The 57671-nt window shown below is 69.0% G+C and carries 49 protein-coding genes, 4 tRNA genes and 2 pseudogenes (1 of these 55 running past the window's edge); 21 read left to right on the top strand and 34 right to left on the bottom strand.

Translation table 11 applies throughout. The features are described 5' to 3' along the window. The 4 genes from NL1_RS09430 to NL1_RS09415 all read left to right on the top strand — a co-directional run. A protein-coding gene (locus NL1_RS09430) for a phosphoketolase family protein (protein ID WP_084510424.1) crosses the window boundary here: on the top strand, positions 1–1484 show its 3' portion. 985 nt of this gene lie to the left of the window's left edge; only the last 1484 of its 2469 coding nucleotides appear in the window; the start codon falls outside the window, past its left edge; its stop codon occupies positions 1482–1484. 132 nt (positions 1485–1616) lie between these two features. Next, positions 1617–3362, top strand: a complete 1746-nt coding sequence (locus NL1_RS09425) for a 3' terminal RNA ribose 2'-O-methyltransferase Hen1 (RefSeq protein ID WP_067836628.1) — start codon at positions 1617–1619, stop codon at positions 3360–3362. After that, positions 3359–6049, top strand: a complete 2691-nt coding sequence (locus NL1_RS09420; protein WP_067836584.1) for a polynucleotide kinase-phosphatase — start codon at positions 3359–3361, stop codon at positions 6047–6049. Before NL1_RS09425 ends, NL1_RS09420 begins: the two co-directional genes overlap by 4 nt. A 558-nt stretch (positions 6050–6607) precedes the next feature. Then, positions 6608–7855 carry a serine hydrolase domain-containing protein gene (locus NL1_RS09415; RefSeq protein ID WP_067836582.1) on the top strand — a complete coding sequence of 416 codons (1248 nt, stop codon included), beginning with the start codon at positions 6608–6610 and terminating at the stop codon, positions 7853–7855. Positions 7856–7864: 9 nt separating this feature from the next. Here the strand turns inward: NL1_RS09415 and NL1_RS09410 are convergent, their stop codons facing one another. Further along, positions 7865–8257, bottom strand: a complete 393-nt coding sequence (locus NL1_RS09410) for a DUF1801 domain-containing protein (protein ID WP_067836579.1) — start codon at positions 8255–8257, stop codon at positions 7865–7867. Between the two features lie 192 nt (positions 8258–8449). Between NL1_RS09410 and NL1_RS09405 the strand changes: the two genes are divergently transcribed. The 3 genes from NL1_RS09405 to NL1_RS09395 are packed head-to-tail and all read left to right on the top strand — an operon-like array spanning position 8450 to position 10115. Beyond that, a complete protein-coding gene (locus NL1_RS09405) occupies positions 8450–8818 on the top strand; it encodes a hypothetical protein (protein WP_067836576.1) in 369 nt (122 codons plus the stop codon). Then, positions 8815–9399 carry a WXG100 family type VII secretion target gene (locus NL1_RS09400; RefSeq protein WP_067836573.1) on the top strand — a complete coding sequence of 195 codons (585 nt, stop codon included), beginning with the start codon at positions 8815–8817 and terminating at the stop codon, positions 9397–9399. The genes NL1_RS09405 and NL1_RS09400 overlap by 4 nt, the downstream gene beginning before the upstream one ends. Next, positions 9396–10115, top strand: coding sequence for an ESX secretion-associated protein EspG (locus NL1_RS09395; protein ID WP_067836570.1), 720 nt, complete (start codon positions 9396–9398; stop codon positions 10113–10115). The genes NL1_RS09400 and NL1_RS09395 overlap by 4 nt, the downstream gene beginning before the upstream one ends. 24 nt (positions 10116–10139) lie before the next feature. On the opposite strand, the gene NL1_RS09390 is transcribed toward NL1_RS09395, so the two are convergent. From NL1_RS09390 to NL1_RS09380, 4 genes and pseudogenes are all read right to left on the bottom strand, one after another. Next, entirely contained in the window at positions 10140–10853 is a 714-nt protein-coding gene (locus NL1_RS09390; protein ID WP_067836568.1) for a hypothetical protein, read from the bottom strand. Between the two features lie 249 nt (positions 10854–11102). Continuing rightward, the gene (locus NL1_RS39330; RefSeq protein WP_245673163.1) at positions 11103–11213 is read right to left on the bottom strand and encodes a TerD family protein; all 111 of its coding nucleotides are present in this window, start codon (positions 11211–11213) and stop codon (positions 11103–11105) included. Between the two features lie 151 nt (positions 11214–11364). Next, positions 11365–11631: pseudogene (locus NL1_RS40150) on the bottom strand (hypothetical protein); the annotation flags it as partial. 27 nt (positions 11632–11658) lie between these two features. Further along, entirely contained in the window at positions 11659–12309 is a 651-nt protein-coding gene (locus NL1_RS09380; protein WP_067836561.1) for a peptide deformylase, read from the bottom strand. A gap of 216 nt (positions 12310–12525) precedes the next feature. Here NL1_RS09380 and NL1_RS09375 point away from each other — a divergent pair, with 216 nt between their 5' ends. Beyond that, positions 12526–13014 (top strand): FBP domain-containing protein, encoded by a 489-nt coding sequence (locus tag NL1_RS09375; RefSeq protein ID WP_067836558.1) that lies wholly within the window; start codon positions 12526–12528, stop codon positions 13012–13014. Between the two features lie 465 nt (positions 13015–13479). Here NL1_RS09375 and NL1_RS09365 read toward each other — a convergent pair. Then, positions 13480–13556: transfer RNA gene (locus NL1_RS09365), tRNA-Pro, on the bottom strand. Between the two features lie 48 nt (positions 13557–13604). Then, a tRNA-Gly gene (locus NL1_RS09360) sits at positions 13605–13675 on the bottom strand. A 614-nt stretch (positions 13676–14289) separates the two neighbouring features. Here NL1_RS09360 and NL1_RS09355 point away from each other — a divergent pair. Beyond that, positions 14290–15246, top strand: a complete 957-nt coding sequence (locus NL1_RS09355) for a GGDEF domain-containing protein (protein WP_067836552.1) — start codon at positions 14290–14292, stop codon at positions 15244–15246. Positions 15247–15304: 58 nt separating this feature from the next. Here NL1_RS09355 and NL1_RS09350 read toward each other — a convergent pair whose 3' ends face one another. Both NL1_RS09350 and NL1_RS09345 read right to left on the bottom strand, forming a co-directional pair. Further along, positions 15305–16102 (bottom strand): Fpg/Nei family DNA glycosylase, encoded by a 798-nt coding sequence (locus NL1_RS09350; RefSeq protein ID WP_067836549.1) that lies wholly within the window; start codon positions 16100–16102, stop codon positions 15305–15307. Positions 16103–16116: 14 nt separating this feature from the next. Then, positions 16117–16590 (bottom strand): ribose-5-phosphate isomerase, encoded by a 474-nt coding sequence (locus NL1_RS09345; protein WP_067836547.1) that lies wholly within the window; start codon positions 16588–16590, stop codon positions 16117–16119. A 471-nt stretch (positions 16591–17061) separates the two neighbouring features. Here NL1_RS09345 and NL1_RS09340 point away from each other — a divergent pair, with 471 nt between their 5' ends. Next, positions 17062–18009 (top strand): M48 family metallopeptidase, encoded by a 948-nt coding sequence (locus NL1_RS09340; RefSeq protein WP_084510428.1) that lies wholly within the window; start codon positions 17062–17064, stop codon positions 18007–18009. Between the two features lie 45 nt (positions 18010–18054). On the opposite strand, the gene NL1_RS09335 is transcribed toward NL1_RS09340, so the two are convergent. After that, the gene (locus NL1_RS09335) at positions 18055–18696 is read right to left on the bottom strand and encodes a mycothiol-dependent nitroreductase Rv2466c family protein (RefSeq protein WP_067836545.1); all 642 of its coding nucleotides are present in this window, start codon (positions 18694–18696) and stop codon (positions 18055–18057) included. Between the two features lie 200 nt (positions 18697–18896). On the opposite strand from NL1_RS09335, the gene NL1_RS09330 reads away from it, so the two are divergent. The 3 genes from NL1_RS09330 (at position 18897) to NL1_RS09320 (ending at position 21866) form a co-directional block, all read left to right on the top strand. Beyond that, complete coding sequence (locus NL1_RS09330; RefSeq protein WP_067836542.1) at positions 18897–20129, top strand: NAD(P)/FAD-dependent oxidoreductase; 1233 nt, start codon at positions 18897–18899, stop codon at positions 20127–20129. Positions 20130–20235: 106 nt separating this feature from the next. Continuing rightward, positions 20236–20637 carry a YciI family protein gene (locus tag NL1_RS09325; protein ID WP_067836539.1) on the top strand — a complete coding sequence of 134 codons (402 nt, stop codon included), beginning with the start codon at positions 20236–20238 and terminating at the stop codon, positions 20635–20637. Further along, complete coding sequence (locus NL1_RS09320) at positions 20634–21866, top strand: RNA polymerase sigma factor (protein ID WP_067836535.1); 1233 nt, start codon at positions 20634–20636, stop codon at positions 21864–21866. The genes NL1_RS09325 and NL1_RS09320 overlap by 4 nt, the downstream gene beginning before the upstream one ends. Positions 21867–22032: 166 nt before the next feature. Here NL1_RS09320 and NL1_RS09315 read toward each other — a convergent pair whose 3' ends face one another. The 3 genes from NL1_RS09315 to NL1_RS09305 all read right to left on the bottom strand — a co-directional run bounded on the left by NL1_RS09315 (position 22033) and on the right by NL1_RS09305 (position 24486). Beyond that, positions 22033–22674 carry a hydrolase gene (locus NL1_RS09315; protein WP_067836533.1) on the bottom strand — a complete coding sequence of 214 codons (642 nt, stop codon included), beginning with the start codon at positions 22672–22674 and terminating at the stop codon, positions 22033–22035. Positions 22675–22885: 211 nt separating this feature from the next. Further along, the gene (locus tag NL1_RS09310; RefSeq protein ID WP_067836625.1) at positions 22886–23653 is read right to left on the bottom strand and encodes a pirin family protein; all 768 of its coding nucleotides are present in this window, start codon (positions 23651–23653) and stop codon (positions 22886–22888) included. Positions 23654–24409: 756 nt separating this feature from the next. After that, positions 24410–24486 (bottom strand) — tRNA-Lys (locus NL1_RS09305). A gap of 93 nt (positions 24487–24579) precedes the next feature. Here NL1_RS09305 and NL1_RS09300 point away from each other — a divergent pair. Then, positions 24580–25056 (top strand): NUDIX hydrolase, encoded by a 477-nt coding sequence (locus tag NL1_RS09300; RefSeq protein WP_067836530.1) that lies wholly within the window; start codon positions 24580–24582, stop codon positions 25054–25056. A gap of 52 nt (positions 25057–25108) precedes the next feature. On the opposite strand, the gene NL1_RS09295 is transcribed toward NL1_RS09300, so the two are convergent. After that, positions 25109–25939: a phosphoribosylaminoimidazolesuccinocarboxamide synthase gene (locus NL1_RS09295; RefSeq protein ID WP_067836528.1), complete on the bottom strand. Its 831-nt coding sequence runs from the start codon at positions 25937–25939 to the stop codon at positions 25109–25111. Between the two features lie 320 nt (positions 25940–26259). Here NL1_RS09295 and pepN point away from each other — a divergent pair, with 320 nt between their 5' ends. Then, positions 26260–28848 carry an aminopeptidase N gene (pepN, locus tag NL1_RS09290; RefSeq protein ID WP_067836526.1) on the top strand — a complete coding sequence of 863 codons (2589 nt, stop codon included), beginning with the start codon at positions 26260–26262 and terminating at the stop codon, positions 28846–28848. 402 nt (positions 28849–29250) lie between these two features. On the opposite strand, the gene NL1_RS09285 is transcribed toward pepN, so the two are convergent. The 7 genes from NL1_RS09285 to NL1_RS09255 all read right to left on the bottom strand — a co-directional run bounded on the left by NL1_RS09285 (position 29251) and on the right by NL1_RS09255 (position 33937). After that, the gene (locus NL1_RS09285; protein ID WP_067836523.1) at positions 29251–29451 is read right to left on the bottom strand and encodes a DUF6186 family protein; all 201 of its coding nucleotides are present in this window, start codon (positions 29449–29451) and stop codon (positions 29251–29253) included. Next, positions 29448–29864, bottom strand: coding sequence for a hypothetical protein (locus NL1_RS09280; protein WP_156094761.1), 417 nt, complete (start codon positions 29862–29864; stop codon positions 29448–29450). Before NL1_RS09280 ends, NL1_RS09285 begins: the two co-directional genes overlap by 4 nt. 177 nt (positions 29865–30041) lie before the next feature. Further along, complete coding sequence (locus NL1_RS09275; protein WP_067836517.1) at positions 30042–30845, bottom strand: NAD(P)H-binding protein; 804 nt, start codon at positions 30843–30845, stop codon at positions 30042–30044. A gap of 148 nt (positions 30846–30993) precedes the next feature. Further along, entirely contained in the window at positions 30994–31458 is a 465-nt protein-coding gene (locus NL1_RS09270; protein ID WP_067836515.1) for a DUF5130 domain-containing protein, read from the bottom strand. Further along, positions 31445–31723, bottom strand: a complete 279-nt coding sequence (gene ctaJ, locus NL1_RS09265; RefSeq protein ID WP_067836512.1) for an aa3-type cytochrome oxidase subunit CtaJ — start codon at positions 31721–31723, stop codon at positions 31445–31447. Before ctaJ ends, NL1_RS09270 begins: the two co-directional genes overlap by 14 nt. 93 nt (positions 31724–31816) lie before the next feature. Next, positions 31817–33472 carry a glycoside hydrolase family 13 protein gene (locus NL1_RS09260; RefSeq protein ID WP_067836509.1) on the bottom strand — a complete coding sequence of 552 codons (1656 nt, stop codon included), beginning with the start codon at positions 33470–33472 and terminating at the stop codon, positions 31817–31819. Between the two features lie 60 nt (positions 33473–33532). Beyond that, positions 33533–33937, bottom strand: a complete 405-nt coding sequence (locus NL1_RS09255) for a globin (RefSeq protein WP_067836506.1) — start codon at positions 33935–33937, stop codon at positions 33533–33535. A 241-nt stretch (positions 33938–34178) separates the two neighbouring features. Here NL1_RS09255 and NL1_RS09250 point away from each other — a divergent pair, with 241 nt between their 5' ends. Further along, positions 34179–34895, top strand: coding sequence for an HNH endonuclease (locus NL1_RS09250; RefSeq protein ID WP_245673160.1), 717 nt, complete (start codon positions 34179–34181; stop codon positions 34893–34895). A gap of 3 nt (positions 34896–34898) precedes the next feature. Here NL1_RS09250 and NL1_RS09245 read toward each other — a convergent pair whose 3' ends face one another. Next, positions 34899–35468 (bottom strand): helix-turn-helix domain-containing protein, encoded by a 570-nt coding sequence (locus tag NL1_RS09245; protein WP_067836503.1) that lies wholly within the window; start codon positions 35466–35468, stop codon positions 34899–34901. 79 nt (positions 35469–35547) lie between these two features. Between NL1_RS09245 and NL1_RS09240 the strand changes: the two are divergent. Both NL1_RS09240 and NL1_RS09235 read left to right on the top strand, forming a co-directional pair. Further along, a pseudogene (locus NL1_RS09240) lies at positions 35548–36192 on the top strand (AzlC family ABC transporter permease); the annotation flags it as partial. Positions 36193–36401: 209 nt separating this feature from the next. After that, positions 36402–36713 carry an AzlD domain-containing protein gene (locus NL1_RS09235; RefSeq protein WP_067836500.1) on the top strand — a complete coding sequence of 104 codons (312 nt, stop codon included), beginning with the start codon at positions 36402–36404 and terminating at the stop codon, positions 36711–36713. A 659-nt stretch (positions 36714–37372) separates the two neighbouring features. Here NL1_RS09235 and NL1_RS09230 read toward each other — a convergent pair. The 8 genes from NL1_RS09230 to NL1_RS09195 all read right to left on the bottom strand — a co-directional run bounded on the left by NL1_RS09230 (position 37373) and on the right by NL1_RS09195 (position 52442). Continuing rightward, positions 37373–38038, bottom strand: a complete 666-nt coding sequence (locus NL1_RS09230) for a DUF8185 domain-containing protein (protein ID WP_067836497.1) — start codon at positions 38036–38038, stop codon at positions 37373–37375. Positions 38039–38083: 45 nt separating this feature from the next. Continuing rightward, positions 38084–38542, bottom strand: a complete 459-nt coding sequence (locus NL1_RS09225) for an acyl-CoA thioesterase (RefSeq protein ID WP_444980015.1) — start codon at positions 38540–38542, stop codon at positions 38084–38086. Positions 38543–38796: 254 nt separating this feature from the next. After that, positions 38797–43737 carry an NAD-glutamate dehydrogenase gene (locus NL1_RS09220; protein WP_067836492.1) on the bottom strand — a complete coding sequence of 1647 codons (4941 nt, stop codon included), beginning with the start codon at positions 43735–43737 and terminating at the stop codon, positions 38797–38799. A 398-nt stretch (positions 43738–44135) separates the two neighbouring features. Continuing rightward, a complete protein-coding gene (ettA, locus tag NL1_RS09215; RefSeq protein ID WP_067836489.1) occupies positions 44136–45812 on the bottom strand; it encodes an energy-dependent translational throttle protein EttA in 1677 nt (558 codons plus the stop codon). 113 nt (positions 45813–45925) lie between these two features. Then, complete coding sequence (locus NL1_RS09210; RefSeq protein WP_084510422.1) at positions 45926–46441, bottom strand: single-stranded DNA-binding protein; 516 nt, start codon at positions 46439–46441, stop codon at positions 45926–45928. A 268-nt stretch (positions 46442–46709) separates the two neighbouring features. Further along, on the bottom strand, positions 46710–49262 hold the full coding sequence (locus NL1_RS09205) for a beta-glucosidase family protein (RefSeq protein WP_067836487.1): 2553 nt from the start codon (positions 49260–49262) through the stop codon (positions 46710–46712). 107 nt (positions 49263–49369) lie between these two features. Then, positions 49370–50290, bottom strand: coding sequence for a serine/threonine dehydratase (locus NL1_RS09200; protein WP_084510426.1), 921 nt, complete (start codon positions 50288–50290; stop codon positions 49370–49372). A 109-nt stretch (positions 50291–50399) separates the two neighbouring features. Beyond that, positions 50400–52442 carry a bifunctional copper resistance protein CopD/cytochrome c oxidase assembly protein gene (locus NL1_RS09195; RefSeq protein ID WP_067836481.1) on the bottom strand — a complete coding sequence of 681 codons (2043 nt, stop codon included), beginning with the start codon at positions 52440–52442 and terminating at the stop codon, positions 50400–50402. Positions 52443–52578: 136 nt separating this feature from the next. On the opposite strand from NL1_RS09195, the gene NL1_RS09190 reads away from it, so the two are divergent. Together NL1_RS09190 and NL1_RS09185 are read left to right on the top strand one after the other, a co-directional pair. Further along, a complete protein-coding gene (locus NL1_RS09190) occupies positions 52579–52953 on the top strand; it encodes a DUF4345 family protein (protein WP_067836478.1) in 375 nt (124 codons plus the stop codon). A 102-nt stretch (positions 52954–53055) separates the two neighbouring features. After that, positions 53056–53129: transfer RNA gene (locus NL1_RS09185), tRNA-Arg, on the top strand. A gap of 200 nt (positions 53130–53329) precedes the next feature. On the opposite strand, the gene NL1_RS09180 is transcribed toward NL1_RS09185, so the two are convergent. After that, positions 53330–54553 (bottom strand): NADH:flavin oxidoreductase, encoded by a 1224-nt coding sequence (locus NL1_RS09180; protein WP_067836474.1) that lies wholly within the window; start codon positions 54551–54553, stop codon positions 53330–53332. Then, positions 54550–55119 (bottom strand): TetR family transcriptional regulator, encoded by a 570-nt coding sequence (locus NL1_RS09175; RefSeq protein ID WP_067836472.1) that lies wholly within the window; start codon positions 55117–55119, stop codon positions 54550–54552. Before NL1_RS09175 ends, NL1_RS09180 begins: the two co-directional genes overlap by 4 nt. A gap of 191 nt (positions 55120–55310) precedes the next feature. On the opposite strand from NL1_RS09175, the gene NL1_RS09170 reads away from it, so the two are divergent. After that, entirely contained in the window at positions 55311–55766 is a 456-nt protein-coding gene (locus NL1_RS09170; protein ID WP_084510421.1) for an aggregation-promoting factor C-terminal-like domain-containing protein, read from the top strand. Positions 55767–55779: 13 nt separating this feature from the next. On the opposite strand, the gene NL1_RS09165 is transcribed toward NL1_RS09170, so the two are convergent. Together NL1_RS09165 and NL1_RS09160 are read right to left on the bottom strand one after the other, a co-directional pair. Next, on the bottom strand, positions 55780–56967 hold the full coding sequence (locus NL1_RS09165; RefSeq protein ID WP_067836466.1) for an ABC transporter permease: 1188 nt from the start codon (positions 56965–56967) through the stop codon (positions 55780–55782). Beyond that, the coding region (locus NL1_RS09160) for an ABC transporter ATP-binding protein (protein ID WP_067836464.1) at positions 56964–57671 on the bottom strand (708 nt) is incomplete at its 5' end. The genes NL1_RS09165 and NL1_RS09160, both read right to left, overlap by 4 nt.

Raw genomic sequence — 57671 nt, 5'->3', positions numbered from 1 at the left:
ACCCGGTCGAGGGCACCTTCCGCGCGCACCAGGTGCCGCTGCCCGCCGCGCGCGACGACGACTCGCACCGCGAGGTGCTGGAGCAATGGCTGCGCTCCTACCGGCCGGAGGAGCTGTTCGACGCCGAGGGACGCCCCACATCCGAACTGTTCGACCAAGTCCCCGCCGGCGATCGGCGGATGAGCGCCAACCCGGTGGCCAACGGCGGCATGCTCGTTCGCGATCTTCGCCTGCCGGACTGGCGCGATTTCGGCGTCGAGGTGGACGCACCGGGCGGGACGAAACACGAGGCCACCCGGGTGCTCGGCGGCTGGCTGCGTGAGGTGACCCGGCGCAATCCCGACAACTTCCTCACCTTCGCACCCGACGAGCTGGCCAGTAACCGGCTCCAGGACATCCTCGAGGTCACCGGACGCGACTGGCAGGCGGAGATCGGCGAGTACGACGTCGCGCTGGACCGCACCGGCCGGGTGATCGAGGTGCTCTCCGAGCACATGTGCCAGGGCCTGCTCGAGGGGTATCTGCTGACCGGCAGGCACGGCGTGTTCACCTGCTACGAGGCGTTCATCCACATCGTCGACGCGATGTTCAACCAGCACGCCAAGTGGCTGGACGCCAGCGCGGCGGTGCCGTGGCGGCGGCCTATCGCCAGCCTGAACTACCTGCTGTCCTCGCACGTCTGGCGACAGGACCACAACGGGTTCACCCACCAGGACCCCGGTTTCCTCGATGTGGTGCTGAACAAGAAGCCCGAGATCGTGCGGGTGTACCTGCCGCCGGACGCCAACACGCTGCTCTCGGTGTACGACCACTGCCTGCGCTCGCGGCACTACGTCAACGTGGTGGTGGCGGGCAAGCAGCCGCAGGAGGATTGGCTGTCGGTGCCCGATGCGGCGGTGCATTGTGCGCGCGGCCTCGGCATCTGGGACTGGGCGGGCAACAACGACACCGTGGGCAGCACACCGGATGTCGTGCTGGCCTGCGCGGGCGACGTGCCGACGCTGGAGACGCTCGCCGCCGCGGCGATTCTGCGAAACCGGCTGCCGGACTTGCGTGTTCGCGTGGTCAACGTGGTGGACCTGATGCGGCTGCTACCCGCCGACGCACATCCGCACGGCCTGCCGGACAGCGAGTTCGACACGCTGTTCACCAGGGAACGTCCGGTGATTTTCGCGTTCCACGGCTATCCCTGGCTGGTCCATCGGCTGGCCTACCGGCGCACCAATCACGCGGAGATGCACGTCCGCGGATACCAGGAAGAGGGCACCACCACAACGCCTTTCGACATGGTGATGCTCAACGATCTGGATCGCTACCACCTCGTGATGGATGTGATCGACCGGGTTCCCGACCTGCGCGAGAAGGCGGCGGGGCTGCGTCAGGAGATGGTCGACGCCCGCTGGAAGGCCCGCGCGTGGACCAGGGCGAACGGCGCCGACATTCCCTGTGTCGCGGAGTGGACCTGGCCCGAAGTCTCGCTCTGAGAACAGCCGGGCGTCGCCCGCCGCAGCCGTTGTCCACAGGGCGGCGGCCGATCATTTTGTGCCGTATGGAAATACACGGGGACTGTGGAAAACTTCCTTGCGGGCGTTGGGCGGGTCGGCGACGATCGCAGCATGCTGTTGACGATCACCTGCACCCGACCGGAGGGCGCGGCTTGGCCCGCGACCGACCTCGGATTCTTGCTGCACAAGAACCCCGAACGAGTGCAGGCGTTCGAGCAGTCCTACGGCACCGCGCACGTGGTGTACCCGGAGGCGGATCCGGCACGCTGCACCGCGGCCTTGGTCCTGGAGGTGGACCCGATCCGCTTGGTGCGCGGACGCTCCCGTGGCACACCGGATTTCAGCCTCGGTCAGTACGTCAACGACCGGCCGTACGCGGCGTCGTCGCTGCTGTCGGTCGCGATCGGCGCGGTGTTCCGTACCGCCCTGCACGGGCAGTGCAAGACGCGTCCCGAACTCGCGCTCGCGGCGCTGCCGCTGCGCATCGAGCTGCCCGCGGTGCCCTGCAAGGGCGGCTCCGAGGCCGCCGAGCGGGTGTTCGCGCCGCTCGGCTGGACCGTGTCGACCACCCCGCTCCCCCTCGACCCGGCCTTCCCGGAGTGGGGCGATTCGCACTACCTGCGCCTCGCCCTGACCGGCGAGATGCGGCTCGCCGACGCGCTCTCGCACCTGTACGTTCTGCTGCCCGTCCTCGACGGCGCCAAGCACTACTGGATGGCCGCCGACGAGGTCGACAAGCTCATCCGCGCGGGCGGCGGGTGGCTGGCCGAGCACCCCGAGCGCGGGTGGATCACCCGGCGCTACCTGGCCCGCCGTCAGTCGCTGGTGCGCACGGCGCTGGCGCGCTTGGCGGAGATCGATGAGACGGATCCGGACGAACTCGGCGCGGTAGAGGACTACGTCGATGCCGAGAATGCGGTGGGCGACATCACATCCGGGCCGCCGCTCGGCGCAGGGGCGAGCGGGGCCGGCTCCGCCGATTCGCACGCCGACGGTCCGGCGATCCGGACGCACGCCGCGGACTCCGTCGGTGCGCACGACGACGGCACGTCGGTACCGACCGGCCCGCTGGCCGGGCTCGCCTCGGCGGCCGAGGATGTCGAAGGCCGGTCGCCCGGCGATGCCGTGTCCCTCGCCGCGCCTGCCGCCGATTCGATGACGCCCGAGCACAGCGCCGGTCCGGACATCGACGAGGCGGCGGGCCGAGCACCGTCCCTGGCGGTGCAGCGGCGGGCGGAGGTGCTCGCCGCACTGGGGGAGGTCGGCGCGCAGCGCGTGCTCGATCTCGGGTGCGGTGAAGGCGCGCTGCTGCGAGAGTTGCTGGCGGACCGGATGTTCACCGAGATCGTCGGCGTCGACGTGTCGATGCGGGCGTTGCACATCGCCAAGCGCAAACTGCGGCTGGACCGGATGCCGGAGCGTGTCGCGCGCAGGCTCACGCTGCTCCAAGGCGCACTCACCTACACGGACGCGCGACTGCGCGGCTACGACGCCGCGGTGCTGATGGAGGTGATCGAGCACGTCGACCCGCCGCGACTCGGCGCGCTGGAACACGCCGTATTCGGCACGGCCGCACCGCGTTCCGTCGTGGTGACGACGCCGAACTCGGAGTACAACGCGGCGTACGAGAGCCTGCCCGCGGGCAAGTTCCGCCACGACGACCACCGATTCGAATGGACACGCACGGAATTCGCCGCATGGGCCACCGGCGTCGCGGAACGCAACGGCTACCGCGTACAGCTGCGCCCTGTAGGCGCCGAGCATCCCGAGTTCGGCGCGCCCACCCAGCTCGCACTGTTCACCAAGACCGACGCGCCACGGCCCGCAGGCGAGAACTTGAAAGGAGCCGCGCGATGACCGAACTGTCCATCCCCGAGCTCTCGCTCGTCGTCCTCATCGGCACCACCGGGTCAGGCAAATCGATGTTCGCGCGCAAGCACTTTCCGCACACGGCCATCGTCTCGTCGGACACCTGCCGCGGCATCGTCAGCGACGACGAGAACGACCAGTCGGCCACGCCGGAAGCCTTCGCGCTGCTGCACCACATCGCGGGCATCCGGCTGCGCCGCGGGCTGCGCACGGTGGTCGACGCCACGAACGTGCAGCCGCGGGCGCGTCAGGAACTCGTCGCGGTGGCGCGCGCCCACGACGTGCTGCCGGTGGCGATCGTGCTGGACGTGCCGGATTCGGTATGCCTGCACCGCAATGCGCTGCGGCCCGATCGGTCACATCTCGCCTCGCACGTGGTGCATCGCCAGCAGCGCGAACTGCGCCGCGGCCTGCGTGGGCTGGAGCGCGAGGGCTTCCGCAAGGTGTACGTGCTGCGCGGCGTCGAGGAGATCGACGGCGCGACCCTCGTCGACGAGAAGGCGTGGAACGACAAGCGCGATCTCACCGGGCCGTTCGACGTGATCGGCGACGTGCACGGTTGCCGCGCCGAACTGGAGACGCTGCTCGGCGAGCTCGGGTACGCGGTGGATCGCGACGAGGCCGGGCGCGCGGTCGGCGCCCGTCATCCGGACGGACGCACCGCGGTGTTCGTCGGCGATCTCGTGGATCGCGGACCTGATACCCCCGGCGTGCTGCGGTTGGTGATGGGCATGGTCGCCGCGGGAACGGCGTTGTGCGTCACCGGCAATCACGAGAACAAGCTGGTGCGCGCCCTCTCCGGGAAGAGGGTCACCGTCGCGCACGGCCTCGCCGAATCGCTGGGCCAGCTCGAGGCCGAGGACGAGGATTTCCGCAAGGCGGCACTCGACTTCTGCCGCGGACTGATCAGCCACTACGTGCTCGACGGCGGCAATCTCGTTGTCGCGCACGCGGGTCTGAAGGAGGAGTTCCAGGGCCGGGCGTCCGGCCGGGTCCGCGCGTTCGCCATGTACGGCGAATCGACCGGGGAGACCGACGAATACGGTCTGCCGGTGCGTTACCCGTGGGCGCAGGACTACCGCGGCCGGGCCACCGTGCTGTACGGCCACACGCCGGTGACCGAGCTGCGCTGGGTGAACAACACGCTCTGCCTGGACACCGGCGTGGTGTTCGGCGGCCGCCTCACGGCGCTGCGCTACCCCGAGCGCGAGCCGGTTTCGGTTCCGGCCGAACAGGTTTGGTACGAGCCGGTGCGCCCGCTCGCACCGGCTGTAGCCACTACGGCCGACACCACCGCGGCCGTGGTGCATCGTGATCCGGGCGTGCTCGATCTCGACGATGTGCTCGGCCGCCGCGTGGTGCACACCCGACACCACGGCCGCGTCGGCCTACAGGAGGAGAACGCCGGAGCGGCACTGGAGGTGATGAGCCGCTTCGCCATCGATCCCCGTTGGCTGGTCTACCTGCCGCCGACGATGGCGCCGTGCGCGACCTCGTCGCTGGACGGTTACCTCGAGCACCCGGCCGAGGCGTTCGCCTACTACCGCGGCGAGGGCGTGGACCGGGTGGTCTGCGAAGAGAAGCACATGGGCTCGCGCGCCGTCGTTCTGGTGACCCGCTCGGCGGCGGCCGCGCGGGACCGTTTCGGCGTCGAGGACGCCGGCACCGGCGCGATCTACACGCGCACCGGCCGCCCGTTCTTCGACGATCCCGCCCAGACCGAGACGCTGCTTTCGCGAATCCGTGCGGCGGCCGAGGCCGCGGGCCTGTTCGAGGAGCTGCGCAGCGAATGGCTGTTGTTCGACGCGGAACTGCTGCCGTGGTCGGCGAAGGCCCTCGGACTGCTGCGCACCCAGTACGCGGCGGTCGGCGCCGCCGCGAAGGCCGCGCTCGACGGCGCCGCGGCGGTGCTGACGGCGGTCGCCGCACGCGGCCAGGACGTCACCCAGCTGGCCGAGCGCACGGCGGGACGGCAGGCAGACGCCGCGGCCTTCACCACCGCCTACGGCCGCTACTGCTGGACGACCGACGGCCTCGACGGACTGCGGCTCGCACCGTTCCAGCTGCTGGCGGCGGAGGGTGTCAACTACGCCACCCGCGATCACGCCTGGCATCTCGCCGTGATCGATCGCCTGGTCGGCGCGGATCCGGAGCTGTTCACGCCGACGCGCCGGATGGTGGTCGACCTCGCGGATCCCGAAGGCGAAGCCGCCGCAACCGCATGGTGGACCGAACTCACCACCGCGGGCGGCGAGGGGATGGTCGTGAAGCCGCTCGGTTCCCTGGTCCGGAGCCGCTCGGTCGACCGCTCTGGCGCCGATGCACACGGGGAGCGCGGCCGGGACACCGACGGAACCGGTCCGGCACCGGACGCTTCGGGGCCGGGCAGCGCCGCGACTCGGGACGAGTCCACGCGTCTCGTCCAGCCTGGTGTGAAATGCCGTGGACCCGAATACCTTCGGATCATCTACGGCCCGGAGTACCTGCGCGAGCCGAACCTCCGCCGCCTGCGCACGCGCGGTCTGGGACGCAAGCGGTCGATGGCGCTGCGTGAGTACGCACTCGGGCTGGAGGCGCTGGACCGTTTCGTCGCGGCCGAGCCGCTGTGGCGGGTGCACGAGGCGGTGTTCGCTGTACTGGCCCTGGAATCGGAGCCCGTCGACCCGCGCTTGTGAACGGCGGTGCTCCGTGCCCGGGCTTCGACATGAGCCCAGGCACGGGCACCGGCACCGGCACGAGCACGGACACGGGCATGGGCATGGGCACAGGCCGGAATGCTGTCACCGCCATCTCGGCGGCACGATCACCGAGGCGCGCGGCGAACGGCGATGATCGCGCCCGTGAGGGTGCGGCGCTGCCCGATCCCGGCCCGCCGGTCCGACCGGCCGCGGAGCCTGGGGCCGACCGGCGCACATCCGGCGGGCGTCCAGAGGACTTCCAGCGTGCGCGCGAAGCTTGCCGGTGTCTCGGCTTCGTCCCGGCAAAGTGCTTGCAGGAGGGGCCACCTCCGCTGTTTTCGCAGTTCATGGTCGGTTCGATCGGCGAAACGAGCGCGCCGCGAGAAGTGCTGAGGCATCTCGTGGTTCACGCTGGGTATACCCCGAACAGCGGAAACGACCATTGCGGACTGTCCGGGACAGCCGTTACAGTTTTGCTAGCCAGGCGCTTGCAAGAGTAAGCGCAGGGTAGGCGCGGTTCGGCCGCGCGCAGCCGACAGACAAGGGAGTCTGACCATGCCTGCTGCCAGCAACGAAGGCCCGGTGTACGAGCCCGCGGACACACGAACAATGGTGATCGACGCCCGCTTCACCGAATTGGCCGCGAAATTCTTCGGCATGTTCCGCCGCAGGACCCAGGGCGGCGGCGCGCTCGCGGTCTACCTCGACGGCCGGCCGGTGCTCGATGTGTGGGCGGGCTGGGCGGATGGCGACCAGAGGTGGCAGGCGGACTCGATGTCGCTGTCGTATTCGACGGGCAAGGGCGTGGCGGCCACCGTCGCCCATCGGCTCATCGACCGCGGACTCCTCGACGTCGACGCCCCGGTGGCCGACTACTGGCCCGATTTCGCGTCCAACGGCAAGGCCGGCATCACGGTGCGCGACGTGCTCAACCATCGCTCGGGCTTGCAGCGCATCCGCGGCCTGCTCCCCGACCCGCACGACCTACTCGACCACGACGCGGTCGCGGCCGCGATGGCGGCCTCCGCGCCGGACCCGTTGCGAGTGCGCGCATCCGGATATCACGCCATCACGTTCGGCACCCTGGTCGCCGAGATCGCCCAGCGCGCAACGGGTCGCGACTTCACCGACCTGATCCGGTCGGAACTCGCCGGACCGCTGGGCGAGCGTGACTTCTTCTTCGGCGTCCCCGAACACGAGCGCACCCGGGTGGCCAAACTCTCGCCGCGGCTCGGCGTCGCCAGGGTTCCGCTCGACCGGCTGATCGCGCCCTTCGCGCCGCTGCAGTTGGTGAATGCCGCTCGCAGCGCGTTCTACGACGGCTGGGCCGACATGTCGATCGGCGCCCGCCCCTACGACGCGATGATGCCCGGATGGAACGGCGTGTTCACCGCCCGCGCGCTGGCCAAGATGTACGGCGCGATCGCCAACGACGGCATGGTGGGCGGCCGTCGGCTGCTGCGCGCCGAGACGACCCGCCGGATCGCGGAGATGCCGCCGAACAGCCGCTACGACTACGTGCTCGGCGCGCCGCCGCACTTCGCGCTCGGCTACCACCGCGCCGTCGTCGGCCCGCGCATCACCCGAACGGCGTTGGGCCACTTCGGGCTCGGCGGATCCGGCGGGATCGCGTTCCCCGACCTCGGCCTCTCGCTCGCCTTCGTCACCAATCACCTCGGCAACCACGCCATGTCGGTCGGCGACGCGCGCCTGCCGATGCTGGCCGCTCGTGCCGAGCGCATCGCTCGCGCCGCCCGCGGACAGGCCCCCGTCCAGGCCGAGACCGAAGCCGCGGCCAGCTGACCGGGAAGATCAGCGACCCTTCAGTTTGCGCCAGCCGCCGGCGCGATTGTCGGCGATGATCTGGCGGAACATGGCCGAGAGCGCGCGGGCGTTGACGGTCTCGCCCGCGCGGATCGCCACGGTCCGCGCGGTCTTGTTGTCGTGTCCGCCGGTGATGATGCCCTCGGGATCGGGGACGATGCCTCCGTCGTAGAGGAACACGTTGACGTGCGTCTTCGCGGCGAGTAGCGCGCAGATATTGCCGTCGAGCACGAAGTACGGCTGGACGGTGCGCTTGATGGTCTCCTCGACCTCGGGGTCCGCGGCGTGCACCAGATCGCGGACCTCTTGGCAGATCGCCTGCTGCCAGTCGGGTAGGGCGTCGATGTAGGCATCGACACGCGGGTCGGCTACATAGGACATGTGCCGATCGTGGCACAGATACCGGTCCGTCGACAGGTTCGCGGCGCACCGATGACCCGATACAAGCGTTTTCCGAGGGTCTTGTGCGATGCACGAACCGAGCGCCGATCGCCGGAAAAGCACGGTCGCGCGCTGCTAGGCTGCTGTGCTCGACGACCGTCGTGTCGCACGACAACTAGGGGGCCGAATCCAGTGCAACCGGAACAGGCACGGGCCGCCGGACTGTTCGACGCCGCGCTGACCGGCGAACTGCGTATGCCGGAGCAGACGGCGCAGCGGCTCGCCTCGGCCTGCGACGCGCTTCTCGACGGACTACGCAGGCTGGAGACGGCGGATCTCGGTGCGGTGCACGGCTTTCCGGAACTACCCTCCGGCATCGCGCTCGCTCGCGGATTCTCCGCCAAGGGAGCGGAATTCGCGGACACGCTCACCGCGCTCCAGGAAGCGACGCTGCGCTACAAGGCCGGGTATCTGGCGGCCGGGCAGTTGGTGTCCGAGGCCGACGCCGCCCATCGCGCGGCGCTGGAGCTGGCCGCCGACCGCCTGGACGACGGCGCATGAACCGCGCGCCCGACCGCGTCCATGCGGCGACCGACCCGCCGTACGTCACCGATCGGGAATCCTTCGACGCCTATACCCACCGTGAGATCTGGGAGCTCGTGCACGAGGCGCTGCGCCCCGCCGAACTCGGCCGCGTCGCCGAGGGCTGGCGGGCGAGCGCCGAGACACTCGACGAGCTGTTCGCGGCGTTCGCGGCCGCGGTGCGTCACGAATTCGCGGAATGGCACGGCGAAGCGGCCGCCGCCGCACGCCAATCGACCGAGCAGTTCCTCCGCGCGGGCGCGGCCGTCCGCGATGTCTGCGCCGAACTGCACCGGCTGATGGAAGCGAATTCCTCGGCGGCACAGGCGATCCGCGATGCCATCGCGCCGCCGCCCGAACCCTACGCGCCGAACCCCGACCCGGTGCTGGAGGCCATCGAGGGCGGGCCGCGCAAGATGGCGCACGACATCGCCGCGGCCGAGGCGCTCGCCGACGCCCAGGACACCCTGACCTTCGGCTACAACTCGACCCTCGTCGCCTCCGGCGACGCCGTCCCCGTCTTCGGCGAGCCCGATCCGAGCGGCGAGGGCGCGCGGTGAGGTGGGTCTTCACGCCGGACGAGTTCACCTATGTGTGGTCGGCCGAGACCGGCCTCGACCGCCGCCCCTACCCCGTCAACATGGCCCACCGCGGCACCGTCCGCAGCGAAAACGACTGGGACAAGCTCACACTCGCCGAACGCTTCCCCCGCAATGCCGATCCCGATCTGACCGGCGCGCTCACTCTCTGCGCCCGCGGCGACGTCACCACCATCACGGTCTCCGGCGACCGCTATGCGCGGGACGGGCGCACCGACGAACCCATCCTCGCTTTCGGCGCCACCCACCTGGTGTGGGGCACAGTGATCGTCGCGGGCCCCTGCGACGTCATCGTGATCGCCTGCCACGCAAGGAAAGTCGCACATCACCTGGTTGCCGCGATGGGCTCCGTTCCCGCGGGCAGACTCGCCCCGATGCGGGAGCCGCGCGAGGCCGTCCTCTACGACGACCCCAACCAGTGGCAACAGCAGTCGGAGGCCACACTGCGCGCCGCCGCCCTGCGCGAGACCCTGCACCGGCCGATCGACGCTCGCGGCTTCATCACCGTCACCGTCGCGCCGGAAGACCCGATGTCGCCACCGACCCGCCATCGCACCTGGCTGGACTTCACCGACGACGGACGTTACCTGCTCACTACCAGCAACGATCTCACGCTGGCGCCGGTCACCGAACCCGCCCTCGCCACTCACCTGACGCGGTTGGCCGCCATCCGCTGACAGCGGGTGCGCACCGCCCGCGTCTCAGGAGTCACCGATTCCGAGGTCTTCTCGTGCCTGGTCGACGAAGGACGTCAAGAAGTCCCTGACGCCGATTGTCATCCGATCGATCTCGGTGATCAGTGCCAGGCCGTCTCGGCCCAGGCTCTCATCGGTCCCACCGGACCCGCTGAAATTCCGCTCGGTGAAGGTATTGAGGTGATTCATCGTGAAGGGCCCGTAGTAGTCGTAGCCGAACTTCTCCATGGAGGGCACTATCTCGAGGTTTCCCACCAGGAGGACAGTGGTCATCGTCCGCCAGAGCATCTGTCCCTTGTCCAGGAGCTCGCGTACTTGGGCGCGGACTTCTTCGCGATCGATCGGATTCTGGGTCAGCTCACCCTTCAGGCCGGAGAGTTCCTCGAGGTACGCCATGAGCGTGGCAGCGAGTTCGACATAGACCTTTTGCCGGTTGTCTCGCACCACCTGGGCGGACTCGGCCCTCTCGTTTCTCTCCAGCTGGCTTCTACTGACATAGATCGCCGATCCGGCCGAGACCCCGCTGGACAATATCGCCGCACACAACGCGGTGATCAAGGCATAGCGGCCGTTGCGGGTCGCGACCCGCACGTCTCGTTCCAGGTTCGCGGATGCCGCGGCCGCCGATGGCTGCGCATCGCCCGGCGGCGCCGTGACCGACTGGGCCACCGCCTCGGGGTCCGAAGCGCTCGCAGACTCGAATTCCCTCTCGCCATCCATCGGTTTCACCGATCCTCGCTCCGGCCTGGATGCACGCCGGATGCTGTGTAGGTTCAGTGTCTTCGAGTGATCAGCCCGGCCCTAGAGTAGCGGGCTACTCGACTCTCGCCGTGGCCTGACAGGCTGGTCGATCTGCCCCGGTAGCACCCCTCACTCGCGTGGACGAATCGGGAGTTCCGCAGGTCAGGCAGGCCACGAGATACCGCTCGGCGGTGCGGCAGGTCATCGGCCGACGCTGCGCGACCGCCGCTACTCCACCTCGACGCCATAGCCCCGGGCAAGCGCCGCCAAATCGGTCGCGTACCCCTGATCGACCGCGCGCAGCCGCCAGGTATCACCACGCAGATAGACCTCGGCCAGCAGCAGGGTCCGTTCCTCGGTCGCGGCATCCAGCGTCGCCCTGGCTGTCGCCGCTGCTTCCCTGTCCGGTGCGACTTTTCGACGGCGCCGATGTCACCGAACGTCACGCCCGCACCGTCGAGTGCGGCAGCGAGCACGATGCGCCGGCAGCTCACCGGCAGCTCGTCCAGATCGATCTCGATCGACTGTTCGCTCGGGCCCTCCGCCACGAGCCCGACGCCACCGGTCCGCGGCCGCACGACCGGTGGCCCACGGGCAGCACTGCGCCGCTGCGGTCGAACTCGTTCGCCAGGAATCCGTAGTCGAAGACCGCGTTGTGGACGACCATCACCCTCCCGGTCAGCAGCTCCGACAGCTGTTCCCGCACGTGTTCGAAACGTGGTGAGCCGCACAGGATCTCGGCGGCGAGCCCGGAAGTGTTGCACGCGAATCGGTTACGACTGTCTCACTCTGGAAGATCGAAGCCGAGGGATGCGGCGGCGAGGTGCGGGGTGGGGTGGGGCCAGCGGGTGGCGACGGCGTCGTTGCTGGAGAGCGAGCGGAGTTCGGCGCGGTCGAGGTAGAGGGTGCCGTCGAGGTGGTCGGTTTCGTGCTGGACGATGCGGGCGGGCCAGCCGCGGACGACCTCGTCGATCGGCCGGCCGTGCTCGTCGTGGGCGATGAGGCGGACTTCGGCGGGGCGGGCGACGACGGCCTGCCAGCCGGGGACGCTGAGGCAGCCCTCGAAGAACGCGACCTCGGCCGGGCCGGTCGGCTGGTAGCTCGGGTTGATCAGGACGCGGAAGGGCACCGGCCGACGGTCGCGGGCCGCGCGGACCTCGTCCGAGACCTGCGCGAAGTCCTCGATCACCGCCAGGCGCAACGGAATTCCGACTTGCGGGGCGGCGAGGCCGACGCCCGGCGCCGCGTGCATCGTCTCCCGCAGGGCGGCTATGAACCGCGCGAGCAGGTCGTCGTCGAGCTGACCGTCGAACGGAGCGCTCGGCCTGCGCAGCACGGGGTCACCCACCGCGACGATCGGCAAAGGGCCGTCGGCGGAAAGTAGTTCGGTTACCCGAGCCGCGAGCGAGCGTGAATCCTCGAAGGGGACCTCCATCCCGCCAGCATCGCAACCGCGCGGGATCAGTGCCGCGCCGGGTCGGCCGATTCGCGCTGAGAGATGGCGGCTCCGGGGCCGCCGCATCACCCAACACGTCCTGGCCGTGGACGGAATCGATGCGTCCGCCGCGGAAATTCCGTTGTCCGGGGGTGTCGGTGGTCCGTAACGTCACGTCGGTTTGTCCGCCATCGACCAGAAGGAGTCGACACTGTCATGAAACCTGTCACCGAACGCGATATCAGGTCGTCGTTCGTCAACTGTTCCAAGGGGGACGCCAAGCGGCTGTCCGTACCGCGCGATCTCGAGGAGCGGCCCTGGGACGACCTGGATTTCCTCGGCTGGGGCGATCCGTCGCTGCCTGGGCGCTGCTACCTGGTGGTTCCGCAGGACGAGCGGCTGATCGGCGTCGCGTTGCGCTACGAAACGGGCGGGACCGGCAAGCCGCAGATGTGCGCGATCTGCCTGACCACACACACCGGCGGCGACGTGGTCCTGATGACCGCGCACAAGGCGGGCGAGTCCGGCCGCCGCGGCAACTCGATCGGCACCTACATGTGCACCGATCTGGCCTGCTCGCTGTACGCGCGCGGTAAGAAGCGGCCCGCCCTCGGCAGCCGCTACCGCGAGGACCTGACACCCGAGGAGAAGATCGACCGGGTCCGCGAGAACATCGGCGCCTTCCTCACCAGGCTCTACAGCTGACCCACCCGCAGCACCGCTGCACCATTCGAAAGGAGGTAGATGCCATGCGCCGACACTCGACGCCCCGCATCCCGCCAGCACCTCGAGTCTCCCTCTCCCCCATGGGAGCTCGGGATGCCCGGGATTCCTCTCCGGTCGAGACGCACCGAACCCACCCGGTCCGCCCCGTCCGGAGAGGAATCCGCTACGCCCAGTACATGTTGCAGACACCTTGCCACGACGACGCGCCTCCGCAGCGGTCACCTCTTCGACCGGTTTGATTCGTCTGCCCCGCCGACGGAGTTCTCGATGCCCTGCCGGTAGCCGGGACAATCGACTCCGCGATGGAAGACCCGCCCGCTGACGGTCACGATCCCGACGGTCGCATCGGGCGGCCAGGGATTCCGGAACTGGGTGGGGCCGTCCCCCAATGCGTCGACCACGCGGCCACTGTACTGGCCCCGCCGACGGCGGAAGATCGAAATATGGTCGGGGTGACAGGATTTGAACCTGCGACCCTCCGCTCCCAAAGCGGATGCGCTACCAAGCTGCGCTACACCCCGAGGTCTCGTGGTGGCGGGGGCCGCCGACGAGTGGTAAATCGTGCGTTGAGCGGGTGACGGGAATCGAACCCGCACCATCAGCTTGGAAGGCTGAGGTTCTACCATTGAACTACACCCGCAGGCATACGACATCGATAGGATCGCCACGATGTCGTGTGCACCACGCACTGTACCGAATCCGGCTCCGGAAACGCCAATCGCCCCCTCCGATCCCGCGCCGAGCCGACGTCGTCCCTGGACTCGCCGCGCCGCGACCCAGCCGATCCCGCGCCGAACGACTGCGGCTCGAACGTCACCCCGAGACATGCCGATCGAACGGCCCACGCCGAGCCTCTCGATCCGGGCATATCGAACCGCATGGTCCCCGATCCGAGCGCGCCGCAGGAACGGCTCGAAACCCCCGCCCGACCGGCCGATTCGGCACACTCCCGGCGTGTCGTCCCGCGACTCTCCAGCGAACGGACACGGATGTGTAACGCCTGCGCCGCCGTGACGATCACACATCCGATCGCCATTCGCGAGGCATCGAAAACTCGTTGTGAAACGCCGTTTTTCAGTGCCGAGTGGCTTGCTAGGATCCTTTTTGCCGGACGGGGGTATCTGGAAAGGGGGCGGTGAGCGTGCGCCGAGCGAGGTGGACACAACCGCGTAGCAGTAGTGATCGGGGTGAGGCCGGCACCTGTGTGCACACAGGGCACCCGGGTACCGACGTTGCCCGCGATCGGTGAAGACGATGGCGACCGACATCGAACCGCCAGTCGCCGCGATGTGTCGCGCCTGGGCACGGGCGGTGTGCTCCGAACCGGGTTCGCACACGACACCACAGCAGCTGGAACCTGTTCTCATCGAGCTGGTCGAACGGCTGCTGTATCTGGCCAGGCACGAACCCTTCCCCGTGCCGGAGGCGCGGATGCTCGGCGCGCGCCTCGCCGAGCCGCCCTTCGAGCGGACCAGGATGCTGGCCCAGGCGAGCCGCTGGCTACTCGGCTTCCCCTCGGGCAGGCCGGGCTCGCTGGTGGCGACCCGCTGGCCGTTCGTGGCGAGCCAGGCCATCGACAGCTACGCCCAGGCCCTGCAGGAGCGGGCGCTTGCCCAGCAGGAGCAGAGCCTGTCGGCCAAGGTGTCCCTGCGGGTACAGGAGATCGCCGCCCTGCAGCACCGGCTCCGCCACGAGGCCACCCACGACGCGCTCACCGACCTGGCCAACCGCACCCTGCTCCAAGACCAGGTGCGCCGGATGGCCACCGACCCGAACAGCTGCGTCGGACTGCTGCTGATCGACCTGGATCGGTTCAAGCAGATCAACGACGGCTACGGGCACGCGGTCGGCGACGAGGTCTTGGTCGAGCTGGCCAACCGGCTGCGCGAGGTGTGCCCGCCGGACACGGTGATCTGCCGGTACGGCGGTGACGAGTTCGTGCTGGCGGTGAACCGGGATGGCAACACCCTCACCGAGATCGCTCATCGCATCGTGGGGGCGCTGCGCGAGCCGGTGTGGTCCTCGGCCGGTCCGGTGCCGGTCTCGGCGAGCGTGGGCACCGCCTACAACCCGCCGGGCGCCCCGTGCGACTTCACCGATCTGCTCCGGCGTGCCGACCGGGCGATGTACTCGGCCAAGACGGCGGGCGGGCGACGGTTCGCGTTCTCCGACTCCGACGAACCGGAGATAGACGCAGCCGTCGCCGGCTGAGCACGAAACCTGTGTGCCCGCGGGCGCACAGCGGCCCGGCGAGACTCGTCAGACGAGCTCAATTCGGCTGGCAGGTGGGGCACCAGAAGAGGTTTCGACCCTCCAGCACCGCATGAGCAACCGGTTCTGCACACACCCGGCATCCCGCGCCGGGGCGGCGGTAGACGTAGGTGCGCGGGCGATCGGGGGCGTAGGACGGCTCGCCGTGATCGTGTTCGGGACGCACCACGTGCATACGCCCGGTCGCCACACCGACCGGCATCAGCTCGACAAGATCCGCCCAGAGGGCCCGCCACTCCCCGGCACTCAGCTCGGCCCCGGGACGGTAGGGCGAAATTCCGTGCCGGAAGAGCACTTCGGCGCGGTAGACGTTCCCGACACCGGCGATCACGCTCTGGTCCATCAGCAACGCGCCGATCGGCCTGCGGGAGCGGCGGATTCGCGCGAAGGAGCGGTCCGGGTCGGCATCGGGGCGCAGCGGGTCGGCGCCGAGGCGGTCGGCCAGCGCCTCGACCTCCGGCGGGAGCAGCACCTCGCAGGCGGCGGGGCCGCGCAGGTCGGTGCCTGCGCCGCCACCGATCATCCGCATTCTGACCTGCCCGACCGGCGCGCCCATCGGCAGTTCCGAGTCGTAGAACTTGCCGTAGAGCCCGAGGTGCACATGCACCGCGAGGCCGGATTCGTAGTGGTGCAGCAGGTGTTTGCCATGCGCCTCCGAGCGCACGAGCCGTTGCCCGTCCACGAGGGCGGCGCCGTCGGCGAACCGGCCCTGCGGACTCGACACCCGCACCACACCGCCCGCGAACACCTGCTGGTGCTGGTTCGCCAGGCGGTGCAGCGTATGCCCTTCAGGCATCGGTCGACGCGACCTCAGTACGCCGGAACGGCGGGGGCGACACCGGTCTTCTCGTACTCGGCCAGGATGTCGATGCGGCGCTGGTGACGCTCCTCGTCGGACCACGGCTGGGAGACGAAAGCGTCGACGATGGCCAGCGCCTCCTCGGTGGAGTGCATGCGGCCGCCGATGCCGATCAGCTGCGCGTTGTTGTGCTCGCGGGCCAGCTTCGCGGTCTCCACGCTCCAAGCCAGGGCGCAGCGGGCGCCGGGCACCTTGTTCGCGGCGATCTGCTCGCCGTTGCCGCTGCCGCCGAAGACCAGGCCGAGGCTGCCCGGGTCGGCGACGGTGCGGCGCGCCGCCTCGATGCAGAAGGCGGGGTAGTCGTCCAGGGCGTCGTACTCGAGGGCGCCGCAGTCGACGACCTCGTGGCCCGCCTGCTGGAGATGGGCCTTGACGTGATTCTTCAGTTCGAAACCGGCATGGTCGGCACCCAGGTATACGCGCATGGCTGCGATTGTGTCACTCCACCCGGCGACCGATCCGAGAGGGCACCGTCCGCGATTAACACCGGAGCCGTCCGGCGCGAATCTGCTGACACGAGGCGTGCCCGCGGGCACTGACCAGCGAATGTCCGACAGCACAGCGCCGCTGGCCCCTCGGACGCGAGAACCCCGCCCCTACCGATGAATAGAGTGCATTTCATGCAGCCGCACGAACCGACGCCGCCGGACCGAGCCGACCAGCCGGAATCTCCGTACGCGCCGCCGAGCGGGTGGGGGCAGGAACAGCAACCGCCGCAGCCCGGCTCGGCGATACCACAGCACACCGGCGCCCACCCGACCTACGGCACCGAGACTTCGAAGCCTTACGGCAATGAACCCACGTCGCCCTACGGCGCTGGGTCCACCTCGCCCTATGGCGCTCAGCCCACGTCACCCTACGGCGCCGAACACCTCGCTCCCTACGGCGCCGCGCCCATGACGCCATACGGCGCGCCACCACCCGTACCGCCGCAGAGCATGCCGCGCGGCCTCTCCCCGTTCGGGATGCCCGCCAGGCACAGCTGGGAGATTCCGCTGCTCGTCCTGGTGGTGGTGTGCACGACGGTCGCGTACCTGATCGCCCTCGTCGTGCTCATCGTGGTGCTCGCCGACGGCGCGGTGCCCAGCGACTATCTGCTGCTGCTCGTCTTCGCGCCGATACTGGTCTGGCTGGGCCGCGGTCTCAACTACGCCACGCAGCGGGTGAACGGCGTGAAGATGTCGCCGACTCAGTTCCCCGAGGGCTACCAGATGGTGGCCGACGCGGCCGCCCGGTTCGGGATGGCCACAGTGCCCGACGCCTACGTGGTGCTCGGCAACGGCCAGATCAACGCCTTCGCCTCCGGGCACGGCTTCCGGCGCTTCGTGGTGGTCTACAGCGACCTGTTCGAAATCGGCGGCAAGGCACGCGAACCCGACGCGCTCGCGTTCATCATCGGCCACGAAGTCGGCCACATCGCCGCCGGGCACACCTCGTACTGGCGGCAGCTCGGCATGTTCCTCGTGCCGTTCCTGCCGATCCTGGGCAGTTCGCTGATCCGCTCGCAGGAGTACACCGCCGACAACCACGGCTACTGCAACCGGCACACCGGCGCGGCCGCCGCGATGGGCACGCTGGCGGCGGGCAAGTACATGAACACCCTCGTCGGCTTCGACGAGATGGCCGACCGCGCCGCCGCCGAGAAGGGCGGGTTCGTCTGGTTCGTCAACGCCCTGTCCTCGCACCCGGTGCTGACCTGGCGGATGTGGGCGCTGCGCGACCGCAGCAGGCACGGCAGGCTCTTCCTGCGGCCGAGCCCGCAGCCCCCGGTGGGCGCCGGGCCGTACGGCCCGTACGGCCCGTACGGCGAGGTGCCGAGTCTGCCGCCGAAGCCGGTGCCCTGAGCCGACGCGAACGGGCGCCGCGAGCACGCGGCGCCCGTTTCGCGCTCAGTCGAAGGCCGGGTCTTCGGTCCTGGTCCGCTTGAGCTCGAAGAAGTGCGGGTAGGAGGCCAGCGCGACGACGCCGTCCCAGACCTTGCCCGCGTCCTCGCCGCGCGGGATGCGTGAGAGCACGGGACCGAAGAACGCCACACCGTTGACGTGGATGGTCGGGGTGCCGACGTCCTTGCCGACCTTGTCCATGCCCTCGTGGTGGCTCTTGCGCAGCGCCTCGTCGTACTCGGTGCTCTCCGCGGCCTGCGCGAGTTCGGCGGGCAGGCCCACCTCGGCGAGCGCGTCGGCGATCACCGCGGCCAGGCTCTCCGTGCGGGTCGGGCGCTCGTATTCGTCCCTGCGGTCGTGGATACGGCTGCCCATCGCGGTGTAGAGCGGCGCGAGCACCTTGTCACCGTGGTCCTTGGCCGCGGCGATGGCGACCCGCACCGGACCCCAGCCGCTGTTCATCAGCTCGCGGTACTGCTCGGGCAGATCGCGGCCCTCGTTCAGCACCGCCAGGCTCATCACGTGGAAGCGCGCCTCGATGTCGCGAACCTGCTCGACCTCCAAGATCCAGCGGGAAGTGATCCAGCACCAGGGGCACAGCGGGTCGAACCAGAAATCGGCGACGTTCTTCTCGGCCGTGTCGGTCACGGGTCGTTCCTCTCGATCGCATGCAAGAAGCACGGCGCACGGGCGCCGTCACTCGGAACCAACCACGCCGCCGGACGATTCGTTCCCGGACCGAGCATCCGGATCGGCGGCGGACCGATGCCCGGATACCGCGTTGCGAAGCCCCTGCCGACAGTAGGCTCGAATGGGCACGCGTTCCCTCTCCCGAGAAGGAGTCCGCAATGACCTCGGATCGGCGTTTCGTGATCGTGGGCGGCGGTCTCGCCGCGGCCAAGCTGGCGGAAGCCCTGCGCGAGAACGACTTCGACGGGAAGATCACCCTCGTCGGCGCCGAGGAACATCTGCCCTACGAACGACCTCCGCTCTCCAAGGAACACCTGTTCGGCAAGAAACAGCTCGCCGATTTCACCGTCGATCCCGCCCAGTGGTACCGCGATCACCACGTGGAACTGTTGCTCGGCACCACCGTCACCGCGATCGATCGGGAGGCGAAGACGATCACGCTGCCCGACGACTCCACCCTCCCCTACGACAAGCTCGCACTGGCCACCGGATCGACGCCGCGCACTGTGCCGCTGCCCGGCGCCGACGCTCCCAACGTCTATACGCTGCGCGACATCGAGGATTCCGACACTCTCATCGAGCTGTTCGGCCAGAGCGACCGGCTCGGGATCATCGGCGCGGGCTGGATCGGTCTCGAGGTGGCGGCCGCGGCGCGCGCCGCCGGGATGGACGTCACGATCGTGGAGACGGCCGAACAGCCGTTGCTCGGCGCGCTCGGACCCGAGATGGGCGCGGTCTTCGCCGACCTGCACCGCGCGCACGACGTCGACCTGCGCCTCGGCGCCCAGGTCGAGGAGATCACCACGCGCGACGGCATCGCGACGGCGATCGCCGACGGGCTGCGGCTGGCCGACGGGACGACCGTCGCCGCCGACGCCGTGCTGGTCGCGGTGGGCGCCGCGCCGAACATCGAGATCGCCGCCGAGGCGGGGCTCGCGGTGGACAAGGGCGTGCTCGTCGACGCGAGCCTGGTCACCAGCGATCCGGACATCGTCGCCGTCGGCGACATCGCCGAACAGCAGCATCCCCGGCTCGGCCGCCGCATCCGGGTGGAGCACTGGGCCAACGCGCTCAATCAGCCCGCCGTCGCGGCCGCGACCATGCTCGGCAAATCGGCGACCTACGACCGGCTGCCCTACTTCTTCACCGATCAGTACGACCTGGGCATGGAGTACACCGGCTACGCCGCGCCCGGCGCGTACGACCGCGTAGTGGTGCGCGGCGATCTGGGCAAGCGGGAGTTCGTCGCGTTCTGGCTGGACGCGCAGAACCGGGTGCTTGCGGGCATGAACGTCAACGTGTGGGACGTGACCGACCGGATCCAGGAGCTGATCACCGAGGGCGAGCCGGTCGACCCCGACCGCCTCGCCGACACCTCGGCTCCACTGTGATCCAGATCACTGCAGATCGCGCGAGCGATGCGTCGAAGCGTCGCACCCCGTTCCGACCTACCTGCGAGAGCGCCGAACGGGCGCGCCGATCCGCAAGGAGCCGACTATGAAATACATGCTGCTCAAGACCTACAGCGAAGCCGCCTACTGCGACACCCCGATCTCGGAGTGGGCGCCGGAAGACATCGCGGCGCACATCGACTTCCAGCGCGCGCTCGGCGCGGAACTGGCGAAGTCGGGCGAACTGGTCGACGCGCAGGGTCTGGCGGGACCGGAGGGGGCGCGGCTGGTCAGCTCCGACGGGCGCTCCGCCCCGATGATCACCGACGGCCCGTTCCCCGAGACCAAGGAGTTCCTCGCCGGGTACTGGATCGTCGACGTGGACAGCCCCGAGCGGGCGTTGCAGATCGCCGCCCAAGCTTCGGCCGCGCCGGGCCCCGGCGGCAAGCCGATCGGCGAGTACATCGAAGTGCGCGCGGTGATGAGCGCTCCCGCCGTCGAACAGTGACCACCCCGCCCGACGCCGAGGCCCTGCTGCGCGAACTGGCGCCCCAGGTCCTCGGCGTCTTGGTGCGCCGGTTCGGCGATTTCGACACCGCCGAGGACGCGCTGCAGGAGGCGATGCTCGCGGCGGCCACCCAGTGGCCCGCCGAGGGGCCGCCCGACAATCCGCGCGGCTGGCTCATCCAGGTCGCGCAGCGCCGGATGGCCGACGCGGTGCGCGCCGAGTCGGCCCGGCGGCGCAGGGAGGCCACGGTATTCGAGCGCGAGGTGCCCGACGCCGAGGCCGTGGACCACGACGACACCCTCGCGATGTTCTTCCTGTGCTGTCACCCGGCGCTGTCCTCGGCCAGCGCGATCGCGCTGACGCTGCGGGCGGTGGGTGGACTCACCACCGCGGAGATCGCGCACGCCTTCCTGCTGCCGGAACCGACCATGGGTCAGCGCATCGCACGGGCGAAGAAGCGCCTCGCCGCGCTGGATCGCCCGTTCGCCCGGCCCGGCGACGCCGAATGGCGGGAGCGGCTCGGCGCGGTGCTGCACGTGCTGTATCTGATCTTCACCGAGGGGCACACCACCACCTCGGGCGCCGCGTTGCAACGCACCGACCTCTCGGGCGAAGCGATCCGGCTGACCCGCGCCGTGCACCGTCTGCTGCCCGACGACGTCGAGGTCACCGGGCTGCTGGCGCTGATGCTGCTCACCGACGCCCGCCGGTCCGCTCGCGTCGGACCGCACGGCGAGCTGATCCCGCTGGCCGAACAGCCGCGCGGCCGCTGGGATCGGGCCATGATCACCGAGGGCGTACGGCTGATCACGGACACCCTCCCGCACGGGCTCACCGGCGCCTATCAGGTGCAGGCGGCCATCGCGGCCGTGCATGGGCAGGCGCTGCGCGCCGAGGACACCGACTGGCCGCGCATCCTTGCCCTCTACAACCTGCTCGAACGCATCTCCCCGAATCCGATGGTCACCCTCAACCGGGCCGTGGCAGTCGCGATGGTGCACGGTCCGGCGGCCGGACTCGCATTGATCGACACTCTCGACGACTCGCTCGCGGGTGCCGGTCACCGGCTCGACGCGGTGCGCGGGCACCTGCACGAGATGGCGGGCGAGTACGCGGCCGCCATCGTGCACTACACCGCGGCGGCCCGGCGCACCACGAGCCTGCCGGAGCGGGACTATCTGACGCTGCGTGCGGCGCGACTGCACCAGGAAACGGCGTTGCGGCGGTGAGAGGGAGGGTGTCCGCGAACCGGGATCACTGGCGCTGAGAGGCTAGCGTCTGCGAACCGGGACCACCGGCGCTGGCGGGTCGGGCGTCGCACAGCAGCCGCGGCATCGCATGAACATCCGTGCGGCTCTTGGGCTCTGCCGAGCCTGTGTACCACTCGCTGGGCAATCATCCGACGATGTCGTCGATTCGACGCTTGCGATGGAAGTAGTCGTTGATGATGACCCGGTAGAGGTCTGCGTCAGAGCGGGCCCAGTTGCGCATCAGTTCGCAGCCGAGGGCCAACGAGGTGACGGGGTGGGCACCGGCCTGGACCATGCGGGTGATTGCGGTCTGGTGAGTGACGGGGGAGACCCCTCCGACGGCGTCGATGACGGGGTAAACCTCGTAGCCTTCATTCAGCATGTCAAGGGCGGGGAATGCCAAGCAGACCTCGGTCCAGAGGCCGGCCATGATCATCTTCTTACGGCCGGTGGCTTCGACGGCGGCGCGAAAGTCGGCGTCCTCCCAGGAATTCACGCCGGTCCGATCGATTTCGATTACGCCCGGCAGCTCGTTCGTCAACTCGGGCACAGTGGGTTGGTTGACACCCATCCCGACCGCCACAGTGGATACCACAGTCGGTATCCGGTAGGCGTGGGCCAGCTTGGCCAGTGTGATGGCGCCGAGGTCGATCTCGGCACGGGTAGTGGACCTCACGGTGGCGTATTGGCCGGGTTGAAAGTCTATCAACACGATGGCACAGTTCTGCGGTGTCAGAAGGTGATCGGTTTGCGGGTCGCGGATCGGCTCAGGATTGAGCTTGGCCATCGTCTTCTCTCTCTTGATCGGCAGTCGGACGATGCCGGGGCGCCCTGCAGTAGGCACCGGTCGGCTGAGTCTCACTGGTTCGGGAGTGCCGTGTCTCGGTGTGGTGGTTGTGCGTACCCGGGTGCTATTGCGGTGGCGGCCTGGCAGGATGCGGCACCGACGAGGAGAGCTGCGCGGAACGGTCACCCTGACGGTGGATGGGCACCGAAGGTCAGAATTGGACGCTAGCGTGCATTTCCCAGACCAGGTTCTCGGCGGGCTCGCTCGCGGTGACCTGCTGGCCGCCGGTAGCGGTGAAGCGCACCGCGTCGCCGGTATGCAGCGGGCCGGCACCCTCCAGCGTCACCGCGCCGCGGGCCACGAACAGGTGCAGGAACGGCGCGTCGGGCAGGTGCACCGACTGTCCTTGGGCGAGCCGCGCGGCGTACAGGGCCGCGTGCGAGTTCCGGATCCGGATGGCGGCGTGGCCGTCATGTTTGCGCATACCCGAGGCGACCGGCAGCAGACTACCGGACAGCAGTTCCGCCTCGATCTCCAGTTGCTCGTAACCGGGGGTGATACCGGCCTCGTCGGGCACCACCCACATCTGCACGAAGTGCACCGGTTCCTGGTGGACGTCGCCGCTGAGCCGCCACGAGTCGTTCTTCTCCGAGTGCAGGATGCCGGTGCCGGCGCTCATGCGCTGGGCCAGGCCGGGGTAGATCACGCCGTTGTGGCCGGTGGAGTCCTGGTGGACCAGCGAGCCCTCCAGCACCCACGTGACGATCTCCATGTCGCGGTGTGGATGGGTGTCGAACCCCGTACCGGGATCGACGATGTCGTCGTTGTTGACCAGCAGCAGCCCATGATGAGTGTTGGCCTGGTCGAAATGGTGGCCGAAGGAGAACGAGTGCTTGGAATCCAGCCAGCCGAAGTCGGACTTGAACCGGTCCTCGGCGCGGCGGATGTCGACGGCGGGAGTCAAGTCGATGGTGCTCATGAGGTGCCCTCCTCCAAGATCGGTGCCGACCTGATCGCCGACCCGCAATTTGGTTTCCATGGAAACTAACCAGCGTCGGAGCGGAACTATTTCCGCCAGCGATCACGCCGCATCCGGTTGTCGTGTCCACTTATTAGTTGCCATGTCTACCAAATAAGGTCGGACTTGGCTACCGGGCGGCGCTCGGTCCTAGCGCCGCGATGCTCATGGAACAATCCAGCCGCTAGGTGGTTCGGGGACCTCGGCGCCGAACGCACCGGCGGCGAGGTCGTCCGTGACAGCCTCATCACCGCAGTCACCAACCTGCGCGGCTCACTTCGGGGCACGCTGGCTTGGGATCGGCGTGCCGAGATGGCCGAGAAGCTCCTGGACCCGGCGCTGGCGGGTGCCGCTGATCGGCCAGAACGGACCTGCCATGCGCGAGGGAATAGCGAGAGACCGGGCCGACGAGCGTCATACTCCGATCCGAACATCCGGATACGGCAGAAGCGTGTTGCGGCTACGCGCCGGCGCCGCATTCGCATCGGTGGTTGCGACAGAGTGTCGAGGTTGCGGGAGTCGTCACGGCACCGGAGCAAAATCTGTTACCGACAAGGCATCTGGGTCTCCACCGCGGCTGTCCAATGTGGTGCATGCAGCTTGGACTGCTGCACGGCCGACCGAGGAGCCGTTGGTGGCGAATTTTGGTGTTCTTTTGGTGACGGTCCGGTAGAGCGGAACGAACCCGATCACGATATCGGGCCTGACCTGCTAATTTGGGTGCGCCATCAGGGACTCGAACCCCGAACCCGCTGATCAAGAGTCAGCTGCTCTACGGATCGAGCTGATGCGCGGAGGTCCGCCCGTCTCATGCGCCGTGGGCATCAGCGCCGACACGGCTGCCGACCGTGCAGCGCTCCGGTGGCGTGGCGCGGCAGACTGCTGGTGTGACAGCGACATTCAGCGCGGGCGTTCTCCTGTTCCGCCGCAGCCCGGCGGGCGATCCCGAGGTCCTGCTCAGCCATATGGGCGGACCCTTCTGGGCGCGCAAAGACAACGCCGCCTGGTCGATCCCCAAAGGCGAATACGATCCGGACACCGAGGACGCCGCGCTGGCCGCCCGCCGCGAATTCACCGAAGAGCTGGGATTGCCCGCGCCCGAAGGGGAATGGGTTCCGCTGGGCGATGTCCAGTACAGCAGCGGACGCAAGCGGCTCAGCGCGTGGGCGGTCGAGGGCGATCTCGACCCGGCCGCGGTGGACCCGGGCACCTTCGAGATGGAGTGGCCTCCGCACTCCGGCCGTCTAGTCGCTTTCCCGGAGATCGATCGCGCCGAGTGGTTCGATCTCGCCGCCGCCCGCGACAAACTCGTCAGCGGGCAGCGGCCCTACCTCGACCGCCTCGCCGAACACCTGCGCGCGTAATCCGATCGACCCCGACAACGCCGAGCCCGACGGCGCGCACATCCGGCAACGCTCAGGCCGACGCCCACTTCTCGCCGGTGATGAGCTCGTAGGCCTCCTGGTACTTGTGCCGGGTGGCCGCCACGATATCGGCCGGAATCTCCGGCCCCGGGGGCTCCTTGTCCCACCCCGTCGACGTGGACCAGTCCCGGACGAACTGCTTGTCGAAGGAGGGCTGCGGCCGGCCCGGCGCCCACTGGTCGGCGGGCCAGAAACGCGAGGAGTCGGAGGTGAGCACCTCGTCGCCGAGGGTGAGAACGTCACCGTCCCAGCCGAATTCGACCTTCGTGTCGGCGATGATGACGCCCTTGCTCGCAGCGTGGTCGGCCCCGCGCAGATAGATGTCGAGGGTGCGCGTGCGCAGCTGCTCGGCGACCTCGCGGCCCTCCTGGTTCACGACGTCGGCGAAGGTGATCGGCTCGTCGTGACCCTCGGACGCCTTGCTGGTGGGCGTGAAGATCGGCTCGGGCAGCTTGTCGCCGTCGCGCAGGCCGGGCGGCAGCGCGACGCCGGAGACGGTGCCGGTGCGCTCGTACTCCTTCAGGCCGGATCCGGTGAGATAGCCGCGGGCGATGCACTCCACGTGCACCATCTTCAGCGGTTTCACCCGGACGCCGCGGCCCGCGAACTCCGCGGGGACGTCGGTGGTGGACAGCACGTGATTGGGCACGTCGGCAAAGAACCGGAACCACCAGTTCGACAGCTGCGTCAGCAGCGCGCCCTTGTCCGGGATCGGCGTCGGCAGCACCACGTCGTACACCGAGACCCGATCGGAGGCGACCAGCAGCAACGTGTCGCCGTCCTCGTACAGGTCGCGCACCTTACCGGCGTGCACATGCTTCAACGTGGAGCCTCCGAATCCTTGGATGTGTGTCTGCGCTGCACACGAACGATACCGCCGCCCTCCACCGGCCCCGATGCCCCGCCTCCGGCTATCAGGAGTACTTCGCAGAGCATTCGTACGCCTCGCAAAGACTGCAACGTCTGCGAGGCGTACGAAACCTCTGCGACGACGGTTGGTCGCGGGCGGCGAGACTAGGGTTGGCGAGAAAGTTCTGCGCGGGCGGACCCGCCCGGTGGCATTGTGGACGCTGTCGTGCTCTCGGTGGGTGACCCGCCGCGAGTTCGCACCGTGCCGTGTTCGTCGAAGAGCGAAGGAGTTCCATGTCTGCCCCGAATCTCACCCGCGACCAGGCGATCGAGCGCGCCGCCACGGTCGGCGTCGAGAATTACCGCATCGAACTCGATCTCACCGACCAGCCGGCCGGCGCGGACGCCGCGGTCGGCGAGACGTTCGGCTCCAAGACCACGGTGACCTTCACCGCGACGCCGGGCGCGAGCACCTTCATCGACATCGTCGCCGCGGGCGTGCGCTCGGCGGTGCTCAACGGCGCCCCGCTCGACGTCTCCGACTACGACGAGGCCAAAGGCATCGCGCTGCACGACTTGGCCGAACGCAACGAGCTGGTCGTCGAGGCCGACTGCGTGTACTCGCACACCGGCGAGGGTCTGCACCGCTTCGTCGACCCCACCGACGACAAGGTCTACCTGTACTCGCAGTTCGAGACCGCCGACGCCAAGCGCATGTTCGCCTGCTTCGACCAGCCGGATCTGAAGGCCACCTTCGACATCACCGCCACCGCGCCCGCCGACTGGGAGGTCGTCTCCAACGGCGCGGGTAGCCGCGAGGACGCAGGCGAAGTCGCCGTGCACACCTTCGCCACCACGCCGCGGATGAGCACGTACCTCGTCGCGATGATCGCGGGCCCGTACGCGAAGTGGACCGACACCTACACCGACGGGCACGGCTCGATCCCGCTCGGCATCTTCTGCCGCGCGTCGCTGGCCGAACACATGGACGCCGACCGCCTCTTCACCGAGACCAAGCAGGGCTTCGGCTTCTACCACGACAACTTCGGCGTGCCCTACGCCTTCGGCAAGTACGACCAGCTGTTCGTGCCGGAGTTCAACGCGGGCGCGATGGAGAACGCGGGCGCGGTGACCTTCCTGGAGGACTACGTCTTCCGTTCCAAGGTGACCCGCGCGTCCTACGAGCGCCGCGCCGAGACCGTGCTGCACGAGATGGCGCACATGTGGTTCGGCGACCTGGTCACCATGAAGTGGTGGGACGACCTGTGGCTGAACGAGTCGTTCGCCACCTTCGCCTCGGTGCTGTGCCAGTCCGAGGCCACCGAGTACGCCAACGCGTGGACCACCTTCGCGAACGTGGAGAAGTCCTGGGCGTACCGGCAGGATCAGCTGCCCTCCACGCACCCGATCGCCGCAGACATCCCGGATCTGGCCGCGGTGGAGGTCAACTTCGACGGCATCACCTACGCCAAGGGCGCGAGCGTGCTCAAGCAGCTGGTGGCCTACGTCGGACTCCAGCCGTTCCTCGCGGGTCTGCGCGACTACTTCGCCGAACACGCCTACGGCAACGCCACCTTCGACGACCTGCTGAGCGCGCTGGAGAAGTCCTCCGGCCGCGACCTGTCCACCTGGGGCGCGCAGTGGCTCAAGACCACCGGCCTGAACATCCTGCGCCCCGATTTCCAGGTCGACGCCGACGGGAACTTCGGTTCCTTCGCGGTGATCCAGGAAGGCGCGGCTCCGGGCGCGGGTGAGCGGCGCGTGCATCGGCTGGCGGTCGGCGTCTACGACGATCAGGACGGCAAGCTGGTCCGCACCCATCGCGTCGAGCTCGACCTCGATGCCGCCGAGCGCACCGAGGTGCCCGAGCTGGTCGGCGTGCCGCGCGGCAAGTTCGTGCTGATCAACGACGACGACCTGACCTACTGCTCGGTGCGGCTGGACGCCGACTCGCTCGACGTGCTCGTCAACCGGATCGCCGACATCGCCGAACCGCTGCCCCGCACGCTGGCCTGGTCGGCGGCGTGGGAGATGACCAGGCAGGCCGAACTCAAGGCTCGCGACTTCGTCGCCCTGGTCCAGCGCGGCGTCGGCGCGGAGTCCGAGATCGGCGTGGTGCAGCGGCTGCTCATGCAGGCGCACACCGCGATCGGCAGCTACGCCGAGCCGGCGTGGGCGAACTCAGTCGGCTGGCCCGAATTCGCCGACCGCCTGCTGGAATTGGCGCGTGCGGCCGAGCCGGGCTCGGATCACCAGCTCGCCTTCGTCAACGCGCTGACCGGGGCCCGGCTGTTGGCCCGGCACACCGAGGTGTTGCGCGAGCTGCTCGACGGCGATCCGGCCACGCTCGGGCTGGCCGGTCTGACGGTCGACACCGATCTGCGCTGGCGGCTGGTCACCGCGCTCGCCGCGGCGGGCGAGATCGACGCCGAGGGCGCGGCCACGCCGACCATCGATCGGGAGCTCGCCAACGACCCGACGGCGGCGGGCAAGCGCCAGGCCGCGGCCGCGGCGACCGCGCGACCGATCGCCGAGGTCAAGGAAGAGGCGTGGGGCCGAGTCATGGACGACGACTCACTCCCCAACATCACCGCGCGCGCGATCGTCGGCGGCTTCGCCCCGGCGGGCCAGGGCGAGCTGCTCGGCACGTTCGTGGAACGCTACTTCGCCGAAATCCCGGCGGTCTGGGAGCGCCGCTCGAGCGAGGTCGCGCAGACGGTCGTCGTCGGCCTCTACCCGGCCTGGGAGATCACCGACGACGCGGTCGCCGTGGCGGACAAGTTCCTCGCCGAGAACCACCCGCCCGCCCTGCGCCGCCTGGTCTCCGAAGGCAAGGCAGGCATCGAACGCTCACTACGCGCCCGAACCTTCGACGCCCAGTAGCCCCGGTGCGTCCGGAGGGGCCGCAACCCCTCCGGACGCACCGATCTCACACACCGTTTCAACGCACCACAGTGCCGGTGCCTATGTGCGGCATGCGATGCCTGTGGGAACCGTCTCGCCGGGAGACGTTCGGCTGGAAGTGCCAGCCGCGTCACTCCAAGCTGACCCAGGCTCAGCCTGCGGGAAGCACCAACGCAGGCGCTCGGCCGACCGAGGAGCACTCGGTCGGAGGCGAGCCCACGGCACACCGTGCTCGCACACCTTTTCAACCCCTCACAGCGTCGGCGCCTATGTGCGGCATTCGATGCCTGTGTGGGACCGTCTTCGCATACCTTTCGACGCCTCGCAGCGCTTACAGCCTCTGCGACGCGTGTGAAGGCTATGCGAGGTCGGGGCGTGCGGTCAGCGTGCGAGGAAGTGCCAGCCGAGCCAGGCCCAGCAGAGCATTGCGATGATTCGCACCGGTCGGTGGGCGAGTGCTGCGGTGGCCACTTTGCTGAGCGGTGCGAGCAGGTTCGGGCGTAGGTGGGCGAGGGTTGTCAGGCCGAGGGCTAGTGCGCACAGGATGGCGAAACCCGCGATGACGAGGGCGCGTTCGGTCATCGCGTCACCAGCCATAGGCCGACGGCCAGCCAGATCAGCCAGCCCGCGAAGCGCAGCGGGCCCTGTTCGAGTGCCGGATCGAGCAGCGTGGAGAGGGTCGGGTGCTGGTCGCTCGGCTTCGTCCAATCCGGTTGGCGCACATACGCGTACGCCTCCCACCCGGCGGCCGCGAGCAGCAGCGCGGACCACGCCGCCGTACCCCGGCGCAGCGGTGGGGCCTTCGGCTCGACGGAGCGCGGTGCACGGATGGCGAGGACCAACGCCGCCGCGCCCACGACCAGAACCAGGACGGTCGCGGGCCAGCCGAACGGCTGGGTCAGCGCGCCGACCGCCGCCACCGAGACCACGCAGACGACCGTGAGCGCGCGCCTTCCGCTCGACGGACGCGCGGCGGGCGTCGACTCCGCTGCCACCGTCGCAGGATACGACCGCGGCAGCGGCGGAGTGCGCGGGTCAGCGGAAATGAACGATCTCCCTAGCTCGCCACCACCGAGCGAGACTGTGCCCGCCGTGCCGCCGACATCAGGACTCAACGGTCTGCCGACACCAGACATCGCCGCCGTCGGGACCACGCCCGCCGAGTACGAGCCTCAGCGAAACAGTTCGACGTTGTCCCGCGCCCACTGGGCGAAGGTGGTGGCCGGTGCGCCGGTGACGTCCGCGATGGTGGTCGTCGGGCGCTGCGGATGCTCGACCATGCTCGCGATCCCGTCGACGTACCACTCCGCGTAGGGCCCCATGGATGGTTCGAGCATCCGGATGGCCTCGTCGCGCGGCGTCTGCACGACAGTGAGGTCACGACCGAGGGCGGCGCCGATGCTGTGGATCTTGTCGGCCCTGGTGAGCGTTTCCGGGCCGGTCAGCTCGTAGGTGTTGCCCGCGTGCCCGTCGGAGAGCAGCACCGCCGCCGCGATTCGGGCGATGTCGTCCATGGCGATGGGCGCGTTCGCGGCACGCGGGTGCGGATCGCGGATCTCGTCGGAGGCCTTGATCTGCTCGGCCCACAGGACGGCGTTCTCGCTGAACTCGCCCGCGTACAGGTGGGTCCAGTCCAGGCCGGAGCTCTCGACGGCTTTCGCGACGGGCTGCCAATCGGTGTCCGCGTCACCGGACAGGTCGACGATGTGCCGGATGCCCGCCTTCTTCGCCAGCGCGACGACCTCGTCCACCGTTTCCAGCACCGGCGCGAGATACATGCGGTCGACGCCCTCGAACGCGGCGGGCAGCGTGGACAGCCGCCGCAGATAGCCGTGTGCGATCTCGACGCCCGCGGGGAAGCTCGCCCGCTCGGGGTGATTCGACAGTGCCCTGACATCCGTGGCGCCGCCCGCGATCAGGTGATCGACCACCATCCGTCCGATGTTGCCGGTGGCTCCGGTGACAAGAATCTTCATCCATCCACGGTGCCTGCGGTCCGGCGCTCCCGACAACCCCCATTCACGATCCCAATATCGCAGCGCCGCAAGAACACCCGGAAACGCCAGCGGCGCGCTCACCCGAATTCGGGTGAGCGCGCCGCGAGCACGCTGGTGACGTGTGGGGTCAGCGACCGATGGCGGCAGCCATCACGCGGACCGCGGAGATCAAGCCGTCGATCAGCTGACCCTGGCGGATCGAGCTGAGCGCGGCGGTGACGCCGAGCTGGCAGACGCGGTCGTTCGCGCGGTCGGCCACGTCGTGGCCGGAGCGGACCTCGATCGCCTTCTCGTTGGGCGAGACGGCGATGAGCACCGAACGCGCCGCCTCGGGGGTCGAGGAGAAGAGCGCGTCCGCGCCCGCGGCCGTGTCGGCGCCGAAATCGCCGACGTAGATGTTGAAGCGCACCTTGGTCGCCCTGGTCGCCTCGGTCAGCGTGTTGTCCATGGCGAGCCGCTCTTCATCGCTGAACGGGGCTTCCTTGAAGACATCGCCTGCCTCGTGCACACCGGACACGCGTCCGCTGCTGGTGAGGGCGTACCCGTGCGGGAGGTCGGCCTCGACCACCGCGGGCCAATTAGAACTTGCCACTTGCCCGGCCTCCGATCAGCTCAACCTGGGCGGATTCGATAGCCGCATGACTGCCATGCGACTGAGCGGTGTCGTGGTGGCCGTGTCCGGTCACCTCGTCGGTAGCACTCCACAGCACCGGATCCGCGGTCCACTTCTGTCCGAGTTCGAAGTGAACCGGCTTCTCGCCGGGCAGCGGCTTACCGAGAAACGACAATCCAGCGATCGCCGCGTAGATCACCAGCGGGATGCCGACGAAGATCAGCACTGTCTCGAGAATGCTCACGGCCTAACGGTAGACGATGCTGTGTAGTAGACGCTCGACCGGTCGTCCACTCGCCCCGTGTCGAAACCCGACCGCGAGCGCGCGGGACCCACATCAGACCAGCCAGGCCGCCGCGTCGGGAGGCAGGTGCCCGCTCGCCAGCGGTGCGCTGGCCAACAGCAGTTCGCCGGGCGGCAGGGGGATCGGCGCCGCGCTCGCGTTGAGGACGCAGACCAGTCCGCCGGGGCGGCGGAACGCCAGGCACCCCGCGGGGCTGCCGTACCACTCGATCCGCGGACCGGCGAATTCCGGTCGCAGACGGCGCAATTCGATCGCCAACCGGTACAGCGAGACGGTCGACCCGAGTTCCTCGAGCTGCGCCTCCACGCTCAGCCCGGCCCAGTCCGGCGGGATCGGCAGCCACGAACGCTCGCACGTGGTGAACCCGAACGGCGGCCGGTCGCCCTCCCACGGGATCGGCACCCGGCAGCCGTCGCGCCCGCGTTCGGTGTGCCCGGATCGTTCCCACACCGGGTCCTGCAGCACCTCCTCCGGCAGGTCGTCCACGTTCGGGAGGCCGAGTTCGGCGCCGTTGTAGATGAACACCGCGCCGGGCAGTGCCAGCTCGACCAGGATCATCGCCCTGGCCCGTGCCAGCCCGGCCGCGCCACCGCCGTAGCGGGTGACCTCGCGCTCGACGTCGTGATTGGACAACGTCCAGGTGGGCACGGCGCCGACCGGGGCCACCGCGGCCAGCGAGTTGTCGATGGCATGACGCATCGCGTCGGCGGTGAACGGGGTCTCGGCCAGGCGGAAGTTGAAGGCCAGATGCAGTTCGTCGGGTCGCACGTATTCGCCGAAGCGGGTGTTGTCGTCGACCCAGACCTCGCCGATGGACACCGCGTGCGGGTACTCGTCGATCACCTTGCGGATGCGGCGGTGGATGTCGTGCACGCCCGCGTTGTTGAAGCGCGGATCGCTGTCGTCGTGGATGAGCATCTTGGTGGACACGGTCTGCATATCCGGCAGCCCGGGCGGTTTGGCCATGCCGTGCGCCACGTCGATGCGGAAACCGTCCACCCCGCGGTCGAGCCAGAAGCGCAGCGTCTGCTCGAAATCCGCGACGACCTCGGGGTTCTCCCAGTTCAGGTCCGGCTGTTCGGGCGCGAAGAGGTGCAGGTACCACTGGCCTGGCGTGCCGTCGGGCTCGGTGACCCTGGTCCAGGCGGGGCCGCCGAAGATACTCGGCCAGTTGTTGGGCGGTTCGTCACCGCTGGGTCCGCGCCCGTCACGGAAGATGTAGCGTGCCCGTTCCGGGCTGCCCGGCGCGGCGGTCAGCGCCGCCTGGAACCAGGGGTGCTCGCTGCTGGTGTGGTTCGGCACCAGGTCCATGGTGACTTTGAGTCCCCGGGTGCGCGCCGCGGCGACGAGCGCGTCGAAGGCGGCCATGCCGCCGAAGAGGGCGTCGATATCGCGGGGGTCGGCGACGTCGTAGCCACCGTCGGCCATCGGCGAGCGCATCACCGGGCAGATCCACAGCGCGTCGACGCCGAGCAGTTCCAGATAGCCGAGCTTCTCGCGCACGCCACCCAGATCGCCGATGCCGTCGCCGTCGGAATCGGCGAAGGACCGGGGGTAGACCTGGTAGAACACGGCGGATCGCCACCACGGTTGGCCGCTGCGATCCGCCGACGACGGCACGGCAGGTGTAGCTGTCACGTTCGTAATAGTGCCAAAGCCATGGGGCGAATTCCCCTTGGGAGAGGGCATGTCTCACTATCTGGCAAATCCACAGCGAATCCTTGCTTCTGCCGGTGGTCGCACCGCGTCTCACATCGGCGCGTTCACCAGCGAGTACGCCGCCATCTCCAGGTAGTCGAGCAGGGCCTTGCGGCGAACGTCGTCGAGGAGGTCCGGCTCGATCTCCGCGACCGCGATCCGCATGCAGCGCAGCCAGGCGTCGCGTTCGAGCGGGCCGATGGTGAACGGCATGTGCCGCATGCGCAGGCGCGGATGGCCGCGTTCGTCGGAGTAGGTGCGCGGACCGCCCCAGTACTGCTCGAGGAACATGCGCAGCCTGCGCTCGGCGGGGCCGAGGTCTTCCTCCGGGTAGAGCGGGCGTAGGATCTCGTCGGCGGCTACTTCGCGATAGAACACCGCCACGATCCGCCGGAACGTCTCCGCACCGCCGACCGCCTCGTAGAACGACGTCGTGGTCTGCTCGCCCGAACTCATCAGGTCCTCTCGATTGGTCCGATCCCCGCACTCCATTGTGCCCGTCGCGAGACGGGACGCCACGGCAGGACGGGGCGCGCGACGGCGGGTTCAGGTAGCGGAGCGGCGGCTCTTCAGCCGCAGTTAACCCAACATTGTGCGAAATCACCGTGCAATGACGCGTGTTCCATGGTCATATTGGTGACAATCTCCGCGGGAGATAGCACATGATCTTGAACCTGACGAAATCGGGGTCATCCAGATGAAGCAGCGGCATGGCCGGTCACACGAGGCCAGGACCCACCGACAACTCCAGCCCGCCGACGTCCACAATCGTGGGTCGGGGGCTACTCCGCTGCACATCTTGTCCGAACATCATCCGGGATCACACCGTCCCGGTGAGGCTCCTCATCGCGCCGATCACGGTCACCACCTCACGCCGGTCCAGGCCGAGACCGCCCACTGGTTGAAGCGCCGGGTGTTGCTTCTGAACGCCACCTACGAGCCGCTCACCGCGCTGTCCGCCCGCCGTGCCGTCGTCCTGCTCATCTGCGACAAAGCCGACGCCGTGCACCACAATCCCGAAGGCCCGGTCGTCCATTCCGCCGGAGCCGAGGTGGCCATTCCCTCGGTCATCCGATTGCGCACCTACGTGCGCGTCCCCTATCGCGCCCGCGTCCCGATGACCAGGGCCGCGCTCATGCACCGCGACCGCTACCGCTGCGGATACTGCGGCGGCAAGGCCGAAACCATCGACCACGTCATCCCGCGCAGCCGCGGCGGCGAGCATTCGTGGGAGAACTGCGTGGCCAGCTGCGCACCGTGCAACCACCGCAAAGCCGACAAGTTGCTCAGCGAGCTGGGCTGGACGCTGCGATCACCGTTGATCTCCCCGAAAGGGCCGCACTGGCGGCTGCTGTCCACGACGTCCGATCTGGATCCGGTCTGGTTGCAGTATCTCGGCGAAGGCGCCGCCTGAGATTCAGCCGTACTCGACGACGAGCGTCGCCCAGGTCCCCGGTTCGAGCGCCTCGAAAGTGTGCGGCGCGTCGCCCGGGTAGGAGATGTAGTCGCCCGGCCCCAGCTCCACCGGAGCCTCGATCGGCCCCGCCAGCGCGCGACCCGTCGCCAGCAGCACGTGCTCGATGACGCCGGGAATGTGCGGATCCGATTCCCTGGCATGTCCGGGTTCGGCGGTGATCCGGAACAGGTCGCGGCGGGCGTTCGGCATACCGGAAGCGAGCAGCGTCGCCCGGTACTCCGACTGTTCGGCCGCCAAGACGGGACCCTCGCCCGCGCGGATCACCTGAACGGCGGGTCGCGGCGGGTCGAGCAATCGGGAGAACGGCATGTCCAGCGCGACGCACAGCGCCCAGAGTGTCTCCAGGCTCGGATTGCCGCTGCCCGATTCCAGTTGCGACAGCGTCGATTTCGCGATGCCCGCCCGGTTGGCCACCTCGCTCAGGGAGAGCCCGGCGCGGGTGCGCTCGCGGCGCAGCGAGGCGGCGATCACCGCCTGCGGCGTCGCCGTCGTCGTGTGGTTCTGCGCCATTCCCAGCTCCCGTCGAGTCCGAACCGCTCAACAGAAAACCATATTGACGAACCGGCCTGCCATGTTCACTATAAGCTACATGCGTTCGATATGGCGAACACTCGACCGGGAGACGTTGTCCGGCATCGCGGCGGTCTGCCTCGCGGTCGGCGTCATCGGCGTCTCCTACGGTACGACCGCGGTGGCCGGGGGTTTCCCGGTGTGGCTGCCGGTGCTGCTCGGCACCGTCGTGCTCGCCGGCGGCGCGGAGTTCCTGTTCATCGGCATCGTCGCCGCGGGCGGCAATCCGATCGCCGCCACACTGGCCGGGCTGTTGGTCAACGCGAGGCACCTGCCCTACGGGTTGTCGGTGCCCGATGTCGTTGGCACCGGATGGCGGCGCCTGATCGGTGTGCACGTGATGAACGACGAGGCGGTCGCGATGGCGCTGGCCGAAGCCGAACCCGACCGCCGCCGCGCCGTCTACTGGGCCTGCGGTCTCGGCGTCCTGCTCGCCTGGCCGGGGGGCGCGGCGCTCGGCGCGCTCATCGGCACGGTGGTGCCGGACACCTCGGTGCTCGGGCTCGACGCGGTGTTCCCCGCGGTGTTGCTCGCCCTGGTCATCCCCGCGTTGCGCGACCGGACGACGTTCGGGGCGGTGTGTGTCGGCACGGGTGTCGCGGTGGTGAGCGCGCCGTTCCTGCCCGCGGGTTTGCCGGTGCTGCTTGCTCTTTCGGGGGTGCTGGTCGCGGCGATCGCGCTGGGACGCACCGCGCGAGACGAGCACGGGCCTGTAAGCGACGCGACCGACGAACGACACTCCGCGGAGAGCTTCGCGAAGGACCGGCACTCCGCGACCGCCGCCGCGTGCGATGTGCCAGGCATCTCGGCGGACGACGCGCCCTCTACGCCGAAGGGCTACGAACCCTGTGACTGCGGACCGAAGGAGGCCCGATGATGTTGGCCGCCGGAGTGATCGCCCTCGCGGCGGGCACTTACGCCTTCCGCTGGGCCGGACCCGCATTGCGCAGCCGCATCCGCTTCCCGGAACGTGCGCGCCAGCTGCTGGAGATCGGCGCGGTCGTGCTGCTGGCCGCGCTGGTTGCCGTGACGACCCTGCCCTTCGGTACCGGACACGTCGGCGTCGCACTGCCCGCCGGAGTGATCGTCGGCGGTGTCCTCGCATGGCGACGCAGCCCGCTGCTCGTCGTGATCTTGGCCGCCGCGGCCACCACCGCCGTCCTGCGGCTCGTCGGAGTCTCCTGATCCGGCACAGCGACTCGGCAGTCATGCCTGCCACGTCGCGGCGCTCCCTGACGCCACGACTCAGCCCGACCCGCCATGGCAGACGTCAGCGGTGGTCCTCGCATGGTGACGCAGTCCGCTGCTCATGTGATCTTGGCCGCCGCTGCGACCACGGCCGTCCTGCGGCTCGTCGCAGTCTTGATCCGCGACGAGACCTTGCCGACGAGGTCTGCCACACCGCGGCGCTCCCTGACGCCACGACTCAGCCCGACCCGCCGTGGCAATCGTTGGCGGTGTCCCCTCATGGCGGCACAGTCCGCTGCTCATGTGATATTGGCCGCCGCGGCCACTACCGCCGTCCTGCGGCTCGTCGCAGTCTTGATCCGCGACGAAGCCTCGCCGACCAGGTCTGCCACACCGCGATGCACCCACGGCTCACGGCTCACGGCTCACGGCTCACGGCTCACGGCTCACGGCGACTATGCCGCCCGGCTACCGGCTGTCGGCTGTCGGCTGTCGGCTGTCGGCTGTCGGCTGTCGGCTGTCGGCTGTCGGCTGTCGGCTGTCGGCTCACGGTCTAACGCGTTCGCATGCGAAAGGCGGCTCGTAGCGCACGGCGCTTTGGTCGCAGCATGACCACCGCCAGCTCAGCGGCGGTGTCGACCGGCTGCGCCGCAGCGTCAGTTTGGTAGGAGCGGGATGCTGCCCGCGCGGCGGCGGGCGACCGAGCCGTAGCGGGCGTCCAGACGCAGCCAGGTGGGGGTGGCGCGCACGCGCACGATCTCGGTGGGCGGGATGCGGCGGGCTTCGACCTTTTCGCCGGAGTGCGGGATGAAATCCATTGCGGTGAGCGCGAAGACGACGCGCATCGGCACCTCCACGCTGGTGTCGGCGGCCGAGACCGTGAGCACGGTCTGGTCGAGCAGCGAGGCGGGCGGCCCGTGCTGGCTGCCGTGCTCCCTGGCCAATTCCGCGCCGCGCTCGGCCAATTCGACGAGGGTGCGCGCGGGCACATCGTCGACGTGCGCGAATCCCTCGGCGGGCGGCAGCGCGCCGCGCCACGCCGAGTCCATCGAATACCCCAGGTCGAGCGGGCTGCCCGAGCGCAGTCCGGACAGCACCATATCGGCGCCGACGGTGACGTCGTCCACGCCGAGCTCGGCGATCACCGTGCGCACCGCGAGCGCCTCGAAACCCGTAGCCACCCAGGCGGATACGTAGCGCTCGCCGCGGCGGCGCAGCCGTACTACCGCGGCCTGGTCCAGCCGGACGGCCCTGCTCAGGAAGGTGGCGAGGTTCTCGCGTTCGGCCGGGTCGGAAACGTGCAGCACGCGCTGCTCTGCCATCACAACCACTCTGTCGTCATGGGACCGGCGATCAGCACGTCGCGGTCACTTGTCCATCCACTCGGTGAGGTAGTCGCGCTCCGGGTCAGTGAGGCGGCGCAGGCGCTGGGTGTCGATGTCGAACGCGGCGAGCTGGGTGGTGGCGAGCACGGCGGGCGGCGAATCGGGCGCTGCGCCGTTGGCCCGCACCTCGTAGCCGACCGTGAAATCGACCGCACGCAACTGCTCGATCCACATCGCGATGTCGAGCGGGGTGTCCTCGTGACGGAGCTGACCGCGGTAGCGCACGCGCAGGTCGGCCAGGACGCAGCCGGACCGCAGCGCGGAGGTCGGGCGGCCCTCTTCGAACAGCCACGGGATACGCGCCTCTTCCAGCAGCGTCACCATCCTGGCGTGGTTGACGTGCTGGAACACATCCATGTCGGACCATCGGATCTCGACCTTGGCGTGAAAACGCTTGGGCAGCAGCACGGAACCCCCGTAGCTCTTCCCGTCACCGTTCAACGAATTAGTCACTGCGTGGTACCTCCGGTGGACGCCCAGTCACCCACCAGGACGCACACGCTGCGGCGCCGCAACAGGCAGACGAGGCGAGATCGTGGGTCTGGAAAATCCGACAACTCCAACACGGCGACCCGGGGCGGGCCCGGACCGAGACCGATCTTCGACGACCAGTATCGCAATATCGTCCCGACGGGTCCTGACGGGGGCGATGGGCGGGGGTGCCGCCGACTCGGCGCAACCCCCGCCGCGTACGCCTAGCGCGGCACCTCCGACTGCGCGCCGACGCCGCTGACCATGCTGCGCACCTGCCGCGCCGCCACGGACAGCGTCGCCAGGTCGTGGGCCCCGGATTCGAACAGCTCCGACAGCGCCGCCCGCGCGCGACCCAGCCTGGACTGGTTCTTCGACTCCCAGTAGGCGATCTTCTCGTCGGCGGTCTCCTCCGGTTCACCGGCGGAGAGCACGTCCAGGGTGAGCGAGCGCAGCGAACCGTACATGTCGTCGCGCAGCGACAGCCTGGCCAGCGCGTGCCAGCGGTCCCCGCGCTCCAGGTGACTCACCGCCTGCAGCAGCCAATCGATCTTGAGGTGGTCGTTCAGCGCGTAGTACAGCGCGCCGACCTCCTCGCCGTCGCGGTCGGTGATGTCGGCGATGTCGAGCACGTCGAGCAGCGGGAACAGAGTCAGCAGGCCGAACACCTCGGTGGCCAGATCGGTCGGCGCGCCGCGCGCGATCAACTCGGCGGACTGATCGGTCAGCGTCGCCACGTGGTGGCCGCGCAACCAGCCGGGCACCTTCGAGGCCAGCTCGCGCACGCCCCGGCTGTACCGGTTGATCTCGGCGCCGACTGCGATCGGCTGGGGACGATTGCTGAGCAGCCAGCGCGAGGCCCGATCGAGGGTGCGCTTCGTCTCCAGCTCCAGTTCGTCACGCACGGAGATGGGGACGTCGGCCGATCGGATCCGCGCCCACATGGCGTGCAGGTCGAAGATCTCGGTGGTCGCGGCGAAGGCGCGCACCGCGTCGATGGTCGTCGCCCCCACCTCCTCGGTCAGCCGGAACGCGTAGCTGATCCCGCCGTAATCCACCATCTCGTTGGCGATCATGGTGGTGACGATCTCCCGGCGCAGCCGGTGCTTCTTGATGGCGCTGCCGAAACGGGTCCGCAGCGGCGTCGGGAAGTACTCCGGCAGCCGGGCCGCGAAGTAGGCCATGTCCGGCAGATCGGAGTCGAGCAGGTCGGTCTTGAGCGAAAGCTTCACGTGCGCCATGAGATTGGCCAGTTCCGGCGAGCACAGGCCCGCGCCGTCCTCCTGACGCCGTTTCATCTCCGCGGGAGAGGGCAGCGCCTCGAGCTCGCGGTCCAGGCCGCGGCGCTGTTCGAGTTCGTCGACGAGGCGCATATTGACGTTCATCATGCGCGGCGCCTCGAAGCGGGCCATGCCCATCAGGAAGTTCTGGGACACGTTGTCCCGCAACACCATCTCGGCAACCTCGTCGGTCATCGACGCGAGCAGCGGGTTGCGCTCCTCCTCGGACAGCAGCCCGCCGCTGACCACGCCGTCGAGCAGGACCTTGATGTTGACCTCGTGGTCGGAGCAGTCCACGCCCGCGGAGTTGTCCAGCGCGTCGGTGTTCATCTTGCCGCCGTTGCGGGTGAACTCGATGCGACCGAGCGCGGTGGCGCCCAGATTGCCGCCCTCGCCGATCACCCTGACCCGCAACTGGTTTCCGTTGACGCGCACCGGGTCGTTGGACTTGTCGCCGACGTCGGCGTTGGACTCGGCGCTCGCCTTGATGTAGGTGCCGATGCCACCGTTCCACAGCAGCTGCGCGGGCGCGAGCAGGATCGCGCGCACCAGTTCCGGCGGCGAGAGCGACTCGACCTCGTCGGCAAGGCCGAGCGCCGCCCGCGCCTGCGGGCTGATCGGCACGGACTTCACCGTGCGATCCCAGACGCCGCCGCCCGCGCTGATCAGCGAGGTGTCGTAGTCCGCCCACGAGGACCGCGGCAGTGCGAACATGCGCTGCCGCTCCCGGAACGACCGCGCGGCATCCGGATTCGGATCGAGGAAGATGTGCCGGTGGTCGAAGGCCGCGACCAGCCGGATGTGCTCGGAGAGCAGCATGCCGTTGCCGAACACGTCGCCGCTCATGTCGCCGATGCCGACCACGGTGAAGTCCTCGGTCTGGGTATCGATGTCCATCTCGCGGAAGTGGCGCTTCACGCTCTCCCACGCGCCCTTGGCGGTGATGCCCATGGCCTTGTGGTCGTAGCCCGCGGAACCGCCGGAGGCGAAGGCGTCGCCGAGCCAGAACCCGTAGCCCTGCGCCACGCCGTTGGCGATGTCGGAGAAGGTCGCGGTGCCCTTGTCGGCGGCGACCACCAGGTAGGTGTCGTCGCTGTCGCGGCGGATCACCCTGGCGGGCGGCAGCACCCGGCCCGTGGTCAGGTCGACGTTGTCGGTGATGTCGAGCAGGCCGGAGATGAAGGTGCGGTAGCAGGCGACGCCCTCGGCGCCGAGCGCCTGCCGATCGGCGACCGGATCGCCGGTCGAGGCGGGCGGCTGCTTCACCACGAATCCGCCCTTGGCGCCGACCGGGACGATCACCGCGTTCTTCACCGCCTGCGCCTTCACCAGGCCCAGGATCTCGGTGCGGAAATCCTCCAGGCGGTCCGACCAGCGCAGGCCGCCGCGCGCCACCGGACCGAAGCGCAGGTGCACGCCCTCGACCCTCGGCGAGTACACGAAGATCTCGAATTGCGGTCGCGGCTTGGGCAATTCGGCGATCTCGCGCGGCTCGACCTTCATCGAGACGTAGTCGCGCGACATGCCCTCGAAGTCGGCCACATAGTAGTTGGTGCGCAGTGTCGCCTTCACGAGGCCGAGGATGGCGCGCAGGATGCGGTCGGCGTCCAGGCTCACCACCTCGTCGACGCGGGCACGCAGTTGGGTCTCCAGCTCGGCGGCGTGCTCGGCCGACACGGTGTCCGGGTCGAACCGCGCGGTGAACAGGTCGACGAACAACCGCGCCACATCCGGGTAGGCCAGCAGCACCCGGGTGATGTTGGCCTGACTGTACGGAAAACCGGCCTGCTGAAGGTATTTCGCGTAGGTGCGCAGGATCGACACGGCGCGCCATGGCAGCCGCGCACGCAGCACCAGCTCGTTGAGTCCGTCGGCCTCGGCGCGGCCGTACCAGACCGCCGCGAACGCATCGGTGAAACGTTCGCGCAGCCCGCGCACCTCCGCCTCCAGGACGTCGGCCCGCGCCGGGGCTTCCAGCAGTTCCGCGTCCAGGTCGCGGTCCAGGGAGCTGCGCAGCAATTCGGGGCGCGCGAGCAGCCCGAAATCGTAGATCCAGCGCTCCACGCTCGGGCCGCCGGGCGTGGCCGGGTCGAGCTGGAGCTGATAGGGCCGCTCGTCGACCACCTCGACGCCGAGGCTCTGCAACACCGGAAGCACCTGGCTCAGCGAGATGCCGGTGCCGCCGATGTACAGGGAGAAGCGCCACGAGCCGGGCTCCGATTCCGGCTTGCGGTAGAGGTGCTGGGCGATGGCGCCCTCGGCCATGCGCTCCAGCCTGCCGATGTCGCGCAGGGCGCGGCCCGGGCTGAAGTCCTGCTTGTACCCCTCGGGGAAGGCGGCGACGTAGCGCTGCACCACCGCGGGATCGAGCACCGTCGAGGTGCTCACCTCGTCGTTGAGGTGGTCGTCCCACGTGTTGCTCGCCTCGGCGAGCAGGCGCTGGATGCGCAACCGGTTGGCTTCGGAGGTGTCGGCGACGACGGGCGCTTCGGCGGGCACGGTGAACCCGGCCTCGGGCATCCGCACCGTGAAATACACACTGGCGAGCTCGCTTTCGCTCACCCGCGCGGAATAGTCGATGGACTCGCCGCCCAGTTCGCGGACCAGGATCTCCTGCATCTCCAGCCGCACCCGGGTGGTGTAGCGGTCGCGCGGCAGGTACACCATGCAGGCCACGAACCGGCCGTAGGTGTCCAGGCGCAGGAAAAGGCGGACTTGGCGACGCAGGCCGACGTTGAGCACCGCGGTCGCGGTGCGCCGCATGGTCTCGGCGTCGGAGGAGAACAGCTCGGTCCGCGGAAAGCTCTGGATGACCTCGAGCATGGCCTGGCCGGAGAAGGAGTCCAGGTCGAATCCGCTCTCCTCGATCACCGAGCGCACCCGGCGACCGATCAACGGAATGTCGAGCACGTTCTCGTGCATGGCCGTCACGGTGAACACGCCGATGAACAGATGCTCGCCGATGATCGCGCCGGACTCGTCGAAATCGGCGACGCCCACGAAATACGGGTACACCGAACGGTGCACGGTGGCGGGCACCAGTCCCTGGATCAAAGTCAGCAACGGACGATCGGCGCCGTTGACCGGGACACGAAAATCGGTACCGACGTCCGGGCGCAGCACGCCGAGGCAGGTGCCGGGCAACGGATTCGACACCGTCTTGTCGCCCTCGGTGCTGAGACGGTACCGGGCGTAACCGAGCACCGTGAAATTACCCTCGCCGAGCCAGCGCAGCAGATTGCCGCAGTCGACCAGATCGGTTGCGGGGAACGGCGCGGAGCCGGATTTCGCCGCCCGTTCCAGATCGTCGGCCAGGGCGCTCTGAACCTGCCTGATGGCCTCGGTGTCACCGATGACCTGTCGCACGTCGGCCACCACGTCCGGCATCGACTGTTCGATGTGGTCGAGCTGGGCGCGGCTGGTGGAGGGATGCAGTTGCAGGTGCATCCACGACTCACGCAGCGCCATCGAGCCGTTGGCGTCCACCTCGTGCGGTACTGCCCTGGTCAGCCGACCGTCGGAGTCCCGCTCCACCTCGAAGATCGGATGGATCACCTCGCTGACGCTCAGCCCGGCGCGGCTCAGCGACGAGGAGATCGATTCGACCAGCAGCGGCATATCGTCGGTCACGACCTGGACCGCGGCGCCGAGCCCGGACCCGTCGTCCGGGTGATAGACCTGGACAAGGGCGCGACCGGTCTGGCGCGTCATCGCCAATTCCAGGTGTCGCCGGAAAATCTGGGTGATACCGGTGATTGCACAGTCCACATCGCCCGCGTCGACGTGGCGGAAATACGCCTCTTCGAGGGTCGCGAGATCACCGCGCAGCGACTGCGGCAAACTCGCGGCCCACGCCGCACCGGACAATTCGGACGAGACCGTCATTTTTTCGCCAACTCCCTCGGATTCGGTTCCGCAACAAAGTGACGCCGGTCCGAGGGTAACTGTGCCGTGCTGACGCGGGGGTGAATTCCCTTCCAAATGCAGGGTGTTCACCGATACCGTGCGTTCGCCGCTGAATTGCCGAGGTCGACGGTCTCGGCACAGCACCCGATCGGACCGGCAACGTCACGTAGACGCGATCGAGGTGGGAACGACCCATTGCCCGGAGAGCGCCTGCGCTTGCACGTTTCCCACCTTAGTCAGTTTCGGGGACGAGATGGGGCCGACCGTATTTCCTTCGATGGAGCGACCGCCCGCGGATATTACTCCGCAGTTTCTTCGGTGAAGCGGCCTTGCGACGGGGCGATGCGCGCGGCGGTCGCCCCGTCGGCGGGTACTGCTCAGTCGCGGGTGAGCTTGCGGTGCGTCACCCGGTGCGGGCGGGCCGCCTCCGGGCCGAGACGCTCGATCTTGTTGGCCTCGTACGCCTCGAAGTTGCCCTCGAACCAGAACCACTTGGCCTCGTTGTCCGAGTCGCCCTCCCACGCCAGGATGTGCGTGCAGGTGCGGTCGAGGAACCAGCGGTCGTGGGAAATGACCACGGCGCAGCCGGGGAACTGTTCCAGCGCGTGCTCCAGCGAACCGAGGGTTTCCACGTCGAGGTCGTTGGTCGGCTCGTCGAGCAGGATCAGGTTGCCGCCCTGCTTGAGGGTCATCGCCAGGTTGAGGCGGTTGCGCTCACCACCGGAGAGCACACCGGCAGGCTTCTGCTGATCCGGGCCCTTGAAGCCGAACGCGCTGACGTAGGCGCGCGAGGGCATCTCCTGGTTGCCGACCTGGATGAAGTCCAGGCCCTCGGAGACCACCTGCCAGACGTTCTTCGTCGGGTCGATGCCCGCGCGGTTCTGGTCGACGTAGCTCAGCTTGACCGTCTCGCCGACCTTCACCTCACCGCTGTCGGGCTGCTCGAGTCCGACGATGGTCTTGAACAGGGTGGTCTTACCGACACCGTTCGGACCGATGACGCCGACAATGCCGTTGCGGGGCAAGGTGAACGACAGATCCTTGATGAGCTGGCGATCGCCGAAGCCCTTGTCCAGGTGCGAGACCTCGACGACCACATTGCCCAGGCGGGGACCATGCGGAATCTGGATCTCCTCGAAGTCCAACTTCCGCATCTTCTCGGCCTCGGCCGCCATCTCCTCGTACCTGCCGAGGCGGGCCTTGTTCTTGGCCTGGCGGGCCTTGGCGCCGGAACGCACCCACGCGAGCTCTTCCTTCAGCCGCTTCTGCAGCTTCTGGTCCTTCTTGCCCTGCACCTCGAGGCGCTCGGCCTTCTTCTCCAGGTAGGTGGAGTAGTTGCCCTCGTAGGGGTAGGCCCGGCCGCGGTCGAGCTCGAGGATCCAGCCCGCGACGTTGTCCAGGAAGTACCGGTCGTGGGTGACGGCCAGCACCGCGCCCTGGTACTGGGCCAGGTGCTGCTCGAGCCACAGCACCGACTCGGCGTCCAGGTGGTTGGTCGGCTCGTCGAGCAGCAGCAGGTCGGGCTTGCTCAGCAGCAGCTTGCACAGCGCGACGCGGCGACGCTCACCACCGGAGAGGTTGGTGACCGGCTCGTCCGCAGGCGGGCAGCGCAGTGCGTCCATGGCCTGCTCGAGCTGGGAGTCCACGTCCCACGCGTCGGCGTGGTCCAGGTACTCCTGCAGCTTGCCCATTTCCTCCATGAGCTCGTCGGAGTAGTCGGTGGCCATGAGTTCGGCGATCTCGTTGAAGCGATCGAGCTTCACCTTGACCTCGCCGAGGCCTTCCTCGACGTTGCCCCGGACGGTCTTCTCCTCGTTCAACGGCGGCTCCTGCTGCAGGATGCCGACCGTCGCGCCAGGCGCGAGGAACGCGTCGCCGTTGTTCGGCTGGTCCAGTCCGGCCATGATCTTCAGCACGCTGGATTTACCGGCGCCGTTGGGACCGACGACGCCGATCTTGGCGCCGGGAAGGAAGTTCAAGGTGACATCGTCGAGCACGACTTTGTCGCCGTGCGCCTTGCGAACCTTCTTCATTTGGTAGATGAACTCAGCCATATGCGGAAGCCTATCGGTCTCGGGAACAGTGGAACGAAGCAGAGCCACTCACGGCACGCGGGCATCCTCGCGCCGGATTCACCGTGCTTGCGCCCGGCGTTCTGCGGGCGGGATCAGGCGTCGACGGGCTCGGGTGCGGCACTTCCGGAAGGTACGGAAGCCACGATCGCGGCACTGTCCCCCAATTCCTCGCCGACGCGTGCACGGTTTTCAGCGCTGGATCCGACACAAGTATTCCGTATCAGGGCGCTCGGCCCACCTCCGGTCTCCGATCGACGGTGGACCTGGGCGGTGCACCGGGACAGATCGGGGCCGACGGCTGTGGCCCGCATCTCCAGATCACGCCGCTCGATGCCGTCCTTGGTCCGGTACTCGTGCGAACGCAGCTGCCCGTAGACGAGCACCGGGTCGCCGCGCCGCACCGACGCGTCCACACCGCCGACCAGGCGACGCCAGCAGGTCACCGTGAGGTACAACGTCCCGCTGTCGATCCACTCCCCCGTCGCGTAGTCCAGCCTGCGCGAGTTGCTGGCCACGCGGAAGGTCAGCACCTGTTCGCCGTTGCTCAGGTCCCGCTTGACCGGGTGGGTCACCACGGTTCCGACCACCGTCGCCATCGCTTCGTACATGATCTCGCCCCTTCACCTGTCCGACCCGGGTGCGGATGCTCCGGGTGCTTCCTCCCCCTCCACGAGGGCGTATCCAGCCTCGCCCCGGCACGGGGTGTGAAGGAACCCCCGGTTTCGCGCCTGTGGACAACTCACCCGCCTGTGGACATCCGACGCTTCGCATATGCCGCCGAGCTCGGCCGTATCGCACCGGTGCCAGTCGGCACGAAAGCCGCGGACGCTGGCGCGCTCGATCCGGTACCGCCGATCGTCAGCGGCACCGTTCCCCCTACACGACCGCGCCGACCACCGTGGACGCACGCAACGGCAGCTCGACCACGCTCGTCCCGGCATGCACCGTGAACGCCCCCGGTTCGGTCCGCCAGCCCCCGTCCCAGTGCTCGAACACCCTCGGCGGCAGACTGATTCGCACCGGAATCGACCTCCCCGCCTCCGCGAACACAGTGGCGAACCCCGCCAGCCACCGCACCGGCCGCTCCACCGCGGAATCGCGACGGGACAGATACACCTGGACAACCTGTTTCCCGGCCCGCGCACCGGTGTTGCGCGCGGTGAGCGCCACCGCCACCGTCCCGTCCGGCTCCGGAGCAAACACCGCGAGATCGGCGAGTTCCCAAGTGCTGTAACCGAGTCCGTGCCCGAACGGGTAGGCCGGCGTGACACCCGCGCGCAACCAGGCGCGATAGCCGATATGGATACCTTCGGCGTAGCGCAGCACCCCGTTCTCCGGCGTGGTCGAGAGCACGGGCACGTCGGCCTCGGCGGCGGGCCAGGTGGTGGGCAGCCTGCCGCCCGGTTCGGCCCGGCCGAGCAGCACGTCGGCCAGCGCGTGGCCCGATTCCTGGCCGCCGAACCAGGTCAGCAGCACCGCGGGCACCTCGTCGCGCCAGGGCAGCAGCACCGGTCCGCCGGAATTCACCACCACGACGGTGCGGGGATTGGCCCGCGCCACCGCGCGCACCAGATCGTCCTGGGCGCCGGGCAACGCGAGCGTGCCGCGGTCGAAGCCCTCGCTCTCGGTCTGCGAGCTGGTGCCGACCACGACGACGGCGGCGTCGGCGGCGCCTGCCAGCGCGGCCGCATCGGCGATGGCGTCCGCGGGATCGGTGTGCGCTGCCTCGGTGCCCACGGTGATCGCGACCAGACCCAGTCCCGCGCCGTCGTTTTCGAGCTGCTGACGCACCGTGATCGAGATCGGACGGTCGCCGTCGGTGGCCACCGGCACCGCGACGACGTCGGGGGTGAGCAGCGCGGCGCCGAGCGCATCGCCGCTGCCGCCGAGCGCGGTGTCGATGACCGCGGCGCCGTCGATCTCCATGCGTATCCGCCCCACCCCGGCGACGCCGAGCCGTACCGCCGCGGGCTCGTCGGGGCCCGGCCGGTACACCGTGCTCAGCTCGAGCGCGGCCGCGCCCGCGGGCACCGTGCCCAGGTAGACCAGCTGCGCCGCGCGCCGCTGCTCACTCAGCAGCTCGTCGCCGTCGGCAGCCAGGAAACGGGCGCGCAACCCGGGTTCGCCGGTCTGCGGATCTGTCATCGACGCCAGTGGCAGCGCATGGATGCCGGTCTGGACCGGCACGCCGGGATGCACCGTGACGGACGTGTCCGGCAGCGCCGCGCGCAGCCCGTCCACGGGGCTGATCACCTCGGCGGGAACCACCGTCGCGCTGCCGCCGCCCTGTGTGCGCGGCCAGATCGCCGCCTCCCCGATCACCGCGATGGAACCGGGACCCGAACTCGCCCAAGGCAATTCGCCGCTGTTGCGGAGCAGCACCATGCCCGCGGCCGCGACTTCGCGGGCGAGTTCGCGCCCCTCGCGCTCGGAGACATCCGCTTCCGCTGCATCATCCGGCACCGAGTCAGGTTCCGGCACAGGGACATTCCGCACCGCTACACCCCCGTGCGTGGCGACCGCGGCGGTATCGAAACCGTCGTCGCACAAGGCGGAATCCGACAGATCGAGCGCACCGACTCGCTGCGCCAAGCGCAGCAGGCGCAGCGCCTTCGCATCGATCACGGCCTCCGGCACCGCCCCGGATCGCACCGCCGCAACCAGTTTCGCGCCCCACGGTCCCACCGGGCCCGGCATCACCAGATCCTGGTCGGCCTTGGCCGCGGCCTCGGTGCTGCGCACCGCCATCCAGTCCGAAACCACCACGCCGTCGAAATTCCACTGGGTGCGCAACGGTGTTGTCAGCAGCGGATTCTCGGACATCGTGATCCCACGAACGGAGTTGTACGCCGACATCACCAGCCACGCGCCCGCGCGCACCGCCGCCTCGAACGGCGCGAGATACAGTTCGCGCAGCGCGCGCTCGTCCAGCTCGACGTCGGCGGTGTAGCGCTCGGTCTCGAAGTCGTTGGCCACGTAGTGTTTCGGCGTCGCGGCGATGCCGTGCTCCTGCACCGCGCGGACATACGCCGCGGCCAGTTCGCCGGTGAGCAGCGGGTCTTCGGAGTACGCCTCGAAGTGCCTGCCGCCCAAGGGACTGCGCTGCAGGTTGATCGTCGGGCCGAGTACGACGTCCACGCCCTTGCGCCTGGCCTCGCTCGCCGACGCGGCGCCATAGCGGCGGGCAAGGTCCAGATCCCAGGTCGCCGCGAGCGCTGTCGCCGAGGGGAGGTTGAGCGAGGGGTCGCGCTCGTCCCAGGTCGGTCCGCGTACGCCCGAAGGCCCATCGGAGAGCACCATCGACCGCAGCCCGATCGCGGGCTCCGCCACGGTCGACCAGATGTCGGCGCCGGTCAGCAGCCGCACCTTCTGCTCCAGGTTCAGCGCGCCGACCAGCGCGCACAGGGCTTCGTCCACCGTGTCGAGCATCAGCGCTCCTCCTCGGGATCCGTCGGCCGGGTCACCTGCACCTTCGCCAAATCTACGCGTCGGCGGCGGAGCCAACCGGCCTTCGCGACACCGCGAGGGGCCCCTGCTCAGAGTGCGGCGAGGTCGGTGTTGGCGCCGCAGAGCACGACGACCGGCCGTTCCCCCGGCGCGGGCGTGTACGCGCCGCTCTGGATCGCGGCCAGCGCACCGGCGCCCGCCAGCTCGACGACGATCCGGAACTCACGCCACAGGTACTCGCGGGCCGTCGCGATGGCCTCTTCGGTGACCAACAGTGAGGGCACGTCGTAGCGCCGCGCGATATCGAGGGCGATCTCGCCGACCCTGGTCGCGCCGAGCGCGTCCAGACCGATGCCCGGCGTGCCGACGTCCACCGGCCGATTGGCCAGCAGCGCGGCATGCAGCGCGGGCATGCCGACCGGCTCGACGCCAACCACCTGCTGGCGGCGACCCACCGCCGCCGCGATTCCGGCGACCAGCCCGCCGCCGCCGACCGCGACCAGCACCGGCGGTTTGCCGCGCACCTGATCCTCGAGCTCCAAACCGACAACGCCCGCGCCTGCGACCACCGCGGGCAGGTCGTAGGCGTGCAACTGCAGCGCGCCGCGCTCGGCCGCCAGCTCGGTGGCGTAGCGGGCCGCCTCCGCGTATGTCGTTCCGTGCCAGAGCACTTCGGCGCCATGCGACCACATCGCAGCCACCTTGGTATGCGGCGCGGACTCCGGGACGACCACCGTGCACGCCTTGCCGAGCCAGGCGGCGGCCAGCGCGGCGGCGATCCCGGCGTTGCCCGCCGACGCGATGACCACCTGGTCGGTCCGCGCTGTCGAGGAGAGCAGCGCGTTGAGGGTGCCGCGCACCTTGAACGTGCCGCCGTGCTGGAGATATTCGAGTTTCAGCGTGACCGGGACCGGACCGTCGGGCCCGGTCACCGAGGTGTGGAAGACCGGCGTCTTCCTGATCCGTCCCGCCAACCGGCGCCGCGCCGCGCGCACATCGGAGCGATACACCTGCCGGCAGTGTTCGGCGAGAGCCACCCCGCCCCCATCGTTTTCACTCGAAGTCAAGACCGCACCCCGCGGTCGCACAGCCGGGGCAGACCCGGCAGCGCGGCCTCACTCACTTGCGCACCTCTCCGTCACGTTTCGCCAGTTCGGCGAACATGGCGTTGTGGGCGGCCAGATCCGCGTCCTTGTCGCGATCGGCGGCGCGGTCGATGCGCTTGGCCGCCCGTTCGTCGCTGCGCGACCACTGGATGAGCAGCGCCAGCATCACCACGACCAACGGCACCTCACCGCTCGCCCAGGCAAGGCTACCGCCGGTGCGCTGATCACCGAGCAGGTCGCTGTTCCAGCCCAGGTCGAGACTGCGGAAGAACCAGCCGCCCATGACCGTCGTCATGCTCATCAGCGCGACGCCGAAGAACGCGTGGAAGGGCAGCGAGCCGAACACCATGCCCAGCTTGGTGAGCGGTTCCACCTGGCGCGGTTTGGGATCGATGCCGATCACCACCCAGTAGAACAGGTAGCCGCTGAGCAGGAAGTGGATGTTCATCATGAGGTGAGCCGCGTGCGAGTCGACGAAGGTGTCGTAGATGCCGCCCATGTACAGCGCGTAGAAGCCGCCGACGAAGATCACCGAAGCGACGATCGGATGGGTCAGCACGCGGGACACCGGATTGTGCACGGCGGCCAGAATCCATTCCCGCGGACCGGGTGCGCCGGTGCGTCCCGCGGGCGGCAGCGCACGCAACGACAGCGTCACCGCTCCGCCGAGCGCCAGCAGGATCGGCGCCAGCATGGACAGCGCCATGTGCTGCCCCATGTGCACGCTGAACACCGCGGGCGAATACCGCCCGATCCCCGACGACGTCGCGAGCAGCAGCAGCACACAGCCGGACAGCCACGCGATGGTCCTGCCGACCGGCCACGAATCGCCGCGTGCGCGCAGCCGCCGGACACCGAGCAGATACAGCACCGCCAGCACGATCGCCGCCGTGCCGAAGATCAGGTCGAAGCGCCAGTCGAACAGCATCCGCGCGACCGTCGGCGGGCCCGCGAGGTCGTAGCCGAGCTCCACCTCGGCGGGCGTCGGCACGGTCGACGGCGGTGGCGGCGGCGTGCGGCCGAGACCGACGGCCAGACCCACGGTGGCCGCGAACACCAGCGCCTCGACCGCGCCGAAACGAATGAGGGCGGCGCGGTCTCCCTGGTTCGCCGCGAGTGCGGGCACGGCGGCGCGCCGCTGGAAGTAGCCGATGACGCCGAGCACCAGCAACGCCGCCGCTTTGGCGAGCACCAAGCGCCCGTAGGTGCTGGTGAAGAGCTCGTCGAGGGGCACGCGCACCCACGAGTTGATCACGCCGCTGACGCCGATCACCACGAAGGCGAGGGTCGCGGCGAGCGAGAACCGGCGGACCGCGATATCGGTGTGCGCGCCGCCGCGCAGTGCGTGCGCGAGTACGGCGAACAGGCCGCCCACCCAGACCGCCGCCGACACCAGGTGCAGGATGAGGCTGTTGGTCGCGATGTCGTGCGAGCCGCCCGAGGACGAATGCCCGGTCAGCGCGAGCGGCATCATGGTCACGATCGCGCCGCCGAGCAGCAGCGGCGTCCAGCCCCAGCGCAGTGCGAGCCGGCAGCCGACCGCCACGATCAGCGCGAAGATCACCGTGGTGCGCCAGGCCTCGGCCAGGTCCACCTGCCCGATCGCCCGCCACAGCTGTTCCGGTCGCCAGATGTCGGTGGCGGGCTGGCCCGTCGTGTCCGACACCGTCAGCGGGACGAGCAGCGCGGCGCAGCAGGCCCAGATCACCGCGAAGTTCGAGGCCCGCCGCAGCGCGCGATAGCCGCCCACGTCGAGCAGCCCGTCGGCCTGCGGCGGCACCAAGAACGCGGCGAACAGCAGCGAGCCGACCGTCAGCGCCGCGGCGAGATCGGCCAGCGCGCGGATCGCGGGCAGCCCGTAGGTGGTCAGCGGTCCCGGATCCGGAATGCCGAGCAAGCTCAGCGCCTGCGCCGCGGAGAGACCGACCACCAGCGCCGCAACGATGGCGGCGAGAGCCCCCGCGAACGCGGTCACGACGGCGAAGCCGCCCGCCGCACCCGCCCGCGGGACGTCCGACTCAGCGGGTGCGAGGGGCAGGTCCTGCGGTGACGACATACGACTCAGCGTAGTTGTGTCGATGATGCGCGAGCGGGGCGGGCACGCCCGGTCACTCGGGTCGTCGCTGGGGAGCGAGTTCGGCCGGACTACGCGGCGCAGCGCGTATAAGGTAGGCGCGAATCACGGAGGTGGGATGTCGGTAGTGCTGATTGCCATGGTGGCGTTGTTCTTCGCCGCCATGGGCGTTCTCGGACTGCTTCGCCCGAGCCGGCTCGCCGACACGGTCGGCTTGCTCGCTGATCGGGCCGACGCGCGCGCCGAGGTCCGCGCGGTCTACGGCGGTTTCGGCGTCGCCGTGGCCGTTGTCCTCGGGTTGGCCGCTGCCGATGTCGGCGGGCTCAGATTCGGCGTGTGCATCGCGGTGGCCGCCGCGCTGGGCGGCATGGCGTTCGGCCGGATCTGGTCGTCGTTCACCGAGCGCCCGTCCGCCTTCTACCCGGTCTGGTTCTACTTCGTCGTCGAAGTGACCTTGGCCACCCTGCTGACCCTCGCCATCCTTCTCGACTGAGGTACACGGAATGTTGCTGACGCTAAGAATCTAGTTTCTGGACGGTCGCTATACTTTCCGTGCTGGACAGCGCGGCCAATGTCGGCCATGGTGGAAACCGCTGCCTCCGTAGCTCAGTTGGATAGAGCAAGGGCCTTCTAATCCCTAGGTCGCAGGTTCGATTCCTGCCGGGGGCGCTCACACGCGCAGCTCTGTGGCCCGCACATCGATATGCGGGTCACAGGGTTGTTACCCGATCCGGGCGGCGCTCAAACACCGAGGACACTCGCACAGCAGCCGAGAACTGTCGCCATCACCGCCATAGCGCGGACACAGACACCGGGCGCGTGAGCAAAGCACGGCCCCTCGGGGTCTCCATCGCACGACCCAGCACCCATCAATGTGGCTTGGCCGCGGTCCGCACGGGATCGGGGAGGGCCGCGGCGACCTCGGGACGTTGGTCGAGCCGGAAGACGCATTTCGTCCCGGTGTAGATGCTCGGCATGCACAGGTTGCAGTGCGTACAAGCCGACCGGGTTGCTTCGTCGGATTGGATGCGGCGCAGCAGGTTCGGCTCGCGCAGCAGGGCTCGGGCCATGGCGACGAACTCGAAGCCCTCGGCCATCGCTTGGCGCATGGTGTCGAGGTTGGTGATGCCGCCCAGCAGGATCAGCGGCATGGACAGCTCGCGGCGGAACTGGCGCGCTCGTTCGAGCAGGTATGCCTCGTGGTACGGGTATTCGCGCAGGAATCCTCGACCGACCAAACGAAATCCCCAGCGGGCCGGTCCGGGAAGGACTTTCGCGAACTCGCGGCGCGGCGCGTCGCCGTGGAAGAGCAGCATCGGGTTCAGCAGCGAGCTGCCCGCCGTCAATTCCAAGGCGTCCAGCGCACCGTCGGCCTCCAGCCACGCGGCGACCTGGAGGGATTCCGGCACCGTGAGCCCGCCGCGCACACCGTCTTCCATGTTCAGCTTCGCCGTCACGGCCAGCCTGCCGCCCACGGCTTCACCCACCGCGCGGGCGATTTCGCGGACGAACCTGGCTCGATTGGCCGCCGATCCGCCGTAGCGGTCGGTGCGGCGGTTCAGCAGCGGGCTCAGGAACGAACTGGCCAGGTAGTTGTGTCCGAAGTGGATCTCCACGGCGTCGAACCCGGCCTGCTCGGCCAGTTTCGCGGCGTCCGCGTGCGCGGCGACGAGCCCGCGGATCTCGGACTCGCCGGGCACCTTCATCGGCCGCATGCCGAGCGGGCTGAACATGCGGCTCGGCGCGAGCGCGGGCAGCCGATTGGAGGCGGCATTGGCCACCGGTCCGGCGTGGCCGATCTGCGCGCACGCCGCCGCGCCTTCGGCGTGCACGGCATCGGTCAGCTTGCGCAGCCCCGGCAGCGCCTCCTGCCGCATCCAGATCTGATGACGGTCGGTGCGGCCGCCCGGTGCGACCGCGCAGTACGCGACGGTGGTCATGCCGACACCGCCCGCCGCGGTCTCGCGGTGGAATGCGATCAGGTCGTCGGTGACCAGCGCGTCGGGTGTGCGGCCCTCGAAGGTCGCCGCTTTGATCACCCTGTTGCGCAAGGTGATCGGGCCCAGCGCGGCCGGTGCGAATACCTCGGTCATCGCGCGCCTCCTTCCGGTGCGGAGAGTCCGGCCACCACGAAATCGCGCAAGGTGGCGACGGCATGCTCCGACAGATCTCGGTCGCCGGCGCCGAAGGACATGATGAGCAGGTCGAAAGCAAACGACCAGCGTCGCCTGCTCTCCGGCTCCGCGAGTTCGGGGAGCAGGCCGACCCACGAGTCCATCCGGAACCAGCGCTGCTGCCACAGCAGCGGGTGCCGCCCGAGCACCAGCTGGGCGAGCAGCCGCAGGTGCAGGCGTCCCACCGGATCGGCGGCGAGGTCGACGAACGGTTCGATCACCGCGTCGACGACCGCGGGCACCGAACCGCGCTCGGCGCTGACGGCCGCGAGCCGGTCGGCCCACAGCGGGCCGAGGCGCTCTTCGAGCAGCGCCGCGACCAGGGCTTCCTTCGATCCGAAGTGGTAATGCACGGCCGCGGGGTTGGCGCCCGCTTCCGCACAGATCGCCCGCACCGACACGTCCTCATAGCGGTCGGTCAGCAGCAACCGCTCGGCCGCCGCGAGCAGCCGCTCGCGGGTGACCGCCGAAACTCTCTGAGCCATGTGTGCAGTAAAACACGTTTCAATCAGTGTTTCAATCATTGATTGAAATCGCCCGCGCGGGGACTAGCGGCACGTGACGAAACCCGCGCTACATCGGTGTGGCAACCCGAACCGTACTGTTACCGATGGTTTGCTGACTTCGCACGAGCTGGTTCCGGAATCAGACCACCTGATGCGAAGGGAGCGAGTCGATGCTTAGGTATGCCCACTCCGCCGCCGCGGTCTGCTGCGCGGCGATGATCGCCCTGGCCCCCGCCGCGAACGCGGCGCCACCCGACGACACCACCGGCGACGCGCGTGAAACGCAGTCGGTGAATCCGGCGCTCTCCGCGGGCGTCGACATGATCATGATTTCAGCCCGCCTCGGCATGAAGGCCCTGGCGCTGACCATCGTTCCGATCCACCACTTCCCGTCGTTCGACGCCATCATCACGCGGGAAAGCGGCTGGAATATGTTCGCGGTCAACCCGAGCAGCGGCGCCTACGGCCTCGGTCAGGCGCTCCCACCGGAGAAGATGTCCACCCACGGCCTCGACTGGCGAATCAACCCCGTCACCCAGCTCCGCTGGACCTACGACTACATGATCGACCGCTACGGCAGCCCCGACGCCGCCTGGGCGTTCTGGCAGCGAAACAACTGGTACTGATCCGGCACAGGTCTCAGTCCTCGACGGCGAGCGCCTGGCGCATCGTCAGCCTTCCCTGCGTCTGCATGAGCGAACGCCGGTAGATCTTCTCCGCGACCAGGACGGTGCCGTAGGTGCCCACCCCCATCAGGATCAAGGCGACGACGGGCTCCCACCAGGCGGCGGCGCCCTCGGCCAGCCTGGCAGGCATGGCGACGATCGACACGACCGGGACATAGGACGCGATCACCCGCCACGTGTCCGTGAGGAAAATGCCAGCGAACAGCACGATCATGATGAGCATCGACATGGGCATGGCGGTGGATTGCAGGTCCTCGCTGCGCGTAGCGAGCGCGCCCGCGACCGCCCAGAAGCTGGCCAGAGCGAGGAAGCCCACCACGAAGAAGACGATGAACCAGCCCGCCGCACCCGCGATCGTGGCGACCTGGTCACCTCTGCCCGTCGCGGCCAATCCGATCAGGCCCGCACCGACGAACAGCGCGAGCTGGGCGAAGGCCATCACCGTATTGCCGAACACCTTGCCGATCAGCAACTGCCGCAACGGGATAGCGCTCGCCAGAATCTCCACGACGCGGTTCTGCTTCTCCTCGACCACGCTCTGCGCGATGCCCATGCCGAACAGGAGCGACGCCGTGTAGAAGAGGAAAGCGAACACGAGGCTCGCGATCCTGGCCAAGCCCGGATCGACCGCGGACTTGTCGAGCAGGTCGTAGGTCACCGCGCCGCCGCGGCCCAGCTGCTCCAAGTTCAGGCCCGCGGCGGCGGCATTGCGCTGCACCGCGAGCTGCTGCGCGGCGGCGGTGAGATACGTTGCGGCGTCGTCGTTCTGGGCGGAATCGCCGATGAGCCGCCAGCCACCCGGCTCGGCGGATACCAAGCCGACCTGCACCTCGTCGTCACGCACCCGCTGCTCGACGGCGGCCACATCGGGCTGCGGGCGCGCGGTGAACGTGACCTTCTCGTCCGCGCTCTGGGCCAAACCATTGGCGGTGTCGATGATCTGGTCGGCGCCCGTACCCACGACGGCTACGTCGATCTCGTCGGTGCGGTTGCTCATGAAACCGGTGATGGTCAGGGACGCGACGATCGCCACGATCGTGACCACCGTGGACACCAGGAAGTTTCGATCGCGCAGCTTCACCGCGATCTCGCGGGCCGCCACGATCCGCCATACCCCGCGCGGAGCAAAATCCGTGTTCATCCCGTCACCTCACGGTAGATCTCGGACACCGAGGGGCGCACCTCGGCGAGTTCGCGCACCGAACCACGGGCCAGCGCTTCGCCGAGCAGCGCCTCGGTGGTCGCGCCGTCGAGTTCGAGCAGCACGCTGGAACCGTTGGCCTGCAACACCCGCACGCCCGCGAAGGTGTGCAGCCAGCCCGGGTCGCCGCCGAGCGAGAGCCGATAGCGCGTCGAACCTGTGGAGCGGAGCTCGTCCACCGAGCCCTGCCCGACGACCCGTCCCGCCGCGAGAATCACCAGCTGGTCGCACAACCGCTCCACCAGATCGAGTTGGTGCGAGGAGAACAGCACGGGCACGCCGAGCGTCGCGTACTCGCGCAACAGATCGGCCATCGAATCGACGGCCGCCGGGTCCAGACCGGAGAACGGCTCGTCCAGGATCAGCAGCGACGGCTGCGCGATGACCGCCGCCGCGATCTGCACCCGCTGCTGGTTGCCCAGGGAGAGCGATTCCAGCTTGTCCTTGGCGCGATCGCCGAGATCGAAGCGTTCCAGCAGTTCCCGCGCGCGGAGCCGGGCGTCGGCGGCCGATTGCCCGCGCAGCCTGGCCAGGTAGACGAGTTGCTCGAGCACCGGCTGTTTCGGATACAGCCCGCGCTCCTCGGGCATGTAGCCGAACGATCTGCGGTCGGCGGCGGTCACCGGCCTGTCCTGCCAGCGCAG

This window comes from Nocardia lijiangensis NBRC 108240, from assembly GCF_001613045.1.
Taxonomy (GTDB): domain Bacteria; phylum Actinomycetota; class Actinomycetes; order Mycobacteriales; family Mycobacteriaceae; genus Nocardia; species Nocardia lijiangensis.
Note: the sequence above shows the minus strand (reverse complement) of the source record. Positions and strands in the feature narration are given on the sequence as shown.

Bases quoted from the DNA above. Each gene is read 5' to 3' on its own strand.
- NL1_RS09425 (WP_067836628.1), top strand. From the start codon at position 1,617: ATGCTGTTGACGATCACCTGCACCCGACCGGAGGGCGCGGCTTGGCCC.
- NL1_RS09420 (WP_067836584.1), top strand. From the start codon at position 3,359: ATGACCGAACTGTCCATCCCCGAGCTCTCGCTCGTCGTCCTCATCGGC.
- NL1_RS09415 (WP_067836582.1), top strand. From the start codon at position 6,608: ATGCCTGCTGCCAGCAACGAAGGCCCGGTGTACGAGCCCGCGGACACA.
- NL1_RS09410 (WP_067836579.1), bottom strand. From the start codon at position 8,257: ATGTCCTATGTAGCCGACCCGCGTGTCGATGCCTACATCGACGCCCTA.
- NL1_RS09400 (WP_067836573.1), top strand. From the start codon at position 8,815: ATGAACCGCGCGCCCGACCGCGTCCATGCGGCGACCGACCCGCCGTAC.
- NL1_RS09390 (WP_067836568.1), bottom strand. From the start codon at position 10,853: ATGGATGGCGAGAGGGAATTCGAGTCTGCGAGCGCTTCGGACCCCGAG.
- NL1_RS09380 (WP_067836561.1), bottom strand. From the start codon at position 12,309: ATGGAGGTCCCCTTCGAGGATTCACGCTCGCTCGCGGCTCGGGTAACC.
- NL1_RS09375 (WP_067836558.1), top strand. From the start codon at position 12,526: ATGAAACCTGTCACCGAACGCGATATCAGGTCGTCGTTCGTCAACTGT.
- NL1_RS09355 (WP_067836552.1), top strand. From the start codon at position 14,290: ATGGCGACCGACATCGAACCGCCAGTCGCCGCGATGTGTCGCGCCTGG.
- NL1_RS09350 (WP_067836549.1), bottom strand. From the start codon at position 16,102: ATGCCTGAAGGGCATACGCTGCACCGCCTGGCGAACCAGCACCAGCAG.
- NL1_RS09345 (WP_067836547.1), bottom strand. From the start codon at position 16,590: ATGCGCGTATACCTGGGTGCCGACCATGCCGGTTTCGAACTGAAGAAT.
- NL1_RS09340 (WP_084510428.1), top strand. From the start codon at position 17,062: ATGACGCCATACGGCGCGCCACCACCCGTACCGCCGCAGAGCATGCCG.
- NL1_RS09330 (WP_067836542.1), top strand. From the start codon at position 18,897: ATGACCTCGGATCGGCGTTTCGTGATCGTGGGCGGCGGTCTCGCCGCG.
- NL1_RS09325 (WP_067836539.1), top strand. From the start codon at position 20,236: ATGAAATACATGCTGCTCAAGACCTACAGCGAAGCCGCCTACTGCGAC.
- NL1_RS09315 (WP_067836533.1), bottom strand. From the start codon at position 22,674: ATGGCCAAGCTCAATCCTGAGCCGATCCGCGACCCGCAAACCGATCAC.
- NL1_RS09310 (WP_067836625.1), bottom strand. From the start codon at position 23,653: ATGAGCACCATCGACTTGACTCCCGCCGTCGACATCCGCCGCGCCGAG.
- pepN (WP_067836526.1), top strand. From the start codon at position 26,260: ATGTCTGCCCCGAATCTCACCCGCGACCAGGCGATCGAGCGCGCCGCC.
- NL1_RS09285 (WP_067836523.1), bottom strand. From the start codon at position 29,451: ATGACCGAACGCGCCCTCGTCATCGCGGGTTTCGCCATCCTGTGCGCA.
- NL1_RS09275 (WP_067836517.1), bottom strand. From the start codon at position 30,845: ATGAAGATTCTTGTCACCGGAGCCACCGGCAACATCGGACGGATGGTG.
- NL1_RS09260 (WP_067836509.1), bottom strand. From the start codon at position 33,472: ATGCCCTCTCCCAAGGGGAATTCGCCCCATGGCTTTGGCACTATTACG.
- NL1_RS09255 (WP_067836506.1), bottom strand. From the start codon at position 33,937: ATGAGTTCGGGCGAGCAGACCACGACGTCGTTCTACGAGGCGGTCGGC.
- NL1_RS09250 (WP_245673160.1), top strand. From the start codon at position 34,179: ATGAAGCAGCGGCATGGCCGGTCACACGAGGCCAGGACCCACCGACAA.
- NL1_RS09245 (WP_067836503.1), bottom strand. From the start codon at position 35,468: ATGGCGCAGAACCACACGACGACGGCGACGCCGCAGGCGGTGATCGCC.
- NL1_RS09235 (WP_067836500.1), top strand. From the start codon at position 36,402: ATGATGTTGGCCGCCGGAGTGATCGCCCTCGCGGCGGGCACTTACGCC.
- NL1_RS09230 (WP_067836497.1), bottom strand. From the start codon at position 38,038: ATGGCAGAGCAGCGCGTGCTGCACGTTTCCGACCCGGCCGAACGCGAG.
- NL1_RS09220 (WP_067836492.1), bottom strand. From the start codon at position 43,737: ATGACGGTCTCGTCCGAATTGTCCGGTGCGGCGTGGGCCGCGAGTTTG.
- ettA (WP_067836489.1), bottom strand. From the start codon at position 45,812: ATGGCTGAGTTCATCTACCAAATGAAGAAGGTTCGCAAGGCGCACGGC.
- NL1_RS09210 (WP_084510422.1), bottom strand. From the start codon at position 46,441: ATGTACGAAGCGATGGCGACGGTGGTCGGAACCGTGGTGACCCACCCG.
- NL1_RS09205 (WP_067836487.1), bottom strand. From the start codon at position 49,262: ATGCTCGACACGGTGGACGAAGCCCTGTGCGCGCTGGTCGGCGCGCTG.
- NL1_RS09195 (WP_067836481.1), bottom strand. From the start codon at position 52,442: ATGTCGTCACCGCAGGACCTGCCCCTCGCACCCGCTGAGTCGGACGTC.
- NL1_RS09190 (WP_067836478.1), top strand. From the start codon at position 52,579: ATGTCGGTAGTGCTGATTGCCATGGTGGCGTTGTTCTTCGCCGCCATG.
- NL1_RS09180 (WP_067836474.1), bottom strand. From the start codon at position 54,553: ATGACCGAGGTATTCGCACCGGCCGCGCTGGGCCCGATCACCTTGCGC.
- NL1_RS09175 (WP_067836472.1), bottom strand. From the start codon at position 55,119: ATGGCTCAGAGAGTTTCGGCGGTCACCCGCGAGCGGCTGCTCGCGGCG.
- NL1_RS09170 (WP_084510421.1), top strand. From the start codon at position 55,311: ATGCTTAGGTATGCCCACTCCGCCGCCGCGGTCTGCTGCGCGGCGATG.
- NL1_RS09165 (WP_067836466.1), bottom strand. From the start codon at position 56,967: ATGAACACGGATTTTGCTCCGCGCGGGGTATGGCGGATCGTGGCGGCC.